The sequence below is a fragment of the Burkholderia sp. 8Y genome (assembly GCF_902506145.1).
Lineage (GTDB): Bacteria > Pseudomonadota > Gammaproteobacteria > Burkholderiales > Burkholderiaceae > Caballeronia.
On record NZ_LR733520.1, the window covers coordinates 516,235 to 573,071 of the forward strand.

Annotated in this window: 53 protein-coding genes, 1 other RNA gene and 1 riboswitch (2 of these 55 only partly in view); of the genes, 26 read left to right on the plus strand and 28 right to left on the minus strand. The window is 65.4% G+C overall.

Annotated features, from left to right (window positions below):
- Positions 1-589, plus strand: partial view of a prolipoprotein diacylglyceryl transferase gene (gene lgt, locus GV035_RS12970; RefSeq protein ID WP_159835488.1) — the 3' portion only. 308 nt of this gene lie to the left of the window's left edge; only the last 589 of its 897 coding nucleotides appear in the window; its start codon lies off the left edge, out of view; it ends in the stop codon at positions 587-589.
- A 41-nt stretch (positions 590-630) separates the two neighbouring features.
- Here the strand turns inward: lgt and GV035_RS12975 are convergent, their stop codons facing one another.
- The 5 genes from GV035_RS12975 to GV035_RS12995 form a co-directional block, all read right to left on the minus strand.
- Complete coding sequence (locus tag GV035_RS12975) at positions 631-1,362, minus strand: SIMPL domain-containing protein (RefSeq protein WP_442859557.1); 732 nt, start codon at positions 1,360-1,362, stop codon at positions 631-633.
- A gap of 64 nt (positions 1,363-1,426) precedes the next feature.
- On the minus strand, positions 1,427-1,897 hold the full coding sequence (locus tag GV035_RS12980) for an EVE domain-containing protein (RefSeq protein WP_159835489.1): 471 nt from the start codon (positions 1,895-1,897) through the stop codon (positions 1,427-1,429).
- Between the two features lie 109 nt (positions 1,898-2,006).
- Positions 2,007-2,189: non-coding RNA, 6S RNA (ssrS, locus tag GV035_RS12985), on the minus strand.
- Positions 2,190-2,294: 105 nt separating this feature from the next.
- Complete coding sequence (locus GV035_RS12990) at positions 2,295-2,609, minus strand: cell division protein ZapA (protein WP_159835490.1); 315 nt, start codon at positions 2,607-2,609, stop codon at positions 2,295-2,297.
- A complete protein-coding gene (locus GV035_RS12995) occupies positions 2,606-2,995 on the minus strand; it encodes an ATPase (RefSeq protein WP_159835491.1) in 390 nt (129 codons plus the stop codon). Before GV035_RS12995 ends, GV035_RS12990 begins: the two co-directional genes overlap by 4 nt.
- A gap of 226 nt (positions 2,996-3,221) precedes the next feature.
- A riboswitch (cobalamin riboswitch) is annotated at positions 3,222-3,516 on the plus strand.
- Between the two features lie 85 nt (positions 3,517-3,601).
- Between GV035_RS12995 and GV035_RS13000 the strand changes: the two genes are divergently transcribed.
- From GV035_RS13000 to GV035_RS13030, 7 genes are read left to right on the plus strand one after another with little or no spacing between them, the layout of a single operon-like run.
- On the plus strand, positions 3,602-5,473 hold the full coding sequence (locus GV035_RS13000; protein ID WP_159835492.1) for a TonB-dependent receptor domain-containing protein: 1,872 nt from the start codon (positions 3,602-3,604) through the stop codon (positions 5,471-5,473).
- A gap of 35 nt (positions 5,474-5,508) precedes the next feature.
- A complete protein-coding gene (locus GV035_RS13005; protein ID WP_159837874.1) occupies positions 5,509-6,507 on the plus strand; it encodes a FecCD family ABC transporter permease in 999 nt (332 codons plus the stop codon).
- Positions 6,504-7,283, plus strand: a complete 780-nt coding sequence (locus GV035_RS13010) for an ABC transporter ATP-binding protein (RefSeq protein WP_159835493.1) — start codon at positions 6,504-6,506, stop codon at positions 7,281-7,283. Before GV035_RS13005 ends, GV035_RS13010 begins: the two co-directional genes overlap by 4 nt.
- 12 nt (positions 7,284-7,295) lie before the next feature.
- A complete protein-coding gene (gene cobT / locus GV035_RS13015; RefSeq protein WP_159835494.1) occupies positions 7,296-8,348 on the plus strand; it encodes a nicotinate-nucleotide--dimethylbenzimidazole phosphoribosyltransferase in 1,053 nt (350 codons plus the stop codon).
- A 1-nt stretch (position 8,349) separates the two neighbouring features.
- On the plus strand, positions 8,350-9,111 hold the full coding sequence (locus tag GV035_RS13020; protein ID WP_159835495.1) for an adenosylcobinamide-GDP ribazoletransferase: 762 nt from the start codon (positions 8,350-8,352) through the stop codon (positions 9,109-9,111).
- Positions 9,096-9,665 (plus strand): alpha-ribazole phosphatase family protein, encoded by a 570-nt coding sequence (cobC, locus tag GV035_RS13025; protein ID WP_159835496.1) that lies wholly within the window; start codon positions 9,096-9,098, stop codon positions 9,663-9,665. Before GV035_RS13020 ends, cobC begins: the two co-directional genes overlap by 16 nt.
- A gap of 12 nt (positions 9,666-9,677) precedes the next feature.
- Positions 9,678-9,995: a histidine phosphatase family protein gene (locus tag GV035_RS13030; protein WP_236572596.1), complete on the plus strand. Its 318-nt coding sequence runs from the start codon at positions 9,678-9,680 to the stop codon at positions 9,993-9,995.
- 110 nt (positions 9,996-10,105) lie between these two features.
- Here GV035_RS13030 and GV035_RS13035 read toward each other — a convergent pair whose 3' ends face one another.
- From GV035_RS13035 to cobU, 4 genes are all read right to left on the minus strand, one after another.
- Positions 10,106-11,008 carry a cobalamin-binding protein gene (locus tag GV035_RS13035; RefSeq protein WP_159835497.1) on the minus strand — a complete coding sequence of 301 codons (903 nt, stop codon included), beginning with the start codon at positions 11,006-11,008 and terminating at the stop codon, positions 10,106-10,108.
- Positions 11,009-11,346: 338 nt separating this feature from the next.
- Entirely contained in the window at positions 11,347-12,342 is a 996-nt protein-coding gene (gene cobD / locus GV035_RS13040) for a threonine-phosphate decarboxylase CobD (protein ID WP_159835498.1), read from the minus strand.
- Entirely contained in the window at positions 12,335-13,276 is a 942-nt protein-coding gene (gene cbiB / locus GV035_RS13045; protein WP_159835499.1) for an adenosylcobinamide-phosphate synthase CbiB, read from the minus strand. The genes cobD and cbiB overlap by 8 nt, the downstream gene beginning before the upstream one ends.
- A 13-nt stretch (positions 13,277-13,289) precedes the next feature.
- Positions 13,290-13,838 (minus strand): bifunctional adenosylcobinamide kinase/adenosylcobinamide-phosphate guanylyltransferase, encoded by a 549-nt coding sequence (gene cobU, locus GV035_RS13050; RefSeq protein ID WP_159835500.1) that lies wholly within the window; start codon positions 13,836-13,838, stop codon positions 13,290-13,292.
- Positions 13,839-13,894: 56 nt separating this feature from the next.
- On the opposite strand from cobU, the gene GV035_RS13055 reads away from it, so the two are divergent.
- Positions 13,895-15,367: a cobyric acid synthase gene (locus GV035_RS13055; RefSeq protein ID WP_159835501.1), complete on the plus strand. Its 1,473-nt coding sequence runs from the start codon at positions 13,895-13,897 to the stop codon at positions 15,365-15,367.
- A 5-nt stretch (positions 15,368-15,372) separates the two neighbouring features.
- Here the strand turns inward: GV035_RS13055 and GV035_RS13060 are convergent, their stop codons facing one another.
- Positions 15,373-15,789, minus strand: coding sequence for a PaaI family thioesterase (locus GV035_RS13060; protein ID WP_159835502.1), 417 nt, complete (start codon positions 15,787-15,789; stop codon positions 15,373-15,375).
- Positions 15,790-15,970: 181 nt separating this feature from the next.
- On the opposite strand from GV035_RS13060, the gene GV035_RS13065 reads away from it, so the two are divergent.
- Entirely contained in the window at positions 15,971-16,597 is a 627-nt protein-coding gene (locus tag GV035_RS13065; RefSeq protein ID WP_159835503.1) for a ParA family protein, read from the plus strand.
- A 57-nt stretch (positions 16,598-16,654) separates the two neighbouring features.
- On the opposite strand, the gene panD is transcribed toward GV035_RS13065, so the two are convergent.
- The 4 genes from panD to GV035_RS13085 form a co-directional block, all read right to left on the minus strand.
- Positions 16,655-17,041 carry an aspartate 1-decarboxylase gene (panD, locus tag GV035_RS13070; protein WP_159835504.1) on the minus strand — a complete coding sequence of 129 codons (387 nt, stop codon included), beginning with the start codon at positions 17,039-17,041 and terminating at the stop codon, positions 16,655-16,657.
- Between the two features lie 14 nt (positions 17,042-17,055).
- Entirely contained in the window at positions 17,056-17,889 is an 834-nt protein-coding gene (panC, locus tag GV035_RS13075; protein WP_159835505.1) for a pantoate--beta-alanine ligase, read from the minus strand.
- 72 nt (positions 17,890-17,961) lie between these two features.
- Positions 17,962-18,867: a segregation and condensation protein A gene (locus GV035_RS13080; protein ID WP_201303970.1), complete on the minus strand. Its 906-nt coding sequence runs from the start codon at positions 18,865-18,867 to the stop codon at positions 17,962-17,964.
- 2 nt (positions 18,868-18,869) lie between these two features.
- The gene (locus tag GV035_RS13085; RefSeq protein ID WP_201304030.1) at positions 18,870-19,058 is read right to left on the minus strand and encodes a DUF3460 family protein; all 189 of its coding nucleotides are present in this window, start codon (positions 19,056-19,058) and stop codon (positions 18,870-18,872) included.
- 360 nt (positions 19,059-19,418) lie between these two features.
- On the opposite strand from GV035_RS13085, the gene GV035_RS13090 reads away from it, so the two are divergent.
- Together GV035_RS13090 and GV035_RS13095 are read left to right on the plus strand one after the other, a co-directional pair.
- Entirely contained in the window at positions 19,419-21,041 is a 1,623-nt protein-coding gene (locus tag GV035_RS13090) for an autotransporter assembly complex protein TamA (RefSeq protein WP_442859558.1), read from the plus strand.
- Between the two features lie 7 nt (positions 21,042-21,048).
- Positions 21,049-25,170 (plus strand): translocation/assembly module TamB domain-containing protein, encoded by a 4,122-nt coding sequence (locus GV035_RS13095; protein WP_159835507.1) that lies wholly within the window; start codon positions 21,049-21,051, stop codon positions 25,168-25,170.
- 73 nt (positions 25,171-25,243) lie between these two features.
- Here the strand turns inward: GV035_RS13095 and metG are convergent, their stop codons facing one another.
- Both metG and GV035_RS13105 read right to left on the minus strand, forming a co-directional pair.
- A complete protein-coding gene (metG, locus tag GV035_RS13100; protein ID WP_159835508.1) occupies positions 25,244-27,388 on the minus strand; it encodes a methionine--tRNA ligase in 2,145 nt (714 codons plus the stop codon).
- Between the two features lie 586 nt (positions 27,389-27,974).
- The gene (locus tag GV035_RS13105) at positions 27,975-28,631 is read right to left on the minus strand and encodes an OmpA family protein (protein WP_159835509.1); all 657 of its coding nucleotides are present in this window, start codon (positions 28,629-28,631) and stop codon (positions 27,975-27,977) included.
- Positions 28,632-28,892: 261 nt separating this feature from the next.
- On the opposite strand from GV035_RS13105, the gene apbC reads away from it, so the two are divergent.
- The 4 genes from apbC (at position 28,893) to GV035_RS13125 (ending at position 33,768) form a co-directional block, all read left to right on the plus strand.
- Complete coding sequence (gene apbC, locus GV035_RS13110) at positions 28,893-29,981, plus strand: iron-sulfur cluster carrier protein ApbC (protein ID WP_159835510.1); 1,089 nt, start codon at positions 28,893-28,895, stop codon at positions 29,979-29,981.
- A gap of 120 nt (positions 29,982-30,101) precedes the next feature.
- A complete protein-coding gene (locus GV035_RS13115; protein WP_159835511.1) occupies positions 30,102-30,641 on the plus strand; it encodes a superoxide dismutase family protein in 540 nt (179 codons plus the stop codon).
- 167 nt (positions 30,642-30,808) lie between these two features.
- Entirely contained in the window at positions 30,809-31,378 is a 570-nt protein-coding gene (dcd, locus tag GV035_RS13120) for a dCTP deaminase (RefSeq protein ID WP_014190693.1), read from the plus strand.
- Positions 31,379-31,482: 104 nt separating this feature from the next.
- Positions 31,483-33,768, plus strand: a complete 2,286-nt coding sequence (locus tag GV035_RS13125) for an arginine/lysine/ornithine decarboxylase (RefSeq protein WP_159835512.1) — start codon at positions 31,483-31,485, stop codon at positions 33,766-33,768.
- 89 nt (positions 33,769-33,857) lie between these two features.
- Here the strand turns inward: GV035_RS13125 and gstA are convergent, their stop codons facing one another.
- Positions 33,858-34,463, minus strand: coding sequence for a glutathione transferase GstA (gene gstA / locus GV035_RS13130; RefSeq protein WP_159835513.1), 606 nt, complete (start codon positions 34,461-34,463; stop codon positions 33,858-33,860).
- Positions 34,464-34,665: 202 nt separating this feature from the next.
- Between gstA and GV035_RS29105 the strand changes: the two genes are divergently transcribed.
- From GV035_RS29105 to GV035_RS13140, 3 genes are read left to right on the plus strand one after another with little or no spacing between them, the layout of a single operon-like run.
- Positions 34,666-34,824, plus strand: a complete 159-nt coding sequence (locus GV035_RS29105; protein WP_201303971.1) for a hypothetical protein — start codon at positions 34,666-34,668, stop codon at positions 34,822-34,824.
- Positions 34,821-35,153 carry a T6SS effector amidase Tae4 family protein gene (locus tag GV035_RS13135; protein WP_201303972.1) on the plus strand — a complete coding sequence of 111 codons (333 nt, stop codon included), beginning with the start codon at positions 34,821-34,823 and terminating at the stop codon, positions 35,151-35,153. The genes GV035_RS29105 and GV035_RS13135 overlap by 4 nt, the downstream gene beginning before the upstream one ends.
- Positions 35,138-35,545 (plus strand): T6SS amidase immunity protein Tai4 family protein, encoded by a 408-nt coding sequence (locus GV035_RS13140; RefSeq protein WP_159835514.1) that lies wholly within the window; start codon positions 35,138-35,140, stop codon positions 35,543-35,545. The genes GV035_RS13135 and GV035_RS13140 overlap by 16 nt, the downstream gene beginning before the upstream one ends.
- On the opposite strand, the gene GV035_RS13145 is transcribed toward GV035_RS13140, so the two are convergent.
- The 3 genes from GV035_RS13145 to GV035_RS13155 form a co-directional block, all read right to left on the minus strand.
- Positions 35,532-36,464: a bestrophin family protein gene (locus GV035_RS13145; protein ID WP_159835515.1), complete on the minus strand. Its 933-nt coding sequence runs from the start codon at positions 36,462-36,464 to the stop codon at positions 35,532-35,534. The genes GV035_RS13140 and GV035_RS13145 overlap by 14 nt on opposite strands.
- A 113-nt stretch (positions 36,465-36,577) precedes the next feature.
- Complete coding sequence (argH, locus tag GV035_RS13150; protein ID WP_159835516.1) at positions 36,578-37,981, minus strand: argininosuccinate lyase; 1,404 nt, start codon at positions 37,979-37,981, stop codon at positions 36,578-36,580.
- A 55-nt stretch (positions 37,982-38,036) separates the two neighbouring features.
- On the minus strand, positions 38,037-38,849 hold the full coding sequence (locus GV035_RS13155; protein WP_159835517.1) for a helix-turn-helix transcriptional regulator: 813 nt from the start codon (positions 38,847-38,849) through the stop codon (positions 38,037-38,039).
- 158 nt (positions 38,850-39,007) lie between these two features.
- Between GV035_RS13155 and GV035_RS13160 the strand changes: the two genes are divergently transcribed.
- On the plus strand, positions 39,008-39,772 hold the full coding sequence (locus tag GV035_RS13160; protein WP_159835518.1) for a class I SAM-dependent methyltransferase: 765 nt from the start codon (positions 39,008-39,010) through the stop codon (positions 39,770-39,772).
- 23 nt (positions 39,773-39,795) lie between these two features.
- Here the strand turns inward: GV035_RS13160 and ppc are convergent, their stop codons facing one another.
- Positions 39,796-42,939, minus strand: coding sequence for a phosphoenolpyruvate carboxylase (gene ppc, locus GV035_RS13165; RefSeq protein ID WP_159835519.1), 3,144 nt, complete (start codon positions 42,937-42,939; stop codon positions 39,796-39,798).
- Between the two features lie 330 nt (positions 42,940-43,269).
- On the opposite strand from ppc, the gene hemC reads away from it, so the two are divergent.
- The 3 genes from hemC to GV035_RS13180 are packed head-to-tail and all read left to right on the plus strand — an operon-like array spanning position 43,270 to position 47,572.
- Positions 43,270-44,316: a hydroxymethylbilane synthase gene (hemC, locus tag GV035_RS13170; protein ID WP_236572597.1), complete on the plus strand. Its 1,047-nt coding sequence runs from the start codon at positions 43,270-43,272 to the stop codon at positions 44,314-44,316.
- Positions 44,316-46,379 (plus strand): fused uroporphyrinogen-III synthase HemD/membrane protein HemX, encoded by a 2,064-nt coding sequence (gene hemDX / locus GV035_RS13175; protein ID WP_159835520.1) that lies wholly within the window; start codon positions 44,316-44,318, stop codon positions 46,377-46,379. Before hemC ends, hemDX begins: the two co-directional genes overlap by 1 nt.
- Positions 46,379-47,572, plus strand: coding sequence for a heme biosynthesis protein HemY (locus GV035_RS13180; RefSeq protein ID WP_201304032.1), 1,194 nt, complete (start codon positions 46,379-46,381; stop codon positions 47,570-47,572). The genes hemDX and GV035_RS13180 overlap by 1 nt, the downstream gene beginning before the upstream one ends.
- Positions 47,573-47,840: 268 nt before the next feature.
- Here GV035_RS13180 and GV035_RS13185 read toward each other — a convergent pair whose 3' ends face one another.
- From GV035_RS13185 to trxB, 5 genes are all read right to left on the minus strand, one after another.
- Positions 47,841-48,164 carry a rhodanese-like domain-containing protein gene (locus tag GV035_RS13185; protein WP_159835522.1) on the minus strand — a complete coding sequence of 108 codons (324 nt, stop codon included), beginning with the start codon at positions 48,162-48,164 and terminating at the stop codon, positions 47,841-47,843.
- A 73-nt stretch (positions 48,165-48,237) separates the two neighbouring features.
- Positions 48,238-48,891: a protein-L-isoaspartate O-methyltransferase family protein gene (locus GV035_RS13190; protein WP_159835523.1), complete on the minus strand. Its 654-nt coding sequence runs from the start codon at positions 48,889-48,891 to the stop codon at positions 48,238-48,240.
- A gap of 114 nt (positions 48,892-49,005) precedes the next feature.
- The gene (locus GV035_RS13195; protein ID WP_159835524.1) at positions 49,006-49,626 is read right to left on the minus strand and encodes a trimeric intracellular cation channel family protein; all 621 of its coding nucleotides are present in this window, start codon (positions 49,624-49,626) and stop codon (positions 49,006-49,008) included.
- 10 nt (positions 49,627-49,636) lie between these two features.
- Positions 49,637-50,428: a Smr/MutS family protein gene (locus tag GV035_RS13200; RefSeq protein ID WP_159835525.1), complete on the minus strand. Its 792-nt coding sequence runs from the start codon at positions 50,426-50,428 to the stop codon at positions 49,637-49,639.
- A 211-nt stretch (positions 50,429-50,639) separates the two neighbouring features.
- Positions 50,640-51,647 carry a thioredoxin-disulfide reductase gene (gene trxB, locus GV035_RS13205; RefSeq protein ID WP_159835526.1) on the minus strand — a complete coding sequence of 336 codons (1,008 nt, stop codon included), beginning with the start codon at positions 51,645-51,647 and terminating at the stop codon, positions 50,640-50,642.
- Positions 51,648-51,989: 342 nt separating this feature from the next.
- Here trxB and GV035_RS13210 point away from each other — a divergent pair, with 342 nt between their 5' ends.
- Together GV035_RS13210 and lolA are read left to right on the plus strand one after the other, a co-directional pair.
- Positions 51,990-54,317, plus strand: coding sequence for a DNA translocase FtsK (locus tag GV035_RS13210; protein WP_159835527.1), 2,328 nt, complete (start codon positions 51,990-51,992; stop codon positions 54,315-54,317).
- 32 nt (positions 54,318-54,349) lie between these two features.
- A complete protein-coding gene (lolA, locus tag GV035_RS13215) occupies positions 54,350-55,021 on the plus strand; it encodes an outer membrane lipoprotein chaperone LolA (RefSeq protein WP_159835528.1) in 672 nt (223 codons plus the stop codon).
- A 44-nt stretch (positions 55,022-55,065) separates the two neighbouring features.
- On the opposite strand, the gene GV035_RS13220 is transcribed toward lolA, so the two are convergent.
- Together GV035_RS13220 and GV035_RS13225 are read right to left on the minus strand one after the other, a co-directional pair.
- Positions 55,066-55,470, minus strand: a complete 405-nt coding sequence (locus GV035_RS13220) for a hypothetical protein (protein WP_159835529.1) — start codon at positions 55,468-55,470, stop codon at positions 55,066-55,068.
- A gap of 239 nt (positions 55,471-55,709) precedes the next feature.
- Positions 55,710-56,642, minus strand: a complete 933-nt coding sequence (locus GV035_RS13225) for a LysR family transcriptional regulator (RefSeq protein ID WP_159835530.1) — start codon at positions 56,640-56,642, stop codon at positions 55,710-55,712.
- Positions 56,643-56,757: 115 nt separating this feature from the next.
- Here GV035_RS13225 and speB point away from each other — a divergent pair, with 115 nt between their 5' ends.
- Positions 56,758-56,837, plus strand: the 5' end (the start) of a protein-coding gene (speB, locus tag GV035_RS13230) for an agmatinase (RefSeq protein WP_236572598.1). The gene runs 931 nt beyond the window's last position; 80 of the gene's 1,011 nt are visible here — the first part of the coding sequence; it begins with the start codon at positions 56,758-56,760; its stop codon lies off the right edge, out of view.

Genomic DNA, 56,837 nt, shown 5'->3' on the forward strand with positions numbered 1-56,837 from the left:
CGGCTTTCTCGGCGTGACCTTCGCGATGGTGCTGTTCGCGTATCAGCGCAGGCGCACGTGGCTGCAAGTGACGGATTTCGTCGCGCCGATGGTGCCGCTCGGGCTCGCGGCGGGGCGTCTTGGCAACTTCATCAACGGCGAATTGTGGGGCCGTGTGACCGACCCTGCCGCGCCCTGGGCGATGCTGTTCCAGAATTCGACCAACGACGACGCCATCTGGCTCGCGAAGAACCCGCAACTGGACGCGCAGTGGCATCTGACGGAAATCTTCCAGCGTTATCACATGCTGCCGCGCCATCCGTCGCAGTTGTATGAGATCGCGCTCGAAGGCATCGTGCTGTTCATCGTGATCTGGACGTTTTCGCGCAAGCCGCGTCCGGTCGGCGCCATTTCCGCGCTCTTTCTGATCGGCTATGGACTCGCGCGCTTCACGGTGGAATTCGCGCGCGAACCGGACGACTATCTCGGCCTGCTCGCGCTCGGCCTCTCGATGGGCCAGTGGCTTTCGCTGCCGATGATCGTCGTGGGCGTCATCATGATGGTGTGGGCGTACAAGCGGCATCGTCGCGTGGCGGCGAACGCGGCTTGAGCGCGCGATGGGCCGCGATTGCGGTCCCGCAAAGTCAGCGATCAGCGGCCCATCTGCACGGAGCCGGATACATCGACGGTCACGGTCGTCGTGCCGGCTTCCAGCGCCATCGGCGCGGCCATCTTGGCGTCGGCGCTCATTGCGCGCGACTGCATCATCATCACCGGACGCGGTGCCACGCCGCTATGTCCGACGTTCACCTCACGAATCGAATAGCTGCTGTAGCCGAACGCCTGCGAGGCGGCTTGCGCCTGCTTACGGAACGAATCGATGGCCTGCGTCGAGAGCTTTTGCTCCGCGGCGCGCTGCGCTTCCGGCGACAGTGAGAACGTGACGTTGCCGACCTGCATCGACGCGCTCATCTTGCCCGCGAGCTTCGAGGCCGCCGCGAAGTCGTGCGATTCGAGCACGACTTCCGTGCGTCCGCGCCATGCGGAAATCTTGCCGTCGCGGTCGGTCGACGGATACACGGAAAAGGAGCCGCTTTTCGCGGTCACGCCATCGACGCCTTTGGCTTCGCGCAGAGCGGCTTCGGCGCGCTGATTGAGCGTCGCGGTGAGCGACGAAGGATCGGCGGCTTCCTGCTCGTGAAACAGCGTGATCGTGACGACATCCTGCGGCACTTGCGCGCTCGCCTGCGCCGAAAGCGAGAGCACGCCCGCAGGCTGCGGATTGGCGATGATCGTCTGCGCGGCAGCGGTGGCGGAATAGGCGAGCGTCGCGCTCGACATCGCGAGGGCGAGGGCGGCGGCGGCGGTTTTCTTGTTCATCATCGAAGGGCTCCAACGCAAGGCGTCGCGTGATTCGCGACCGCACTTAGGCGGGCGGTTCGAGCCCTTAGTTCCTGCTCTGGAGGAGGCGTTCGGTAATAAAGCGCCACTCGTCCTCGGTGACAGGCGTGATCGACAGCCGATTGCCACGCGCGAGCACCTGCATTCCCGTGAGTTCCGCATGTTCGCGCAGTTCGGCGAGGGCAATGAGCCGCGTCTTCTTGACGAAGCAGACATCGACAAGCATCCAGCGCGGTGTTTCCTGCGTGGATTTAGGATCGTGATAGACGCTCTTCGGATCGAACTGCGTGGGATCGGCATACGCCGTCGAGCACACCTTCGCGATGCCCGCGATGCCCGGCTCGGGGCAGCTCGAATGATAGAAGAGCACGCCGTCGCCGATCTGCATCTGGTCGCGCATGAAGTTGCGCGCCTGATAGTTGCGCACGCCGGTCCACGGCAGCGTATTCTTGGGCGCGTGCGCGAGATGATCGATGCTCGCTTCGTCCGGTTCGGACTTCATCAGCCAGTAGCGCATGAGTTCGCGTGCGTGAGTGTGCGTGCAGGAGTGAGTGCCCGTGCCGGTTCGGGCGATGCAAATGAAAACGGCACCGGTAAAAACCGATGCCGTCGATACTTCCAAAAATAAGGTCCCCGCCTCAGCCGCTAGGCCGGCATCCTGAACCTGGGTTCAAGATTGGTCGCGGTAAGCAACACTTCGGGTACATCAGACAGAGTGACGCGCGCGCCCGTGCTGCAACGTTCCGCAACCGTGCCAATGTAGCATTGGTTCAAGGAATATATGACCTTGGCGTACCAGGCAGGGAGACCTCACTGTACACCAATCGTTTGCCCAATGCAGCCCCTTGCCTGCGTTTCTCGCGGTATCTTTTTTTGATTGACACCGCGACGCTGATTAGATCAGCGCATGACGGTCAGTGCGCTTCGTATTGCGCGATGACGGCGCCGAGCTGCTCGTTCATCGAGTGCATCGTGCGGCGGATCTCTTCGGCGGGAAATGCTTCACCGTGGCGCACGCTTTCCTGCAGCCTCAGCAATTCGGACGCCAGTGAAAGCGCGGCCATTACCGCGATTCGGTCTGTGCCGCGCACGCTGCTTGCGTTGCGCACCTTGTTCATTTCGGCATCGACGCGGGCCACGGCTTCCCGCAGCGCGGCTTCGGTCTCCGGCGAGCACGCGAGGCGATACTGCTGGCCGAGAATGGATACTTCGATCTGCGTGGTCGTCATGCCTTCTCTCCTTGATGATGCTCGCCGTGCATTTCCTCTGCGTGCGCATGTTCGTGCTGCGCTTCGCGCGATGCGCTGGCTTCGGCGTTGAGAAGATCGAGCTGATTATCGCTCTCGGCATGATGCGCTTTGGCGCGCGGCAGCTTTTCGAGGATCGCGTTAAGGCGCACTTGCGCATCGTCGATCTTCGCGGACAGCGAGTCGCGTTCGCCTTGCAGCGCATCGCGCTCGTTGCGCACTTGCACGAGCTCGGCCTGAATGCTCGCGTAATCGGCACGCAGTTGTTCGATTTGTGCTTCGAGCGCGACACGCGCCTGATTGTGGCGCTCGCTGATCTTGATCAGCCGGCCAATGTTTCCTGACAGTGATTCGAGTTCGTTGAGCATGTGCTGCGTCCTCTAAAGACCTGGCATTTTAGCGCGGTTCAACGGAGCTTCCGATAAATGTCTCGTTTCGAGACGTAACAACACGCGATCTTGCGCGCATCGCCGGGTATTCATGTGTGGAATGACGGCGCGGCGTGTCCGCATGCGCGGCAGGCGACGCAAAGTGGCCGTTCGAACCTCGCGAGCATCCGGCGCGCGCGTTCTTGACGGCCCCCATGCGCGCTCCTACACTTGCCGCACTTTTGGTGCTCGCGCCGCCTTTCTTGCGGCGCAGTCAAACGGGAAACAGGAAGCGTTGTCTCGCATGAGCGACACGCGCCAACCTGTGCTGCCCCCGCAACGGTAAGCGACCGCAACGCAAGTTGCAAGTCGTCCCTCGCGCGTTTCTTCTCGTTGCTCCGTGGTCGTTTGCCATCAGAGACGCGACTGCAAGAAACGTGTCGGCGCCACTGCGCTTCAAGCGCGGGAAGGCGGGACGATGCGTCGTCAGCCCGGATACCGGCCAATCGTCCAGCGCGCCGATGCTTCACCAGGCGGCGCGTGCGTCGCGCACAGACCTCGCGGGGAGCGGGGCACGCGCCAGTCTCCAACGGGAACGCTTCACACATGGTCTTGCCTTCGTCCGGCCTCGTTCGTCGCGCGGCGCGCGTCGTCCTGTTCGCCGCCGCCAGCGCGCCGCTTGCTCAGGCCGCGCACGCCGATTCCGATTCGACGCCGCAAACCCTCGCGCCCGTCGTCGTGACCGCGACGCGCAGCGCGCAACCGCTCGCCAATTCGATCCCGCAGGCGACGCTTTTCGACGCGCAGGACATCGCCGACAGCAACGCGGACGACGTGCTCGGACTCATCGCGCTCGCGCCCGGCGTGCAGATCACGCGCAACGGCGGGCCGGGCTCGACCTCGGGCGTCTTTCTGCGCGGCGCGTCGTCGGCGCAATCGCTGGTGCTGATCGACGGCGTGCGCGTCGAATCGGTCTCGCTCGGCGCGGCGCAGTTGTCGCAACTCATGCTCGATGAAATCGGACGCGTGGAAGTGGTCAACGGCAACGTGTCGGCGCTGTATGGATCGAATGCAATCGGCGGCGTCGTGCAGGTCTTCACGAAGGAGGGCGAGCCGCATCCGCCGCGCTTTCACTTCGAAGCCGAGTACGGCAGCTATCACACGCAGCGGCAATCGGCGGGCGTGGACGGCGCCCTCGACGCCGATGGCCGCACCACGTTCAGCCTGAACGTGTCGCGCGAAAAGACCGACGGCTTCTCGTCGATCAATCCCGCGCTCGCGCCCGCCGCGAATCCGAACGCGAACGGCTATCTGAACGAAAGCGTGGCCGCGACGCTGCGGCATAAGTTCAGCGACAAGTGGGACGCGGGCGTGCGCTTTCTGCAATCGAACGGCATCAACAGTTTCGACGATCCCTACGGCGTGCCGACGGATATCAACGAATCGCATGATCGCGTGCGTTCCGCGTCGGTGTTCGCGAACGGCAAGCTGACCGAGAACTGGACGACGCATTTCACCGTCGTGCAAGGGCAGGACCGCGCGAACATCGAGCAGAACGGCGTCTACACGAGCCGCTTCGACTCGGAGAATCATCAGTATCTGTGGCAGAACGACTTCCGGCTCACGGACGCGCACAAGCTCGTCTTCGGCTACGAGCATCTCGACCAGTCGCTCGACTCCGACCAGTTCAGCGCGCCGGACCGGCATGTGAACTCGGTGTTCGCAGGCTATGTCGGCCGCTTCGGTCCGAGCGAAGTGCAGGCCAACGTGCGCCACGACCAGTATTCCGACTTCGGCGGCGCGAACAGCTACTATCTGGGCTACGCGTACAACTTCGACGCGCACTGGCGCGCGAGCGCGAGCTACGCGGCGGCGTTTCGCGCGCCGAGCTTCGACGATCTCTACTACCCGTTCAGCGGCAATCCGTCGATCCAGCCGGAGCGCAGCCATTCGGCCGAGGCCGCGTTGCAGTACACGTCGAGCGATATTGGCGTGGTGCGCGTGACGGCGTTCGAGACGCGCTATTCGAATCTGATCGATTACGTGGGCGACAGCAGCGGCTTCTACGTCGCGCAGAACGTGGGGCGCGCGAAGGTGCAGGGCGTCGAGGGATCGTGGGCGGGTCGCGTGGGCGCAACCGACGTGCGCGCGAGCGTGACGTTCCAGAATCCCGTCGACGAGACGAATCACGAGGACCTCACGCGGCGCGCACGGCGCTTCGCGTCGCTGTCGGCGCATCGGTCGGTCGGGCGCTGGCGCGTGGGCGGCGAGTGGATCGTGAGCGGCGCGCGCAGCGACTACGACTCGACGCTCGCGGGCTACGGCGTCGTCAATCTTTCCGCGCAGTACGACATCACGAAGTCGTGGTACGTGAATGCGCGCATCGACAACCTGTTCGACCGGAACTATGAACTGGCTTACTCGTACAACACGCCGCGTCGAGGCGCGTACGTCACGCTCGGCTGGCATCCGTCGTGAGCCGTGCCGCTGACGGGCGCCGTCCGATCAAGGCGATGAACGCAAGCCGCGCCGCCTTGATCTGGCTTGCTCTGGGCGCGGCGGCCGCCGCCGTGCTGGCCGCTTCGCTCGCGCTCGGAAGCGTTGCTTTGCCGCCGTCGCGCGCCATCGCCGCGCTTTTGCACGCGCACGCCGCCACGCCCGATATCGCCGATGAAATCGTGCTGAACCTGCGACTGCCGCGCGCGCTCGCGGGCTTCGCGTCGGGCGCGCTGCTGGCGCTTGCCGGTGCGCTGCTGCAAGTGCTGCTGCGCAATCCGCTCGCCGAACCGTACGTGCTCGGCGTATCGGGCGGCGCGGCTGCGTTCGCGCTCACCGCGATGCTCGCGTCGATGCCGTGGTGGGGCGTCGATCTCGCCGCGTGCGCGGGCGCGCTCGCATCCATCGTTCTCGTGCTCGGGCTTGCGCGCACGCATGTGTGGCACGGCGAGCAGGATGCATCGCCAAGGCTTCTGCTCACGGGCGTCGTGATCGCGGCGGGCTGGGGCGCGCTCATCACGCTGATACTCAGCATCGCGCCGGAGAACCGGCTGCGCGGCATGATCTTCTGGCTCACCGGCGACCTCAACGGCGCATCGACGCCCTGGCCCGCGATGATCGCGCTCGGCGTGGCGCTCGCCGTCATCGTGCCGTGCGCGCCGCAACTGAACGTGCTCCTGCGCGGCGAGGCCACGGCGCGCTCGCTCGGGGTGCCGGTCGAACGCCTGCGGCTCTGCGTGTATCTGGTGGCATCGCTCGCGGCGGCGGCTGCGGTGACGACGGCGGGAACCATCGGCTTCGTCGGGCTCGTGGTGCCGCATCTTCTGCGCCTCGCGTTCGGCAACGATCAGCGCATGCTCGTGCCCGCCGCCGCGCTCGCGGGCGGCCTCGCCGTGATGAGCGCGGACCTCGCCGCGCGCACGGTCATCGCGCCGGCGCAGTTGCCGGTGGGCGTCGTGACCGCGCTGACCGGCGTGCCGATGTTCCTGTGGATGCTACTGCGAAGGCCGCGATGAAGCCGCTCACTCTGCACAACCTCGTCTTGCGCGCGGGCGCCCGGACGCTCGTCGATGGTCTCGACGCGACCATCGCGGCGGGCGAAATGTGGTGTATCGCCGGGCCGAACGGCGCGGGCAAGACCACGCTCATCGGCGTGCTGGCGGGACTCGCGAAACCGGCGTCGGGCGCGATCACGCTCGGTGGCCGCGCGCTCGCATCGTGGCGCGCGGCGGACCTCGCCCGCGAACGCGCGCTGATGCCGCAAAGCACGCACGACGCCTTCAGCGCGACCGTGCTCGACACCGTGCTGCTCAACCGCTTTCCGTATCTGACCGGCTGGGGCTGGGAAAGCGACGACGACCGCGCCGCCGCGCACGCCGCGCTGGCCGCGCTCGGTCTCGCTGCGCTGGCTTCGCGCGACGTGCTCACGTTGTCGGGCGGCGAACGGCAACGCGTGGCGCTGGCCGCCGCGCTGTGCCAGCAAGCGCCGCTGTTGCTGCTCGACGAACCGCTCGCGCATCTGGACCTGCATCATCAGATCGACTGTCTGCATGCACTAGCCGCCGCCGCGCGCGACGAAGGCCGCGCCGTCGTCTTTTCTTGCCACGACCTGAATCTCGCGCGCCGCTTCGCGACGCACGCGCTGCTGCTCGACGGCAAGGGCGGCGCGCATGTGGGCCGCGTCGCCGACGTGCTCACGCCTGCGCGTGCAAGCGCGGCGTTCGGCTATCCGCTGGTATTGATCCGCGATGGCGAGCATGAGGCGCTCGTGCCTTCGCTTCACTTTTTCTGACGAGGAACGCCGATGTCCACCGCCCACGACTTGCCGCTGCCGCGCGCGCTCGATCGCAGCATCGAACCGGCAATGCGCCGCATCATCGACATGAAGACGAAGCCGCCCGGCAGCCTCGGCCGGCTCGAAACGCTCGCGCTGCAAATAGGGCTGATCCAGCAGACGACGAAGCCGCGCATCGAACGTCCCGCGATGATCGTGTTCGCGGGCGATCACGGCGTCGCGGCTGAAGGCGTGAGCCCGTATCCGCAGGAAGTGACCGCGCAGATGGTCGCGAACTTTCTGGCGGGCGGCGCGGCGATCAACGCGTTGTCGCGCTCGGTCGGCATGGCGCTCGAAGTGGTGGATGCGGGCGTGGCCACGCCCATTCCGATCGACCACGGTTACGAGCGGCTGTCGCTCGGCCTCGGCACGCGCAACTTCGCGCACGAAGCGGCGATGTCGCGCGAGACGGCGCTCGAAGGCATCGCGCGGGGCGCTGCGTGCGTGCGCCATCACGCGTCGCTCGGAACGAACGTGATCGGCTTCGGCGAAATGGGCATCGCGAACACGTCGGCGGCGGCGTGTCTGATGAGCCGCCTGTGCGCGCTGCCGATCGACGAATGCGTCGGACGCGGCACGGGCCTCGACGATCGCGGCCTCGCGCACAAACGCGATGTGCTCGGGCGCGCGCTGGCATCGCATGCGGCGAGCGGCGACGCCATCGACACGCTCGCCACCTTTGGCGGCTTCGAGATCGCGATGATGACGGGCGCGTATCTCGCGGCGGCAGAAGCGCGCATGACAATTCTCGTGGATGGCTTTATCGCGACGTCGGCGCTGCTCGTCGCGTCGCGGATCGCACCGGACGTGCGCGAGTACTGCGTGTTCGCGCATGCGTCGAACGAAGCGGGGCATCAGCGCATGCTCGCGCATTTCAACGCCGCGCCGCTCCTGCAACTCGACATGCGGTTGGGCGAAGGCACCGGCGCGGCGCTCGCGCTGCCGATCGTGCGCGCGGCGGTCGCGTTCGTCGACGAAATGGCGAGCTTCGATTCGGCCGGCGTCTCGAACAAGCACGTCTGACATGAACCGTCCGCTCGACGAACTGCGCTATTTTTTCACTGCGCTCGGCTATTTCACGCGCGTGCCGGTGCCGCGCTGGGTCGGCTTCGAGCGCGACTATCTGAACGCGGCGGCGCGCTATTTTCCGCTCGTCGGCGCGATGGTCGGCGGCGTCGCGGCGCTCGTTTATCTCGTGGCGTTGCGTATGTTTCCGGCAGGCATCGCGGTGCTGCTTTCGATGGCCGCGACGCTCATCCTCACCGGCGCATTCCACGAAGACGGCCTTGCCGATTGCGCCGATGCGTTCGGCGGCGGCTACTCGCGCGACGACGTGCTGCGCATCATGCACGATTTGCGCATCGGCGCATTCGGGGCCATTGCGCTCGTCATCGCGCTCGCGCTCAAGTGGCAGAGCCTCGCCGCGTTGCCGCCGATACGCGCAGGATTTCTGATGATCGCCGCGCACGCCGCAAGCCGCACGTTTGCGATTAGCTATCTCCTCACGCTCGACTACGTGCGCGCCGAAGGCAAGGCCAAGCCGGTTGCGCAGCGCATGAGCGTGACGTCCTTCTTGATCGCGATGCTCTTCGGCTTGCCGTGGCTCTTTTGCATCGGCTGGCAATTCGCCTGCGTTGCGATTGCCGTCCTCGCGATGCTGCGCGTGATCGTGGGGCGCTACTTCGTGCGGCGCATCGGCGGTTATACGGGCGATTGCCTCGGCTGCGCGCAGCAAGTCTTCGAAATCGCGATCTATCTCGCCGGGCTCGCATGGACCTCGTACTGATTCGTCACCCGGCCGTTGCTGTCGATGAAGGCGTCTGCTACGGGCAAACCGATGTGCCGCTCGCGCGTGATGCACAGGCGTCGGCGCTTGAGCTCGACGCGCGTCTGCGCGTGCTCGACGTTCCCGCTTGCGTCGATGGATGGCACACGAGTCCGCTGCGCCGATGCGCGTCGCTTGCCGAGGCGCTCGGGGCGGCCCGCATCGACGCGCGGCTCGCCGAATTGTACTTCGGCGCATGGGAAGGACGCGCGTGGAACGATATCGATCGCGCGCTCATCGACGCCTGGGCGGCGGATGTCGAGCACGCGCGGCCGCACGGCGGCGAGAGTCTCGCGCAATTTAGCGAGCGCGTGACGGGCTGGTTCGACGAGACGTGTTCCAGCGCATCGGACGCGGTGCACGTGATCGCGCACGCGGGCGTCGTGCGTGTGCTCGCGGCGCATCTTCTGCGCGTGGATGGGGCAAGCGCGCTGCAATGGCCGCTCGCATTCGGCGGGATCGTGCAGCTTCGTCGTGTCGATACGGTGTGGGCGCTCGTGCGGTGGAATGCTTAGGGCGTTGGCCGCGTGGTCTCACATGCCGGCTCGGTGCGCGTGTTCGCGGCGCGTATGCTTCGCGTGGATCGGGCGAGCGTCTTGCAATGGCCGCTCGCGTTCGGCGGGATCGCGCAGTTGCGTTGTTTCGATACGGCGTGGGCGCTCGTGCGGTGGAATGCGTACCGCGTTGGCCATGTGGTCTCACATGACGGCTGTGTGCGGGTGCTCGCGGCGCATCTTCTGCGCGTGGATCGGGCGAGCGCGCTGCAATGGCCGCTCGCGTTCGGTGGGATCGTGCAGTTGCGTCCTTTTGGCACGGCTTGGGCGCTCGTGCGGTGGAACGCTTAGGGCGTTGGCCGCGTGGACTCAGCCTCCGTGCATCGCGGTCGCGTCATGGACTTGCGCCGGTCACGCGGACGTTCCGCACCTAAGCCGAAGGTCGACGGTCTGGCTCCGCATCAACGCCGCTTGCGTGCGACATCCAGATCGCGGCAAAGCTGCGCCGCGCCGAGCGCGAGACGCGGCGTCGGGCGATTAATCAGATCGCCGTCGATGCCGAAGAGATTGCCACGCGCAACCGCCGTCATCGACGTCCATTGCTTCCATCGGTCGAGCGCGGGCAACGGGCGGTCGGGCCGGGTCGCGCCGGGCGTCGCAGTGACGATGGCTTCCGGATTCGCGGCGAGCACGGCTTCGGTCGAGACGGTCGGCACGCGCGGCGCTTCAGCAGCGAAGACGTTCGCGCCGCCGCATAGCCCGATCACTTCGCTGAACACGTTGTCGCGATTGAGCGTCATCAACGGATCATCCCAGACCTGATAGAACACGCGCACCGGCGGCAGTTGCGCGTAGTGCGCGCGCAGGGCGGCGATATCGCGCGTGAATGCCGTCGATGCGGCGCGCGCCGTGTCGTCGGTGCCGAGTAGCGCGCCGAGCCTGTCGATGCTCGCGGGAATATCGGCGAGGTGCTTCGGCTCGCTGAAAAAGAGCGGAATGCCGAGCGCCTTGAGCTTATCCGTCTGACGCGCTGCATTGCCGTGCCGCCACACGACGATCAGATCCGGATGCAGCGCGACGATTCGCTCCAGATCGAGCGCCTTGTTGTCGCCGACGCGCGGGATCGACTGCGCTTCTTTCGGATAGTCGCTATAGCTCACGGTCCCGACGATGCGCGCGCCGCCGCCCGCCGCGTACAGCAACTCGGTGACGTGCGGCGCGAGGCTCACGACGCGCGTCGCGGGCGCGGGCAGGGTCACGGAAGCGCCGGTGTCGTCGGTGACGGTCAGCGACGCGTGGGCGTGGTTTATCGCGAAGACGGCGGCGCACGCGGCGAGACGCAAACTCGATATGCACGCCTTCATGCGTTGATCTCCGTGAGCGCGGGCAGCGTCAGCGACGCGTGGGCGTTGATTATCGCGGAGACGGCGAGACATGCGGCGAGACGCAGGCTCCTTGTACGTGTCTTCATGGGTTAATCTTCGCAGGCGCGGACAGGGTCACAGATGCGCCTGTGTCGTCAATGACGGTCAGCGACGCGTGCACCTGACTTATCGCGGAGACGACAGCGCATGCGGAGAGACGCAAACTCCATGTGCGCGCTTTCATGCGTTGATCTCCGTGAGCGCGGGCAGCATCAGCGACGCGTGACCCCGATCCATCGCAAACACGGCGACGCATGCGCAATAACCCAAGCTCCATTTCATCCCGCACTCTCCGCGAGCGCCCGTTCGAGCCTCCCCCAGTCGCCCTCGGTCCCCGGCAAACCGATGCGCAGGCTCGGCGTCATATCGGCCCGGTCAAAGAGCCGCGTCCAGATGCCGCGCGTCGCCAGTTCGTGCTGCAGCGCGGGCGCGCGCGGCGTCGGCGTCCAGGCGAAAAGCGGCGTGGCGCGCACGTCGAAGCCGTGTCGCGCGATCATCGCGGCAAGCCGCGCGCCGTCGCGATGCAAACGCTCGCGCGTCTCGGCCTGCCACGCGCGATCCGCAAACGCCGCCATGACCGCATGCCGCGCCGGTCCGCCGACGGTCCACGCGCCTTGCTCGGCGCGCAGCGCGTCGAGCAGCGCGGGCGCGGCCAGCACGAAGCCCGCGCGGATGCCCGCCAGCCCGAAGAACTTGCCGACCGAACGCAGCACGATGAGTCCTTCGCGGCTGGTTTCGCCAGAAAGAGAGGACGCGGGATCGGCGTCGGCGAAAGCTTCATCGACGATCAGCGTGCCTGCGCGCGCTGCAAGCTGCGCGAGCCAGCGCAAGAGCGTTTCGCGGTCGAGCCGCTCGGCGGTCGGATTATTCGGATTGGCGACGATCACATGGTCGAGCGAGGCGGGCAACGTCGTCCACGCGATATCGAGCGGCACGACGCGATGACCGCCGCGCACGAACGCCGGCGCGTATTCGCCGTAGGTGAGCGGCGCGATGCCGACCGTGCCGCGCTTCAAACACAAGGGCAGCGCGCGGATCGCCGCTTGCGAGCCCGCCACCGGCAGCGCGAGCGGCGCGCCGTAATAGCGCGCGGCGCAATCGGCGAGACCGTCGTCGTCTTCGGGCAGGCGCCGCCAGGCGTCGGGCGGCACGGGCGGCACCGGATAGCCGCGCGGATTGATGCCCGTCGAAAGGTCGAGCCAGTCGTCGAGCGGAATCGAATAGCGGCGCGCGGCTTCGCGCAGATTGCCGCCGTGCGGGATCGGATCAGGCATTCGTCGTCACACTCAAGATGGCGAGAATCAGAAACACCGCGAGCCACAGCAGCACCGAGCGGTCGATGAGCCGCAACGCCGCGACGATATGCCGGGGCGTCGCATTGTGACCCGCGCCGAGCGTCGGCCGCGCTTCGAGCACGCCGTGATAGACCGCCGCGCCGCCGACCAGCACGTTCAGGCTGCCCGCGCCCGCCGCCATCACGGGGCCGGCGTTCGGGCTGTCCCACGAGCGCGCCTGCGTGCGCCAGCAGTGCCACGCCATGCCGGTATCGCCCGCGAGCGCGTAGCTGGCCGCCGTGAGGCGCGCGGGAATGAAGTTCAGCACGTCGTCGAAGCGCGCGGCCGCCCAGCCGAAGCGCAGATAGCGCGGCGTGCGATAGCCCCACATCGCGTCGAGCGTGTTCGCGAGCCGGAACGCGAGCGCGCCGGGGCCGCCCGCAATCGCGAACCAGAACAGCGCGCCGAAAATCGCGTCGTTGCCGTTTTCCAACGCCGATTCGACCGCCGCGCGCGACAGCGCCAGCTCGTCCGCCTGCGACGTATCGCGCGACACGATGCGCGAGGTGAGCGTGCGCGCGCCGTCGATATCGCCGAGACTGAGCGCCCGCGCAATCGGCGCGATGTGTTGGCGCAGGCTCGTCGCGCCGAGCGCGAACCACAGCAGCGTCACATGCACGACGCACGCATACGCGAATGGCAGCACGCTCACCACGAACCACGCGATGCAAACCGGCGGCGCGACGGCGGCGATCCACGCGAGAATCCCCGCTGGCCGCGCGCGATGCCCGGTGTTCAGCCGCGCTTCGAGCTTCGTCGCGAACTGGCCGAATGCGACGAGCGGATGCCGCCCGCGCGGCTCGCCGACAATGCGATCGACGATCACGCCGAGCACGGCGAGGAGCGCCATCGCGTAGACGGAAAGAAGGAGCATGACGGTCGGTCCTTCAGCCTTTGAGGACGAGCGGCAGGCCCGCAACCATCAGCGTGGCGCGCGTGCTCGCCGCCGCGACGCGCTGATTCAGGCGGCCGAGTTCGTCCACGTAAAGGCGCGTGACCGAGCCGAGCGGGACCACGCCGAGTCCGATTTCGTTGCTCACGACGATGACCTTGCCGCGCGCATCGGCGAGGGCGCGGTCGAAGGCGTCGAATGCTTCGATGGCGGTGCGGGGAAGGGTGGCGGCTTCGTCGAATGAGGCGTCCGGCGGACAGAGCAAATTCGCAAGCCAGAGCGTGAGACAGTCGATCAGCACGCAGTGTCCCGCGCGGTCCGCTTCGCGCAACGCGCCCGCGAGATCGAGCGGCGCTTCGACAAGCGTCCAGTGCGCGGGCCGGCGCGTCCGATGATGCTGCACTCGCTCGGCGAACTCCGCATCGCCGATGCGCGCCGTCGCGATATAGGTGACGGGCAGGCCGCTTGCCTCGGCGAGGCGCTCGGCGCAGGCGCTCTTGCCGGAGCGGGCGCCGCCGAGGATGAACGTGAGGTCGGGGATCATCGCAATATTGTACTGACGGGCTAAGATAGCGCGTCGTTCTTCATGGGAATCCTCCGATGCCCTTCACCCCGCGCGGCACGTTGATGATTCAGGGCACCACGTCCGATGCCGGCAAGAGCACGCTCGTCGCGGGCCTCTGCCGTCTCGCGCGGCGCGGCGGCGTGAAGGTCGCGCCGTTCAAGCCGCAGAACATGGCGCTCAACAGCGCAGTGACGATCGACGGCGGCGAAATCGGCCGCGCGCAGGCGCTGCAGGCGATCGCGGCGGGCGTGCCGGCGCGCATCGACTTCAATCCGGTGCTGCTCAAGCCGACGAGCGATCGCGGCGCGCAGGTCATCATCCACGGCCACGCGCACGCCAATCTCGACGCACGCGCTTATCACGCCTACAAGAGCCAGGCGTTCGATGCCGTGTTGCAGTCCTACGCGCGCTTGCAGGCGGACTTCGACGCGGTGATCGTCGAAGGCGCGGGCAGCCCCGCCGAGATCAACCTGCGCGACCGCGATATCGCGAACATGGGCTTTGCGGAACGCGTCGATTGCCCGGTCGTGCTGGTGGCCGATATCGATCGCGGCGGCGTGTTCGCGCACCTCGTCGGCACGCTCGCCTGTCTGTCGGAGAGCGAGCGCGCGCGCGTGCGGGGCTTGGTCATCAACCGCTTTCGCGGCGATATCGGGCTTCTGAAGCCGGGGCTCGACTGGCTCGAAGCGCAGACCGGCAAGCCGGTCCTCGGCGTGCTGCCGTACCTGCACGGTCTTACGCTGGATGCCGAAGACATGCTGCCGCGTGATTCCCGGACGCCGGGCGAAGGCGCCACGCTGAAGGTGATCGTGCCCGCGTTGCCGCGCATCAGCAATCACACGGACTTCGATGCGCTGCGTGCGCATCCTCAGGTCGATTTCGCCTATGTGCGCGCGGGCGTCGGGCCGCCGCCGGCGGATCTGATCGTGCTGCCGGGCTCGAAGAACGTGCAGCGCGACCTCGCGTGGCTGCGCGAGCACGGCTGGGACCGCGCGATCACGCGGCATCTTCGGTACGGCGGCAAGGTGCTCGGCATCTGCGGCGGCATGCAGATGCTCGGTCGCGACATCGACGATCCCGATGGCGTCGAAGGCGCGGCGGGGCGCGTCGCGGGTCTCGGTCTGCTCGATCTGTACACCGTGCTCACGCCGAACAAGCAACTGGAGAACGTGAGCGGGCGCTTGTTGATCGGCTCGGCATCGGCGAGCGTGCGCGGGTACGAGATTCACATGGGCCGCACGAACGGCGCGGCGCTCGACCGGCCGCTGGTCGCGCTGGATTCGGGGCGCGTCGATGGCGCGGTGTCCAACGATGGACAGATCGCCGCGACGTATCTGCACGGCGTCTTCGATACGCCCGAAGCCTGCGCGGCGCTGCTCGCGTGGGCGGGCGTCGACGATGCCGCGCCGCTCGACTATCCGGCGCTGCGCGAGGCGTCGCTGGAGCGCCTCGCGGATGCGTTCGCGCAGTCGCTCGATCTGGACGCGCTCGCGGCGTCGTTCGCCTGAAGGCGTCAATACAGAATCATCTGCGTACACCGGAACATCGCGATGAGCTTACCGTCGCCGTTCGTCACCGTCGCGTCCCACACGTGCGTGCTGCGCCCGAGATGCACCGCGCTCGCCTTCGCGACGATCTTGCCCTCGCGCGCCGTCGAAACGTGATTGCTCTTGAGTTCGAGCGTCGTGAAGTTCTGCGCCTTTTCCGGCAGATGCGCGATGCACGCGTAGCCGCAGCACGTATCGGCTAGGCCCACGACGGTCGCCGCGTGCAGAAAGCCGTTCGGCGCGAGCAGTTCCGGGCGGATGACGAGTTCGCCGGTGAGCGCGCCTTCATCGAGCGAAAGAAGCTGGATGCCGAGCAGGTCGGGCAGACGGCCTTTCTGGCGGTTGCGCAGGTAATCGAGCGTGACGTCGGGGCGAAGGGGCATGAGCGGTCATCCGGTCAGGAAGGGAAGCAAGCGCGCGCCGATTGGCCGACCGGCCAGCGTGCCGCGCGTGTCGTTTGCCGATATTATCAACGGCTCGAATCATGTATTCGTTCTATAACGACGAAACCGTGCGCGCGCCTTCCGCGCTGTCTTGCGCGCCGAACAAATATCAGGACATTTCATGACCGTGATCGTGTTGGCAAATCCGAAGGGCGGCGTCGGCAAAAGCACGCTCGCAACCAACCTGGCCGGCTACTTCGCCGCGAACGGCGAATGGGTCGCGCTCGCCGATCTCGACAAACAACGCTCGGCGCACGGCTGGTTGTCGCTGCGGGTCGACACGCTGCCGAAGATCGAGGAATGGGGCGTCGATCTCGACGCGCCCGCGAAGCCGCCGAAAGGTCTGGAAAAAGCCATCGTCGATACACCGGCAGGTGTGCACGGCAACCGGCTGGCGCTCGCGCTGCAACTGGCCGACAAGATCATCGTGCCGTTGCAGCCGTCCATGTTCGACATCCTCGCGACGCAGGACTTTCTCACCAAGCTCGCCAAGGAAAAGGCGGTGCGCAAAGGCTCGATTCAGGTCGGCGTGGTCGGCATGCGCGTCGATGCCCGCACGCGCTCGGCGGAGCAATTGCATCGTTTCGTGGAAGGGCTCGACCTGCCGGTGCTGGGCTTCCTGCGCGATACGCAGAACTACGTGCAACTCGCCGCGCACGGCCTCACCATCTGGGATGTCGCGCCGAGCCGCGTCGAAAAAGACCTGGAGCAGTGGCAGCCGATCATCGACTGGGCGCAGAAGAAGTAAGAAAGCCGGCGCTCCATGACGGATGCGCCGGCCTCGTCAAGGCAAAGCTCGGAAGATTTACGTCCAGTTCTGCGTCGGCACGTGATCGCGGCTGCCCTTGATGCGGTTGTTGTCGTCGACGAACACGAGGCTCGGCTTCCAGCCCGCCGTAATTTCGCTTTCGTCCAGCTGCGCGAACGCCGCGATGATGACGAGATCGCCCAGTTGCGCGCGCCGCGCAGCCGACCCGTTCAGCGAAATCATGCCGCTGCCGCGCTCGCCCTTGATCGCGTACGTGGTCAGGCGCTCGCCGTTGTTCACGTTCCAGATGTCTATCTGCTCGTTTTCGAGCAGGTTCGCCGCTTCGAGCAGATCCTCGTCGATGGCGCACGAGCCTTCGTAATGCAGCTCGCAGTGCGTGACCGTCGCGCGATGAATCTTCGATTTGAGCATGGTGCGTTGCATGGTGCGGACTTCCTTCAGATTTCCAGATTGTCGATGAGGCGCGTTGCGCCGAGCTTGGCCGCCGCGAGCACGACGAGGGGCGCATCGGCGTCCGACTCGCCCGGCGCGATCAGATCGGCGCGCTTGCGCACGCTCACGTAGTCGGGCTTCCAGCCGCGCGCGGCGAGCGCATTCATGGCGTCGCGTTCGAGCGCGGCAATGTCGCGATTGCCCGACAGCACGGCTTCGCGCACGCGCTGCAACTGCGCGGCAAGCTGCGGCGCCTCGGCGCGCTCGGCCGCCGACAGAAAGCGATTGCGCGAGGAAAGCGCGAGGCCGTCGTCGTCGCGCACGGTTTCGGCGGCGATGATTTCCGTTGGCAGCGCGAACTGGTGGCACATCTGCCGCACGATCATCAACTGCTGATAGTCCTTCTTGCCGAACACCGCGACGCGCGGCTGCACGCACGACATCAGCTTCATCACGACCGTGCACACGCCATGAAAGAAGCCGGGGCGGAATTCGCCTTCGAGAATGTCGCCCAGATTGTGCGGCGGATGCACGCGATATTGCTGCGGCTCCGGGTACATGTCCGTTTCGGTCGGCGCGAACAGCACGTAGACGTTTTCGCGTTGCAGCTTTTCGATGTCGTCCTGCAGCGTGCGCGGATATTTGTCGAAGTCTTCGTTCGGGCCGAACTGCAGGCGATTCACGAAGATGCTCGCGACCACGGGATCGCCGTGCTGACGCGCAAGCCGCATCAGCGAGAGATGGCCTTCGTGAAGGTTGCCCATCGTCGGAACGAAGGCGGTTCGGTTCTGGCCGCGCAACTGGTCGCGCAGTTCATGGATCGAGCTGATGACTTTCATCGAGCGGGTGTCTCCTGGCGGGCGGCGTGCTGATCGGCTGCCCCGAGGCAAGGGTGAGAAAAAAGCGGGTTGTCAGGCAGGAGAGTACGCCAGCCGCACGTAGATGGGCGCATACGGCTCGGCCTGCGTGATTTCGAGCAGCGATTCGCGCGACAACTCCAGCATCGCGATGAAGTTCACGACGACCACCGGCACGCCGCGCGACGTATCGAAAAGCTCCGTGAACTCCATGAAACGCGCGCTTTGCAGGCGGCGCAGGATGATGCTCATGTGCTCGCGCACCGACAGCTCTTCGCGTGAAATCTTGTGATGCTGCACGAGCTTCGCGCGCTTGATGACGTCGGCCCAGGCGGCGCGCAGGTCGTTCATGTCGACGTCCGGGAAGCGTTGCACCGACGCCTGCTCGATATACACCTCCGCGCGCAGGAAGTCGCGGCCGAGCTGCGGCAACTGGTCGATGCGCTGCGCCGCGAGCTTCATCTGCTCGTATTCGAGCAGCCGGCGCACGAGTTCGGCGCGCGGGTCTTCCGCGTCCTCGCCGGTGTCGGCTTTCTTGACCGGCAGCAGCATGCGCGACTTGATCTCGATGAGCATGGCCGCCATCAGCAGATATTCCGACGCAAGCTCCAGATTCGACTGGCGAATCTGGTCCACATAGCCGAGATATTGCGCGGTGACATCCGCCATCGGAATGTCGAGCACGTTGAAATTCTGCTTGCGGATCAGGTAGAGCAGCAGGTCCAGCGGGCCTTCGAACGCTTCGAGAAACACTTCGAGCGCGTCCGGCGGAATGTAGAGATCGGTCGGCAGCTTCCAGAGCGGCTCGCCGTACAGATGCGCGATCGCAACGCCGTCGATGGTGTCGGGCGTCGAATCGGTCGCGGGAGCGGCGAGCGCGACGTTGCGGTCCTCGCGTGCCTCGCGCGCATCGTCCCGCGCGTCGGCGCGGGCCGCTTGCGGCTCGTGGCCGGCGCTCACGTTCAGAAGTTCTGGTAGTACACGTAAGGCGTCTGCTTCACGCGCGAAGTCTGTTGACGCGCGCGCTCGTCGAGATCGACGGGCTGCTTGTCCCACAGGAGCGCGCGGCCGCGGCGCTGTTCGTCTTCCAGCGTCGGTTTCTGCGTTTTCAACTGATTGATGAACTGGGTGATGTCCGACTGATACATGATCCGGCTTCCGTTGACTCGATGCGGTTCGATTGAGGGCGGCGCGCCGGTTGCCGATTGCCTGGAGGCGTCAGACGCGCGAGTTCGTCGGCGATTTTACCGCAAGCCCGGGCGCGGTCCATGCATATTGGCGGTTCGCGCGCGGAACCGCTGGCGCCTCGCGCCGTCCAACGGCGCACGGCTGCACGCCGCACCGCGCTTTTTTTACGTCGCCCGCGCGCATCGTTGTGGTGAAATAGCGCCTGCGCCGTTCTGCTCGCCATTGCGCGAAAAGCGAGAACCGCTCGAAAGCCGCAGGCGCTCGGCCGCTTTACCTTTCGATTCCACTCATCCCGATGCCGGAGGTCACGTTTGGCGGGGCGTTTGTCTGATTCGCTGCGCGCGCTGCGCGGCCTGGCCGCAAGACCGCGCACAGCGAAACCGTTTGCGCCTTTCAGCCTCGTCCGGCCGGCCGCCGTCGGGAAGTCGCGTTCGGCGTCGGCTGCGCTGGCGGTGCTCGCATTGCTCACCGTCGCGACGCCCGCCTTCGCGAAATACGACGTGGACATCGACGCGCCGCGCAGCATCAGGAAGCTGTTGCAGGATCACCTCGACCTCGCGCGTTTCGCCAAGCGCGACGACGTGAGCGACGACCAGTTCGAGTTTCTCGTCACCGCCACGCCGAAAGACGTGCGCGATCTCGTCGCGACCGAAGGCTATTTCACGCCGGTCGTACGCACGGACGTCAACACGGTCGGGGAGAAGCGGTCGGTGAAGGTCAGCGTGGATCCCGGTCCGCAGACGAAGGTTGCCTCCGTGCAGCTTCAGTTCACGGGCGCGGTGACGACGGAAGATCGCGCGCAGGAAAACGCCGCGCGTTTCGCCTTTTCGATCAACGAAGGCGACGCCTTCTCGCAGCACGCCTGGGACGACGCGAAGAACGCGGCGCTGCGCGCGCTGCAGTCGCGCCGCTATCTGGGCGCGCGCATTGCGCGGTCGCAGGCGCGCATCAATCCGCGCACGCAGATGGCCGATCTGTGGGTCACGTTCGACAGCGGTCCGACCTTCACCTTCGGCAAGCTGGATATCAGCGGCACGAAGCGTTATCCGCAGAAGATCATCGAAAACGTGAATCCGATCCGCGAAGGCGACATCTACGATATTGCCCGCGTGAACGAGCTTCAGCGGCAGGTGCAGAACACGCCGTATTACGCGAGCGTCGCCATCGACGCGGGCAACGACGTCACGAAGCCTATCGAGACGCCGCTGCATATCAAGGTCAGCGAGTATCCGTACAACAGCGTGCGCTACGGCGTCGGGTATGCGACGGATACGGGCTTTCACATTCAGGGCGCCTACAGCTATCTGAACACGTTCGGCGCCTTCTACGACGACCGTCTCACGCAGAACGAACCGCATCCGTCGACGGCGCGCGCGCTCGTGCCCGCGTGGACGTGGGTGCGCCGCGATGTCGACGATCCGCTGTTTCCGCGCCGCGGCAACGTGATCCGGGCGGAGGCGGGCTTCGCCGTGAAGAACGTGATGACCGATCAGACTTTCGCGCGCCTCTACACGAACGCGCAGCAGTACGTGCCGCTCGGCAAGAACGATCTGCTCGTGTTCCGCGCCGAGTTCGGCGGCGTGTTCACGAGCGGGCCGTCGAGCGGCGTGCCCGCGTCGCTCTTGTTCCGCGCGGGCGGCGCGAATTCGGTGCGCGGGTATAGCTATCTGGGTATCGGCAACAATGTGTCCGGTTCCGTTCTTCCGACGAAGTACATGGTGACGGGAAGCAGCGAGTATCAGCACTGGTTCACGCACGACTGGGGCGGCGCGGTGTTCTTCGACATCGGCACGGCAACCGATACATGGCACGAGCGCGTGTTCCAGCCGGGCGTGGGCGTCGGCGCGCGCTGGCGCAGCCCGGTCGGGCCGGTCAACGTGGACGTCGCGTACGGCTTGAAGAACAAGAGCATCAAGCCGTATCTGACGCTCGGTATCGCGTTCTGAGCACGCCATGAGCGACTTTCCAGACAACGAACGCATGACGGACCTCGACACCCGAGCGGGTGGCAACGGCAACGGCGACGCACCGAGAACCCCGCCACGCAGCGGCGGACGGCGCGCGCTGCGCTGGCTCGCCGCGTTCGTGCTTGTCGTGCTGCTCATCATCGTGCTGGCGCTCGGCACGGTCTTTTTCGCGCTCACGACCGAGCCCGGCACGCGCTATTTGTGGCAGGCGGCGACCTCGCTCCTCGGCGGGCGGCTCACTGGCAAGCTGGACGGCGGCGCGGTCGCCACGGGCCTGCAATTGCGCGATGTCCACTGGAAGAGCCTCGACGGCAAGGGCACCGACATCGCGGTCGACAGCGTCTCGGGCCGCTGGGCGCTCACGCGCGATCCGCTGCGCTTTACCATCGATTATCTGCATGTCGGCACCATCGACGCGCGTATCGCGCCATCGAACGAGCCGAGCAAGAAGACGGAGCTGCCGAAGGACCTGCGCCTGCCGATCCAGCTCGCGATCCGCGATCTGAGCGTCGAGAAACTGCGGCTGCATCAGGGCACGACGACCGAATTTTCGCGGCTGCTCTTCAACGGGCGCAGCGACGGCGAGCATCACGAGGCGACGGTGCAGCGTCTGGAAACGCCTTTCGGGTCGGTGACGGCGGCCGCGAAACTCGACGGCGGCGCGCGGCCGTTTCCGCTCACGGGCGACGCGAGCTACGCGGGCAAGGTGAACGGCGAGACCGTCCAGGTCGGCGCGCGTCTATCCGGTTCGCTGGAAGACCTCGTCGCGGATGTGAATGCGAGCGGCCTCAAACTCGCCGGCCAGGCGCACGTCGAAGCGACGCCGTTCGCCGACGTGCCGCTCAAGCTCGCCATCGTCAGCGCCGATCACATCAATCCGCAGGCGTTTAGCGCGGGCGCCCCCGCCGCGGATCTTGCGGTGCGCGCCGAACTCAAGCCGGTGCCGGACGCGAAGACCTTCGTGGTGAGCGGGCCGGTGTCCATCGTCAACGCGAAGCCCGGTTCCATCGACAAAAAGCTGCTGCCGCTCATCGACGCGCGCGCGAACGTGCGACTCGACGCGTCGGCGCAGCGCATCGCGGATCTCAACGTGCGGCTCCTGAAGAACGCGACGATCACGGGCGGCGGCGCGCTGTCGGGCGGCAACGGACGCTTCGACCTGAACGTGGCGAAGCTCGATCTCAACGCAATCGAGCCGAGCGTGCGGCCGACGGACTTCGCGGGCCCCGTGCATGTCGTGCTGGCGGGCGATACGCAAACCGTCACGGCCGATCTGAACGATCCGCGCTCGGCCATCCGCGCGCAGGCGAAGGTCAGACTCGACCCGAAAGCGACGACGCTCGACGACGTGAAGCTGATCGTCGGGCAAGGCCGCGTGGAGGCGAGCGGCGCGCTGAAGAAGGACGCGAATTCGAGCTACGACGTGAAAGCGAAGTTCATCGACTTCAATCCGCTTTTGCTGACGCAGCAACTGATTCAGCCGAAGCCCGCCGCGAAGAAAGCGCCGCCGCCGCGCGTGATCGTGGCGCGAGTGAACGGCACGCTCGCGGCCACGGGCATGCTCGCGCCGACGCTCACGGCGAAAGCCACGTTCAAGCTCAACGACAGCATGTACGACAACCTGCCGCTCACCGGCGCAGGCACGGTGCAGATCGCGGGCACGCGCGTCCTGCCGAGCGCGGCGCAGCTTTCGATCGCGGGCAACGATGTCGACCTGAACGGCAGTTTCGGCGCGCCGGGCGACCGGCTGCGCTTTCGCGTCGATGCGCCGCAACTGGAGCGGCTCGGCTTCGGCATCGCGGGCACGGTGAAGGCGGACGGCGATCTCACCGGGTCGATCGCGCATCCGAACGTCGCGGCGAATTATCAGGCCGATGGCGTCGTGTTCGGCGCGAACCGGCTCGGCCATGCGGAAGGTCGCGCCGATATCCGCGACGGCGCGAACGGCGCGCTTAATTTCACGCTGAAGGCGCGCGACGCGAGCACGACGGGCATCGAAGTCGCCACGCTCGACGCGAACCTCAACGGCACGCGCATGCAGCACACGCTCGCCGTCACCGCGACCGGCAAAGTACAGGGTCAGGCGGTGAATCTGGCGCTCGGCGCGAACGGCAAGTTCACCGACGCCGCCGACGGCCCGCACTGGGACGGCACCATCACGAAGCTGTCGAACAAGGGCACGCCGTCGGTGAATCTGGAAACGCCGCTGTCGGTGAGCTACGGGCCGAAGCGCATCGTGCTCGGCGCGACGCGGCTCGTCGCGGAGGGCGCGACGCTCAATCTCAAGTCGTTCGCGCTGGAAAATGGCCGCATGGCATCGGCCGGCACGCTCACGAATCTCTCCGTGCCGCGCCTGCTCGAAGTGCGGCGCGAAATGACGGGCGAGGAATCGTCGCTGCGCACGGACCTCGTTTTCGACGGCGACTGGAACTTCTCGCTCGGATCGACCGCGACCGGCTACGCGCAGATCAAGCGCCGCGCCGGCGACGTGAGCATCGACGGCACGCGGGGCGTCGCCGCGCTCGGCATCTCGGACATCGTCGCGCGCGTCGATTTCACCGGCGGCAATCGCCTGAACGCGACGCTGCATGCGCAGGCGAGCCGCATCGGGGTGATCGACGCGAACGTGCACACGACGCTCGTCACCCGCGACGGCGTGCTCACCATCGAGGACCAAGCGCCGCTCACCGGCGCCATCGACGCGAATATTCCCGAACTGCGCACGACCGGCGGGCTGCTCGGCGCGAACTATCTGCTCGGCGGCAGGCTCGCGTTGAAGCTGACGATCGCGGGCATCGTCGCGAAGCCGACCGTCTCCGGTTCGCTGACGGGCGACAACGTCTCGGCGACGGTCGTCGATCAGGGCGTGCAGTTGAAGGACGGCATCATCCGGATTGCGCTGTCGGAGAATCTCGTCGATTTCCGCCAGGTGGAGTTTCACGGCGCGAGCGGCACGCTGCGCGCGACCGGCAAGGTGCGCCTCGATCAGCAGGCGCCGGATCTGACGGCGAGCATCATCGCGGACAAGCTCGAACTCTTCGCCTCGCCCGACCGGCAACTGATGCTCTCGGGCAGCGCGAGCATCGCGAACGCGGGGCTGGAGGGCGGCATGGCGATCAACGGCAAGTTCACCGTCGATCACGGACTCTTCGACTTGCCGGAAAGCTCCGCGCCGGCGCTTGGCGACGACGTCGTGGTCATGCGTCCGGACGGCACGGTAAAGGGCGATAACGGCAAGTCGCTGGAAGCGGCGACGCAGAAGCCGGTCGGGCCGTTCACGCCGCGCGCGAATATCGATATCGATCTCGGGCAGCGGTTTCGCTTCAAGGGCGCGGGCGCGGATCTGGGCCTGGCCGGCACGATCACCGCGACGAGCGCGCCGAACCAGCCGTTGCGCGCGGTCGGGAACGTGCGCGTGACGCCCGGATCGACGTACACGGCGTTCGGCCGCAAGCTGAACATCGAAAACGGCTTCTTCACGTTCAACGGCCCGGTGACGAATCCCGGCCTCAACATTCTGGCGATGCGGCGCAATCAGGAAATCGAGGCGGGCGTGCAGGTGACGGGCACGGTGCAGTCGCCGGTAGCGAAGCTCATTTCGGAGCCGAACGTGCCGGACAACGAAAAGCTCTCGTGGCTGCTGTTCGGCCACGGCACGGACCAGGGCAACAACATCGGTCAGCAGAGCGCGATGACGAGCGCGCTGGCGCTCATCGGCGGGTCGAGCGGCAAGCGCATCGCGCAGACCTTCGGGCTCGACGAATTTTCCATCGGCTCGAGCGAAGTCGGCCTGACGGATCAGCAAGTCGTGCTGATCTCGAAGGCGATCAACGAGCGCCTCGTGATCGGCTACGAGCAGGGGCTGCAGTCGGCGGCCAACGCGGTCAAGGCGACGTTGAGCCTGTCGCGCTTCTGGTCCGTGACCGCGTATGGCGGCACGTATCAGGGTGTCGATCTGTCGTACACGCGGCGGTTCAATTCGTGGATGCGGCTGTTCTCGTCCACTTCGGCGGATTCGCGCTCGGCGGTGCAGCCTTCGGCGGCATCCGGTGCGTCGGGCGTGTCGGCGCCGTTCGGGGCATCGGCGACGGCGGTGGAATCGGACTGATTTGCGCGCGTCGCGCTGAAAAGCAAAAGGGCACGCGGTTTTGCGTGCCCTTTTCTTCGTGCGGCGATGCGCGTTACTTCACGCGCATGCCCGGCTTCGCTCCGCTATGCGGTTCCAGAATATAAAGGCCCGGTTCGGCCTTTTCGTCCGTGGCGGAAGCGGCGAGCACCATGCCTTCCGACAGGCCGAACTTCATCTTGCGCGGCGCGAGATTGGCGACCATCACCGTCAGCTTGCCGACGAGATCCTGCGGTTGATACGCCGACTTGATGCCGGAAAACACGTTGCGCGTCTTGTCCTCGCCGATGTCGAGCGTCAGTTGCAGCAGCTTGTCCGAGCCTTCGACCGCCTTGCAATCGACGATCTTCGCGATGCGCAAATCGACCTTCGCGAAGTCGTCGATGGAAATGACGCCGGAGTCTTCCTGCTTCGTTTCCTTCCTGGCGACGGATTTCGGCGCGGCGGCGCTCGCGGCGGCTTCCGGCGCAGCCGGTTGCAGCGATTCGCGATTCGCGGCGAGCAGCGCCTCGATCTGCTTCGGATCGACGCGCGTCGTCAAGTGCTTGTACGCGTTGATGGCGTTCGCGGACGACAGCGGGCGTTCGGCATCGGCCCAGGCGAGCGGCGCGACGCCGAGAAACGCTTCGACTGATTCGATGAGCTTCGGCAGCACGGGCTTGAGCGCCAGCGACAGCAGCCGGAACGCTTCGAGGCTCACGCTGCACGTCTCATGCAGCGCGGCGGCGTTCGCCGGGTCTTTCGCCTGCTCCCACGGCTTCGCGGTATCGACGTAAGCGTTGACGGCGTCCGCGAGTTCCATCGTCGTGCGCAGCGCGCGGCCGTATTCGCGCGATTCGTAGAACGCCGCGATCTGCGGGATCGCGCTGCGCAGTTGCGCGATCAGCGGATGCTGCATCGCGCTGTCCTGCACGCGCCCGTCGAAGCGTTTGATGAGGAAACCCGCCGCGCGGCTCGCGATGTTCACATACTTGCCGACCAGATCGCTATTCACGCGCGCCTGGAAGTCGTCGAGGTTCAGGTCGATGTCTTCCATCGTGCTGTTGAGCTTGGCCGCGAAGTAATAGCGCAGCCACTCCGGATTGATGCCCGTGTCGATCACGCTCTGCGCGGTGATGAACGTGCCGCGCGACTTCGACATCTTCGCGCCGTCCACCGTCAAAAAGCCGTGCGCGAACACGTTCGTGGGCGTGCGGTGTCCGGAGAACTGGAGCATCGCGGGCCAGAAAAGCGTGTGGAAATACAGTATGTCCTTGCCGATGAAGTGATACTGCTCGGCCTTCGAGCCGGGCTTCACCCAGGCGTCGAAATCCACGCCGATGCGATCTGCCAGATTCCTGAAGCTCGCGTAATAGCCGACGGGCGCGTCGACCCACACGTAGAAGTACTTGCCCGGCGCGCCGGGAATCTCGAAGCCGAAGTAGGGCGCGTCGCGCGAAATGTCCCAGTCGGCGAGCTTGGCTTCGCCCTTGTCGCCGAGCCATTCGCGCATCTTGTTGGTGGCTTCGGGCTGCGCGAGCCCGCCCACCCAGCCGCGCAGGAAGTCTTCGCAACGCGGATCGGAGAGGCGGAAGAAGTAATGCGTCGAGGTCTTGCGGATGGGCGTCGCGCCCGACACGACCGAATACGGATTGATGAGTTCGGTCGGCTGATACGTCGAGCCGCAGACTTCGCAGTTGTCGCCGTATTGGTCCTTCGCGCCGCACTTCGGGCATTCGCCTTTGATAAAGCGGTCCGGCAGGAACATTTCCTTGACCGGATCGTAGGCCTGTTCGATATCGCGTGCCTCGATCAGACCGGCCTGCTGAAGCGCGGTATAGATGGAATTGCACAGCACGCGGTTTTCTTCGGCATCGGTCGAATAATAGTTGTCGAACGAGATGCCGAAGCTGTCGAAATCGCGCTTGTGCTCTTTCCAGACGCGCTCGATCAGGGCTTTCGGCGTGATGCCTTCCTTCTCGGCGCGCAGCATGATCGGCGTGCCGTGGGTATCGTCCGCGCCGACGTAGTAGACCTCGTGGCCGTGCATGCGCAGCGTCCGCACCCAGATGTCCGTCTGAATGTACTCGACCATATGGCCGATATGAATCTGGCCGTTCGCATACGGAAGCGCGGACGTGACGAGAATCTGGCGGCGGCCGCCTTCGTTGACTGAAGCGGCGGACGCGGTGGCGGAAATCGGTGCTGACGATGCTGACATGGAGGCGCGGCCCGGAGGAAGTGCTGAAAGCGGGTGAAAAGGGGAATGTCGATTCTAGCAGGGCGGATGGGCAGGACGCGTGGATGCTGGGCGCTTCTCGCTGGCAGCGAGTCCGTGCGTGGGGAGGGAACGGACGAAGGCAAAATCGGCTTCTTGCGGGGCGCAAGTGCTCGCTATCGCGCAGCTTGGCTCATCGAATCGACAGGTTGCTGGCGAAGAGGCGATCCGGGAAGGCGCGGAGAGGGCCAACGTCGCGCCCGGAAAAAGCGTGCATATGACGAGCGAATGGGTTGCTTCGTCCGCTGCGCCCGGCTTCGGCGACCGGGCTCGCAGGCGCCCGACGTTTCCGACGCTGCAACGCCGCCTCGCCGGACCACCGATTGAAAGCGTGCACCCAAAAAAAACCGGGGCTCAATCGGGCCCCGGAGCAACAACGACAAGAGGAGAATGGCAGGCGATGGCCCAGCCACGCACCTACCGTAACGACAGACAAGCGGCGCGCCGCCAAGTTTCAAATATTTTTCACGCGTGCGTGAAACGGTGACGGAACGCGCGCTCGTCGTCCTTCTCTGCGTTCAGACGCGATTTACTGCACCTGACCCGGCTGCGCCGTCGCGCGCAGGTAGATTTCCACGCGGCGATTCTGCGCGCGGCCCGCTTCGGTCGAGTTGTCGGCGATCGGCTGGTTCTGGCCCATGCCCTGCGCCGACAGACGCTGCGCGGGGACGCCGTGGCTCGCAATATACGACGCCACGCTCTGCGCGCGGTTCTGCGACAGCGTCTGGTTGTACGCGGCGGTGCCGGTGTTGTCCGTATGGCCGACGACGCTCGCGATCAGCTCAGGATGCTGTTGCAACGTTTGCGTGACCGAGTTCAAAACGGGGTCGAACGACGGCTTGATCGCGTAGCTGTTCGTATCGAACGAGATGGAATTCGGGATGTTGACCTTCAGCGAGCCATCCTGCTGCTCGGTCACTTGCGTGCCGGTGCCCTTCGAGTCGCCGGAAATCTTGTTGCGGATAGCCTGCCAGTTGTAGCCGGTGATGCCGCCAACCGCCGCGCCCGTGGCCGCGCCGATCGCCGCGCCCTTGCCGCCGCCGAAAATCGCGCCGATGCCGGCGCCCGTGGCCGCGCCGACGCCCGTACCGACCGCCGTGTTGGTACCTTGCTGCGACGCGCAGCCTGCGACGAGCGCGCCCGCGACAGCGAACGCGGACAAACGGGTCAACAACTTCATCTTCATCTTGATCTCCTTGTTTCAACAAGCGGTTCGACGCCACGCGCCGACAGTGCGAAAGGGTCTTCGGACGGGCTTTGGGACGAGCCTCTACAATATTGAGAAACGTCCGTTTTCCCGCAGCGATACGTCCCCGGAAAACGACAGCAGCGGCGGCATAGTGCAGCGTGAATCAAGCCGCGCGCAACGGCCTTAACAATTACTTGCAATTTCCTCAGTTTGTTGCACGGCGACGCACGGCAGCAACCCTCGTTCCACGGAGTTTCAATGAGCATTGACCGCGCGCAGATCGACACTGCACTCGCCACCCTGACCGATCCCAACACGAACCGCAAGTTCGTCGACAGCAAGAGCATTCGCCACGTTTCGGTGGAGGGCGGCAAGGTTTCGGTGAGCGTCGTGCTGGGCTATCCGGCGAAGACGCAGTTTGAGTTGATCGGCAAGCTCGTCGGCGACGCGCTGCGTCAGGTGCCTGGCGTCACCGATACCGCCGTCGACGTTTCTTCGCAAGTGGTCGCGCATGCGGTGCAGCGCGGCGTGAAGTTGCTGCCGAACGTCAAGAACATCATCGCGGTGGCGTCGGGCAAGGGCGGCGTCGGGAAGAGCACGACGGCGGTCAATCTCGCGCTCGCGCTGGCGGCGGAAGGCGCATCGGTCGGCATGCTGGACGCCGACATCTACGGCCCCTCGCTGCCGATGATGCTCGGCATTTCCGGCCGCCCCGAATCGCCCGACAATCAGTCGATGAACCCGCTCACCGGCCACGGCATCCAGGCGAATTCGATCGGCTTTCTGATCCAGCAGGACAATCCGATGGTCTGGCGCGGCCCGATGGTCACGTCCGCACTGGAACAACTGCTGCGGCAGACGAACTGGAAGGATCTCGATTATCTCGTCGTCGACATGCCGCCGGGCACGGGCGACATCCAGCTCACGCTGTCGCAGAAGGTGCCGGTGACGGGCGCGGTGATCGTGACGACGCCGCAGGACATCGCGCTGCTCGACGCGAAGAAGGGCCTGAAGATGTTCGAGAAGGTCGGCATTCCGATTCTCGGCATCGTCGAGAACATGAGCACGCATATCTGCTCGAACTGCGGCCACGAGGAACACATCTTCGGCGCGGGCGGCGGCGAGCGCATGGCTAAGGAATACGGCGTCGAGATTCTCGGTTCCTTGCCGCTCGATATCTCCATTCGCGAGCGCACCGACGCGGGCCAGCCGACCGTCGTATCGCAGCCGGAAAGCCGCATCGCGGAGACGTATCGCGCGATTGCGCGGCGCGTCGCGATCGCGGTCGCCGAACGTCAGCGCGACATGACCTCGAAGTTTCCGAGCATCGTCGTGCAGAACACCTGATCCGGCGCAAAGCGGCCCTCGCGCGGCGAGCCTTGTGCGGTGCGGCTCGCGGTATCATGTCGCCTTCGAGACGCGGCAGCGTCGACGCAACGGGTGTCGGCGGGCCGCCGAGAGGATCGCATGAGAGACAGAGTCAACGGGCGGGCGCGCTCCGCCTGGTTCGCCTTGTTCGCCGTGGCCGTTTGCAGCGTCCTGCTGAGCGGCTGCGGCATCATCTTCCAGAATCACGAGAAACGCGCGGACGCCACGCTGACGCCTACGGCCGGCAACACGGCGCGCGGCACGGTCACGCTCATCGAGCGCGCCGACGGCGTGCAGATCTCGTACAACCTCGTCGACATGCCGCCCAATAGCGACCACGCGTTGCAGGTTCACGAGCGCGGCGACTGCATTGCGGTGAACGGCGACGCGAGCCCGGTGTTCGCATTGTCGTCCGACCGCAGGCACGCGACGAGCCGGCTCGAAGGCGATCTTGGCAACATTCACGCGGACGCCACGGGCGCGGCCACCGGCTTCATCGTCGCGACGGACGTGTCGCTCGACGGCGTGCGCTCGGTCATTTCCCGCGCGCTCATGCTCCACCGCGAAGCAACCGACCCCTACGCGATGAGTCCGCACAACGTGGGTCCGGCGCTTGCGTGCGGCGTGGTCCGGCGATAAGGGCATCGTCCGAACGGCCGATGTCGCGCCGCGCGGCGTTCCGCGTAAAATACGCGCTTCCATTTTCGTCTGGCCGCACAAGGCCATGCGCCGTTTCACCGCAGGCATGCAGTCGCGTCAATGCATAATCGCGCGATTGCACGCCGCAACGTTGGGTAGCGTCCCCTATGAGCATCAAGTCCGACAAGTGGATTCGGCGCATGGCCGAAGAGCACAAGATGATCGAGCCGTTCGTGCGCGATCAGGTGCGCGTGGCCGAGGACGGCCGCAAGATCGTCTCCTACGGCACGTCCAGCTACGGCTACGACATCCGCGTGGCCGACGAATTCAAGATTTTCACGAACATCAACTCGACCATCGTCGATCCGAAGGCGTTCGACGAGAAATCGTTCGTGGACTTCAAGGGCGATGTCTGCATCATTCCGCCCAATTCTTTCGCGCTCGCCCGCACGGTCGAATATTTCCGCATTCCGCGTTCGTGCCTGACCGTGTGTCTCGGCAAATCGACGTACGCGCGCTGCGGGATCATCGTGAACGTCACGCCGTTCGAGCCGGAGTGGGAAGGCTACGTGACGCTCGAATTCTCGAATACGACACCGTTGCCCGCCAAAATCTATGCGAACGAAGGTGTCGCGCAGGTTCTCTTCTTCGAAAGCGACGAAATCTGCGAGACGTCCTACGCCGACCGCGGCGGCAAATACCAAGGGCAGCACGGCGTGACGCTGCCGAAAACCTGATCGCCCCGCGCCCCCAAGAACCGCACACGGCACGCGCTTGTCGAAAGACCGCTGGCTCCGGAAAACGTCCCGGGCAGCGGTCGTTCCATTTGGAGATTCGCCTCATGAAGTTCCGCTTCCCCGTCGTCATCATCGACGAAGACTTTCGCTCCGAGAACATCTCGGGTTCCGGCATTCGCGCGCTGGCCGAGGCGATCGAGGGCGAAGGCGCCGAAGTGCTCGGTCTCACGAGCTATGGCGATCTCGCCGCTTTCGCGCAGCAGTCGAGCCGCGCATCGTGCTTCATTCTTTCGATCGACGACGACGAACTGCTGCCTTACGCCGACAACGTCGTCGTGGAAGGCGACACGCCCGAGCTGGCGTCCGCCATCGTCGCGTTGCGCGCGTTCATCAACGCCGTGCGCCGCCGCAACGCCGACATTCCTATCTTTCTGTACGGCGAAACGCGCACGTCGCGGCACTTGCCGAACGACATCCTGCGCGAGCTGCACGGCTTCATCCACATGTTCGAGGACACGCCGGAGTTCGTCGCGCGGCACGTCATTCGGGAAGCGAAGGTCTATCTCGATGCGCTCGCGCCGCCGTTCTTCAAGGAACTCGTGCAATACGCGGACGAAGGCTCATATTCGTGGCACTGTCCGGGCCACTCGGGCGGCGTCGCGTTCCTGAAGAACCCGCTCGGGCAAATGTTCCATCAGTTCTTCGGTGAGAACATGCTGCGCGCGGACGTCTGCAACGCGGTCGAGGAACTCGGCCAGCTGCTCGATCACACCGGCCCGGTCGCCGCGTCGGAGCGCAACGCGGCGCGCATCTTCGGCGCGGATCATCTCTTTTTCGTGACCAACGGCACGTCCACGTCGAACAAGATCGTGTGGCACGCGACCGTCGCGCCGGGCGATATCGTGCTCGTGGACCGCAACTGCCACAAGTCGATCCTGCACGCCATCACCATGACGGGCGCGATTCCGGTGTTTCTCACGCCGACGCGCAATCACTTCGGCATCATCGGGCCGATTCCGCGCGACGAGTTCAAGCCCGAGAACATTCGCCGCAAGATCGAGGCGAATCCGTTCGCACGCGAGGCGCTCGCGAAGAATCCGAAGGTCAAGCCGCGCATCCTGACCATCACGCAGAGCACCTATGACGGCGTGGTCTATAACGTCGAGATGATCAAGGACCTGCTCGGCGACATGCTCGACACGCTGCATTTCGACGAAGCCTGGCTGCCGCACGCCGAGTTCCATTCGTTCTATCAGGACATGCACGCGATCGGCGCGGGCCGGCCGCGCACCGGCGCGCTCGTGTTCGCCACGCACTCCACGCACAAGCTGCTCGCCGGCATTTCGCAGGCGTCGCAGATTCTCGTGCAGGACAGCGAGAACAGCACGTTCGACTTCCATCGCTTCAACGAGGCGTACCTCATGCACACGTCGACGAGCCCGCAATACGCGATCATCGCGTCGTGCGACGTCGCCGCCGCGATGATGGAAGCGCCGGGCGGCCCGGCGCTCGTCGAGGAGTCGATTGCCGAGGCGCTCGATTTCCGCCGCGCGATGCGCAAGGTCGATGCCGAATACGGCGACGACTGGTTCTTCAAGGTCTGGGGCCCGGACGCGCTGGCCGAAGAGGGCATCGGCGACCGCGAGGACTGGATGCTGAAGCCGAACGACCGCTGGCACGGCTTCGGCGCGCTCGCCGAGAACTTCAACATGCTGGACCCGATCAAGGCGACGATCATTACGCCGGGGCTCAACGTGGACGGCGAATTTGGCGAAACGGGCATTCCGGCCGCCATCGTGACGAAGTATCTGGCCGAGCACGGCATCATCGTGGAGAAGACGGGGCTGTACTCGTTCTTCATCATGTTCACGATCGGCATCACGAAGGGCCGCTGGAACTCGATGGTGACCGAGCTTCAGCAGTTCAAGGACGACTACGACAACAATCAGCCGCTGTGGCGCGTGCTGCCGGAGTTCATCGCACAGCACCCGTCGTATGAGCGCATCGGCCTGCGCGATCTGTGCGAGCAGATTCACAGCGTCTATCGCGCGAACGACATCGCGCGGCTCACGACCGAGATGTATCTGTCGAGCATGGAGCCCGCGATGAAGCCGTCCGAAGCGTACGCGAAGCTCGTTCACCGCGAGATCGACCGCGTGCCGATCGACGAACTCGAAGGGCGCGTGACGAGCATCCTGCTGACGCCGTATCCGCCGGGCATTCCGTTGCTGATTCCGGGCGAGCGTTTCAATCGGACGATCGTCGATTATTTGCGCTTCGCGCGTGAATTCAACGAGCGTTTCCCGGGCTTCCACACGGATATCCACGGGCTCGTCGGCGAGATGATCAACGGGCGCATCGAGTATTTCGTCGATTGCGTGCGCGATTGATGTCCGTCTGATGTCCGTCTGATCCGCTGCTGCAAAGACAAACGGCCCTTCATCGAAGGGCCGTTTGTCGTTTCGGGGAGGCGGATCGCTTAGATCAAACCTTCCGCCTTCATCGCCGCCTGCACCGCCGGACGTGCGCCGACGCGCGCCTGATAGGCGGTCAACGCCGGCCACTTGTTAAGATCGAGGTCGATGAACGACGCCCAGCCGAGCACGGTGAAGAGATATGCGTCGCCGATGCCGTATTCGTCGCCGAGCAGATACTGCTTGTCGTCGATATGCTTCGCCACGTACGCGAGACGGCGCTCCAGATTGGCCATCGCGGCGGCTTTCCACTCGCTCGTCGCGGCGGGATTGAAGAACGGCGAGAAGTTCTTGTGCAATTCCGTGCCGATGAACGTCAGCCACCCTTGCAGGCGATAGCGCGACATCGCGTCGGCGAGCGGCGCGAGATGCTTGGCGGGCACCTGATCCGCGATGTACTGCATGATCGCCGGACCTTCGGTCAGCAAGTCGCCGTTGTCGAGCTGAAGCGCGGGCACATAGCCTTTCGGGTTGATCGCCATGAAATCGGCGCCGCTCGCGGTGACTTTCGTCTTCAGATCGACGGCTTCAATCTCGTAAGGCAGACCGGATTCTTCGAGGACGATGTGCGAGGCAAGCGAGCACGCGCCGGCTTTGTAGAACAGTTTCAAGTCAAAATCTCCAGGGTAAAACGCGCGCCATTATGACCGATTCGAGCGATGAGTGAAGTTTTCGGGCGAGCGGGCAGTCTGCATGATCGTCATTGCGCTGTTTCAGGATCAATGTGCCGCAGCCGAAATGGGAAAAATCGTGTGTTACTTCATGCTGTTCAGGATCATGCTGCCGGATCGATAGCAAATCAGAGAGGTCATCATGAGCGCCAGGCCACCATTCGCGAGTGCATGGCTCGCTTTCTTCGAAGTGCGTAAAAGCGTGGCGGAAGTTGGAAAGTTGATCGGCGGTCGCGTCGACGATAACGTCAAGGCCGGTATCTTCCAGAATGCCTGCCCGATCAAAAAAGCTATGTTTTGAACAAAACGGGCTTTCCTGTCAAGAAAGAAGCGGGCTACGCCACGGTGTCCGGCGCTGACGGAAAACAGTACCTATTCCGGGTGAATGACATGATGGCGTATCTCGAGCGCGAGTTCGGTAAGCCTGAGCGGACGGTCAAGTCTCCTAAGGAAACGGATTTTCGCGGACAGAAGGGCATTCTGGTCGTACGCGGACACGGATGGGAGAACGCTCGAGGCCATGTCACCTTGTGGGACGGCGCGAGTTGTTCGGACTCGTGCCATCTTCTCCAGAATCCGGACAACGGCACGTTTATCCCCGAAACCGCGTCGCTATGGGTGCTGCACTGATGCGCCTGTTCGTCATAGGCGTCATAGGCGTCATGCTCATGGCGCTCGGGCAGGTTGCACTGGCGGAGCCGGGCGCGGCAACGGATAGCGAGCGGGCGCTCTTGAAGCGATGGGCGTTGAGCCGATGCCTCGCCAAGGTCTACGCTGATTCACCGGCGAAGGACGACGCAAACGCAACAGCGAGCAGCTATCTCGAAGCGGGCAGTGTTTCGGCTGACGCCTACGAGGCCGTTGATCGACTGTCGACCCAATACGCGAACCGGCGCTACTCGGGCTCGGTTCACTCGACTTTCGGGACGAAGAAATGCATCGATCTTTTCGATAGCAAAGTGCTCGACGATCTAACCGCTCAGGTCGTGCATGCGCCATCCGCCGCCGTCAATCGACGATAAATTTACGCGATGAATCATGTGCCGCGAAAGGAGCCGGCGGAAACGCCGGGTCCGCCGCCATATCATGCAGCGCCGCTTCGAGCGTCGCGCACATGGCATTCAGCGCGAGGTCATTTTCTTCGAGGCCGAACGGGTCTTCGATCTGCGCGGCGATCGCCTCCAGCGCCATGAATGCGTACGCCACGAGCAACGCGAAGAGCGGTGTCAGAAGGCCCGCGCCATCGACAAGGCCGAACGGCAGCAGCACGCAGAAGAGATAAACCGTGCGGTGGATCATCACCGAGTACGAGAAGGGCAGCGGCGTGGCCGCGATGCGTTCGCATCCGCCGATCACATCGGAGAGCACGTTCAGATTGTGCTGAATCGCGAGCATGGCATAACCGTCGATCGCGCCTTCGCGCCTGCGCTCGGCGACCCATTCGCCGAGCGAGAGCAGGATCAGCGCCGGTCGATATGTCGCCGCCGCGACGCGCGCGTGCAGGTCGGATGGCAGTCGCAACGCGAGATCCGTGAGCGCATCGGTGCCGCGCAGTTGATGTCGAAGCGCATGCGCCAAGGCCCCGAGCGCCGAGAGGAAGCGTCGCGACTGACCGGGATCGCGCGGCTGCGGCAACGAAAGCACTTGCTGCGCGAGTGCGCGCGACGTGTTGAGCAGCGAGCCCCACAGCTTGCGGCCTTCCCACCAGCGGTCGTAGCTCGCGCTGTTGCGAAAGCCGAGAAACACCGCGAGCGCGATGCCGACGAGCGCGAACGGCGGCGTGCCGAGCCCGATCGGATAGTGGCGCATGTGGTCATGCATGAAGATCGCCGCGACCGACAGCGCGAAGATCAGCCCGAGCCGCGGCAGCAATTGCGGCAGCACGGAGCCGCGCCAGACGAGCAGCATGCGAAACCAGTGCAGCTTCGGGCGAATGATCATGTTTCAGCGTGAAAGGCGCGCATAGAGAAGCGCGATTATCTCGAAAATACGGCGACAAAAAAGGCCGTCCCTGCGGACAGCCTTTCAAGCAACGACATGGCCTCAGCGCGCGTTCAAAGCGCCTCGCGCGCCGCCTTCGCCGCCGCGCGTACCTGATCCGGCGCGGTTCCGCCCGGATGATTGCGGCTCGCGACCGAGCCTTCGAGCGTCAGATACCCGAACACGTCCTCGCCGATGAGATGCGCGACGTTCGGCAGTTCGAGGCGCATCGCGTCCAGCGAGAGGTCCGCGATATCGCAGCCGCGCTCGTCGCAGATGCGCACCGCGTGCGCCACGGCTTCGTGCGCGTCGCGAAAGGGCAGGCCGCGCTTCACGAGATAGTCCGCGAGATCGGTGGCGGTTGCGAAGCCTTGCAGGGCCGCGGCGCGCATGGCCTGCGGCTTCACCGTGATGCCCGCCGCCATTTCCGCGAAGATTCGCAGCGTGTCGGCGACCGTATCGACCGTGTCGAAGAGCGGTTCCTTGTCTTCCTGATTGTCCTTGTTGTACGCGAGCGGCTGGCCTTTCATCAGCGTGAGCAGCGCCATCAGATGCCCGTTCACGCGGCCGGTCTTGCCGCGCGCCAGTTCGGGCACGTCGGGGTTCTTCTTCTGCGGCATGATCGACGAACCCGTGCAGAAGCGGTCCGCCAGATCGATGAAGCCGACACGCGGGCTCATCCACAGCACGAGTTCCTCCGAGAAGCGCGAGACGTGCGTCATGATGAGCGCGGCCGCCGCCGTGAATTCGATCGCGAAATCGCGGTCGGACACGGCATCGAGCGAATTGGCGCAAATGCCGTCGAAGCCGAGCGACGCCGCCACCGCATGACGGTCGATCGGATAGCTCGTGCCCGCGAGCGCCGCCGCGCCGAGCGGCAGCCGGTTGACCCGCTTGCGGCAATCGCGCATGCGCTCGGCATCGCGCGTGAACATTTCGACATACGCGAGCAGGTGATGCCCGAACGTCACCGGCTGCGCCACTTGCAAGTGCGTGAAGCCGGGCATGATGGTGTCGGCGTGCTTCTCCGCCATGTCGATGAGCGCAAGACGCAGGTCCTTCAGCAAGTCGCCAATGCGGTCGATTTCGCCGCGCAGCCACAGGCGGATGTCGGTTGCGACCTGATCGTTGCGCGAGCGGCCGGTGTGCAGCCGCTTGCCGGCATCGCCGATGAGCGCGGTCAGCCGCGCCTCGATGTTCAGATGCACGTCCTCCAGATCCAGCTTCCACTCGAACTCGCCGCGCTCGATTTCACCTTTGATCTGCGCCATGCCGCGCTCGATGGCCGCGAGGTCGTCCGCGCCGATGATCTTCTGTGCCGCGAGCATCGACGCATGCGCGAGAGATCCCTGAATGTCGACCAGCGCGAGCCGTTTGTCGAAGAACACCGACGACGTGTAGCGTTTGACGAGCTCCGACATCGGCTCGGAGAAGCGAGCCGACCAGGCTTCGCCTTTTTTGTGAAGTTGGGACGTCATGGTGATGTTCTCGGCGTTCGAGGCGTCAGAAAGACGAGAATTTTAACATTCGGGGCTACGCGTCCCCGACCAGAATCACGAGCTTCAGGTCTTCCCGATGCGCCGGCTTGAACGTGATCTGGTTGAAGACCACGCGCCCGCGCGACGGATGATCGAACGCGCGCTCGCCGCCTTCGCGCTCGAACACGTCTTGCGACGCCCAATAGCGCGCGAAGGCGTCGCTCGCGGCGGACAACGCGTCGATCAGCGCGCGCGTGGGCGGATCGTTCAGATGGCGGATGGAATCGGCGCGGAATTCGGCGGCCAGCCGGCGCGCGCGCGTGTCCCAATCGACGATCAGCGAGCGCGCCGCCGGCGACGTGAACGTGTAGGTGAGCAGATTTCGGTCGTGCTCGCCGTCGAGCCAGCCGACGAACAGCGCCGCCGCCGGCGCGTTCCAGCGCAGCGCGTTCCATTGGCGGTCGAGCACGTAGGCGGGCGCGCCGATCAGCCCGACCGTCTGCAACAGCGCGGCGGGCACGTCCTGCGCGGCGGGATCGGGCTCGGCGGGATCGCGTTGTGCGGCGAGTTCGAACAGATACGCGCGTTCGGCGCGCGACAGTTGCAGCGCGACGGCGATGCGCGCGAGCGCATCGGCGGACGCGGACACCGGCCGGCCTTGCTCGATCCACGTGTACCAGGTCGGGCTCACGCCGCACAGTTGCGCGACTTCCTCGCGGCGCAGGCCGGGCGTGCGGCGGCGCGGGCCCGGCGGCAAGCCGACCGCGAGCGGCGACAGACGCTCGCGATGCGTGCGGATGAATTCGCCGAGCGCGCGTGCGGGCGTATCGGCGAGGGGTTCGGCGGGCTTCTTCTCAGGTCGGTTCATGCGGACTTCGGACGCAGCGTCGGCGCGCGACGGGTGGTTCAGATACCAGAATAATCAGTCAACTTGTACCGGTACAAGGCGCGCTCTATTGTAGCGGCAGGCCGGCGCTGCGACGCCCGGCTTCCGACGCACAACGTTCCCAACATGCGGAGTCCCCGATGAAACACCACGAACAGGTCGCCGACGCCTTCGGCAGCACCGCCGCCGCGTATCTCACGAGCCAGGTTCACGCGACCGGCGCGGACCTGCAGAACCTTACCGCGACCTTCGCCGCGACGTGCGGCAACGCGACCGTGCTGGACATGGGGTGCGGCGCGGGACATGCCAGCTTCGCGGTGGCGCCGCACGTCAAGGAAGTCGTGGCCTACGATATCGCGCCGCCCATGCTCGCCACGGTCGAAGCGGCCGCGAAGGAGCGCGGACTGACGACGATCCGCACGCAGCAGGGCGCGGCGGAGACGCTGCCGTTCGCTGACGCCTCGTTCGACTGGGCGATCAGCCGCATGAGCGCGCATCACTGGCGCGACGTGCCGAAGGCGCTGGGCGAGGTGCGTCGCGTGCTGAAGCCGGGCGGGCGGCTCAAGTTCATCGACATCGCGGGCATCGACGATCCGCTTTACGACACGCATATTCAGGCGATCGAAGTGCTGCGCGACGCGTCGCATATTCGCGACTATCGCGCGGACGAATGGATCGCCATGCTCGACGCCGCCGGTTTCGACGCGCGCGTCACCGAACGCTGGCGCCTTCCACTGGAATTCGAATCGTGGGTGACGAGAATGCGCACGCCCGCCGAGCGCGTGACGGCGATCCAATCGATGTGGAAGAACGCGCCCGAGGAAGTGCGCCAGTACTTCGGCGTGAAGGAGGATTGTTCCTTCGAACTGGACGCGTTGATGATCGAGGCGAAGCGGCGCGACTGAGCCGCTTCGCCTCGCCGGTGACATCAGCCGGTATTGCGCAAACCCGCCGCGATACCGTTGATGGTCAAGTGAATCCCGCGACGCAGCCGCACGTTCTGATCGCCCGCGCGATGGCGCTTGAGCAGTTCCACCTGCAAGTGATTGAGCGGATCGAGATACGGGAAGCGGTTCTTGATCGAACGCGCGAGCAGCGGGTTGTCGGCGAGCCGCTCGCTTCGGCCCGTGATCTCGGTGAGCACGTGACAGGTGCGCTCGTGCTCGGCCACGATCTTGTCGAACACGAGCTTGCGCAGCTTCTTGTCGCTGACGAGCTGCGCGTAGCGCGACGCTACAGCGAGATCGGTCTTCGCGAGCACCATGTCCATGTTCGACAACAGATTCTTGAAGAACGGCCAAGTCTTGTGCATCTTGCGAAGCGCGGTGAGACGCCGGGCGCGTTCCGCATCCGACCCGGCTTCATCGAGATAAGCGGTCACGGCGCTGCCGAAGCCGTACCAGCCGGTCAGCAGCAGCCGGCACTGTCCCCACGAAAAGCCCCACGGAATCGCGCGCAAATCCTCGATCTTCCGTTGCTTCGGGTCTTGCAGCTTGCGCGACGCCGGCCGGCTGCCGATGTTCAACTCCGCGATTTCCGCAATCGGCGTCGAGGAGAAGAAGTAGTCGGTGAAGCCGGGCGTCTCGTAGACGAGCGCGCGATATGCGGACATTGCGGCATCGGAAAGCGTCTGCATCGTCGCTTCGAATTGCGGCAACTGCGCGGGCGCGTTCTCGTGCGGCAGAAGCGAGGCTTCCAGCGTCGCTGCCACGACCGTCTCCAGATTGCGCCGACCGATTTCCGCGTTCGCGAACTTGCTCGCGATCACTTCGCCTTGCTCGGTCAGGCGAATTTGGCCGTCGACGGTGCCGGGCGGCTGCGACAAAATCGCCTGATACGTCGGACCGCCGCCGCGCCCGACCGTGCCGCCGCGTCCGTGAAAGAGCCGGAGCGTCGTCTGGCGCTCCTTGAACAGCGCGACCAGCGCGAGTTCCGCGCGATACAACTCCCAGTTCGACGTGAGAAAGCCGCCGTCCTTGTTGCTGTCTGAATAGCCGAGCATCACTTCCTGCTCGTTGCCCTGATCTTCGATCAGCTTATCGATGCCGGGCAGCGCGAAAAATTCACCCATGATGACGGGCGCATTGCGCAAGTCCGCGATGGTTTCGAAAAGCGGAATCACCATCAGACCGTTGCGCGCGGCGTCGTCCTTGCTGCCGAGACAGCCTTGCAGCACGCCGGTTTCCTTTTGCAGCAGCATGACTTCGAGCAGGTCGCTGACGGTTTCCGTGTGCGAAATGATGTAATTGCGCACCGCCCGCGCGCCGAATTGTTCGCGGAAGACGCGCGCCGCTTCCAGCACGCCGAGTTCGCTTTTCGCGAGATCGGAGTACTGCGCGTACGGCAGGCGCAGCGGACGCGGTTGCCCGAGTTCCTTCAGCAGCACAGCGCGCTTCTGCTCTTCGTCGAGCGCCGCGTAATCGGCGACGACGCCGCCGCGCGCGAGCAGTTCCGCCACGACCGCTTCGTGGATATCGGAGCTTTGCCGCAAGTCGATGCTCGCGAGATGAAAGCCGAATACCTCCGACGCCCGCGCGAGCGGCGACAGGCGCTGCGCCGCCAGCGACGCGCCGTGGTTCTGCGCGAGCGATTCGATCAGCACGTTTAGATCGCGCGTGAATTCGGCGGCGTCGGCATACGGCGTCGCGCGGATCGGCGCCGCGCCGCGCCCGGCGCTGCGCACGGCCACCACGCCTTCACCCAACCTCACGCGCGCGCTCGCCGCGAGCCGCGTGTAGATGCCGATCAGCGCGCGCCGGTACGGCTCGTCCGTGCGATGCGGCGAGTGGTCAGGCGATGCATCGGCGAGCGCGTGCAGCGCATCGCTCGATCCGGCCAGCAGATTCGACACCGACAGTTCCGCGCCGAGCTTGTGCACCTCTTCGAGATAGTGTTCGAAGATGACGGTCGCCTGCCGCGTGATGGCCGCTTCAAGCGTGTCCGCCGTGACGTTCGGATTGCCGTCGCGGTCGCCGCCGATCCAGCTTCCCATCTGGAAGAACGGCGGCAGGCGCGCAGGCAGGCCATGCTCGGCGAGCGCGGCTTCGATATCGGCATACAGCGCGGGAATCTCCGCGAGGAAGGTCGCGCGGTAATAGGAGAGCGCGTTCTCGATTTCATCGGCGACAGTCAGGCGCGCGTCGCGCAGCATGCGCGTCTGCCAGAGCGAGGTCACGCGTGCGCGCAAGACCGCTTCGTTCTGCGCGCGTTCGCGGGCGGTCAGTTCCTGATCGCGCTCGGCCAGCAGCCGCGCGATGTCGTGCTGCGCGTCGAGGATGCTCTTGCGCTGCACTTCCGTCGGATGCGCGGTCAGCACGGGGACGATCAGCGCGTCGTCGAAGAACGTCTGCAGCATCTTGCGCGTGGCGCTGACGTTTTTCTGCTCGCGCATGCGCTCGATCGCATAGGCGATGGTGCCCGGCTGCGGCGCGGAGCCCGCGAGCGCGTGAATGCGGCGGCGGCGGTTGTGGTGGCGGTCTTCCGCGATATTCGCCAAATGCGAGAAATAGCTGAACGCGCGCACGACGGACACCGTCTGCTCGGGCGACAGCGCGCGCAGGCGCTTTTCCAGCGTCTGCGAGGCGTCCACGTCGTCTTCGCGGCGGAACTTGACGGCAGTCTGACGAATCGCCTCGACCATGTCGAACACGGCGTCGCCTTCCTGCTCGCGCAGCACTTCGCCGAGCACACGGCCGAGGAAGCGGATGTCTTCGAAGAGCGGGCGGTCTTTGTCGTCGCGCGCTCGGCTCGCGGGCTTCGCGCGGTCGGCGGAATCGGCGGAATCTTGGGAATCAGCGGCGACGTTGGCATCCGCGAGCGAAGCGGCCTTAGCCTTCTTCGACGCCTTCGCTTCTTTCGGCGGCTTGTCGGCTTTCTGCGGCTTCGGCGCTTTCACCATGACTTCGACGCCCGGCTTGTCCTTGACCGCGACGGCCGCTGTCGACGCTTTCGCGGCGCTTGCGGCTCGCGTCTTCGAGATGGAAGGCGACGCCGCCGCGATGGACGTGTCGGAGGATGAGTCGGGCGATGCGGCGTTGCGGCGCGCCGGGCGGGCCGATGCGGAAGACGTCACGTTGAGTTCCTCTCTCTGCTCTCTGATATGCGAAGCCAGGGACCATCGGCGGATACGGCGGCCTGTGCGGCGCCGCGCGAAGCATGTCATGCGGACCAGCAAGCGGGACGGGCGCGGGACGCGTGCGCCACGTGTGCGCAGTGCGCAACCTGCGCAACCCGCACAACGCATCCAGGCGCGCGCATGTGTCTCCTCATGCGCGGCCCCCGCTTTTCGGCGCTCGGAAAGGCGCGCCGGACAAGGCTTTCGCGCGCCGCCCATGCCCGAATGGACCGTGGCGTGCGTGCTACCATTGTTTGTTATTTCATCCCGTCATTCGATCGAGCATCAATGAATTCCGAGACGCATTCCACGACACCGCCCGCCACGCTTGTCATCGCTTCGCGGGAAAGCCGGCTCGCGATGTGGCAAGCCGAGCACGTGCGGTGTGCGCTGCACAAATTATATCCATCTTGCGACGTCAAAATTCTCGGAATGACGACGCGCGGCGATCAGATTCTGGACCGCACGCTGTCGAAGGTCGGCGGCAAGGGTCTTTTCGTGAAGGAACTGGAAGCCGCGCTCGCCGAAGGCCGCGCCGATCTCGCCGTCCATTCGCTGAAAGACGTGCCGATGCAACTGCCCGAAGGCTTCACGCTCGGCGCCATTCTCGAACGCGAAGACCCGCGCGATGCCTTCGTGTCGCCGCATTTCGAATCGCTCGATGCGTTGCCTGCGGGCAGCGTCGTCGGCACGTCCAGCTTGCGCCGCGAGGCGATGATTCGCGCACGTTTCCCGCATCTCGACGTGCGGCCTTTGCGCGGCAATCTCGACACGCGTCTTGCCAAGCTCGATCGCGGCGACTACGCGGCGATCATTCTGGCGGCGGCAGGTCTGAAGCGGCTCGGGCTCGAATCGCGCATCCGCGCATTATTGGATGTCTCGGAGAGCTTGCCCGCGGCGGGGCAGGGCGCGCTCGGCATCGAGATTCGCTCGGATCGTCCAGAACTCGCCGCGTGGCTCGCGCCGCTGCACGACAAAGCGACCGCGCTCGCCGTCGAAGCGGAACGCGCGGTGTCGCGCGCGCTCGGCGGAAGCTGCGAAGTGCCGCTCGCGGCGTTCGCGCACTGGCGCGACGGCTCGCTCTTTCTGCGCGGGGCGGTATCCATGCCTGACGGCAAGCGCGTGCTGTGCGCCGAAGAAGCGGTGCGCGCGCCCGATGTGGCCGGCGCGCTCGCGCTCGGCCAGCGCGTATCGGCCGATCTCGAAGCGCAAGGCGCCGCCGACATCGTCAACGCGCTCGCGACGATGAGCCGCGCCGACGCGCCGAACGTGCGCCCGGCGGCAGGCGGTTCGCAGGACGATCCCGTGCCGCCGTCCGCGGCGAACGCATCCTGATGGCGAGCGCGGTCCGCGCCACCGTCGTCATCACGCGTCCGGGCGGGCAGTCCTCGGCGCTTGTCGAGCGGCTTCATGGCGCGGGCTTCGACGCGCTCGAATTTCCGCTGATCGACATTGCGCCCGTCGCCGACGACGCGCCCCTTCGCGCCGCGCTCGACGAACTCTACGCGCCGGACCGCTACGCGCTCGTCGTGTTTGTGTCGCCGAACGCCGTCGATCATGCGTTCGGCCGCCTGTTCGCGCCGTGGCCGACGGACGTGCCCGTGGCCGTCGTCGGTCCGGGCAGCGTCGCGGCGCTCGCGCGGCAGGGCGTGCATGCGCCGACGCATCGCGTGATCAGTCCGTCGGAAGAGGAATCTGATCCGCGTTTCGATTCCGAGGCGCTTTACGCCGCGATCGAGGCGCACTTCGGCGCGAACGAACTCGATGGCCGGCGCGTCTTGATCGTGCGCGGCGACGGCGGGCGCGAATGGCTCGCCGAGCGTCTGGAACAGGCGGGCGCGCGAGTGTCGAAGGTCGCGGCGTACCGGCGTCTGTTGCCCGAGCCGTCCATGCAAAAGTGGGAGCGCATCCACGCGCTCTTGTCCGGCGCGCCGCACGCGTGGCTGCTGACCAGTTCCGAAGGCGTGCGCAATCTGGACGAACTCGCCCGCGAGCATCTCACCGCCGAGGAAATTGCGCGGCTCAAGCACGTGCCGCTCGTGTGCCCGCACCCGCGCATCGCCGAAGTCGCGCGCCAAACGGGTTTTGATAGGATGACGGTGTCCGGCGCCGGCGATGAACGCATCGTGCATACGCTGGAGACGCTCTTTCCGCGTGAAGCTGGCGCATCCGCCGCCGCGGAACCGGAGCGCGACGCAGAGGCGCCGAACAACGCGTCATTTCAAGCGACCGACACATCGCCGGCCACGCCGCCGGCCCACCAACCGGCTCAATCACGCATGACTGACTCGAACGATTCCAAGAAAGCTTCACCTCAGCCGAACGTGACACCGCCCTTGCCGCCGAACACGCCCTTCACGCCGTACGAACAGCAAAAGCGGCGCGGCGGCGCGGGCACGGTGTTGTTGTGGTTCGCCGTCGTCATCCTGGCGGTAGCGGCGGGCGCGGGCGGCTACGCGCTGAACCGCAAAGTCGACCGCAAGGAACAGGATTTGACGCAGCGCGTCGAGCAAGCCGATGCGCAAAACGTCACGCTGCGCGCGAAGGCCGATCAGGCGGCGAGCGCGACATCCGCGCTCAACACGCAGTTGATCCAGTTGCAGGGCAAGCTCGCCGATGCCGAAGCGCATAGCCAGGCGTTGCAGCAGCAATATCAGGATCTCGCGAGCAACCGCGACGACTGGACGCTTGCCGAAGTCGAGCAGATTCTCTCGAGTGCGAGCCAGCAGTTGCAACTCACCGGCAACGTTCAGCTCGCGCTCTTCGCGCTGCAAAGCGCCGACACGCGCCTCGCCGCGACGACCGGCCCGCAAGTCGTGGCGATCCGCAAGGCCATCGCGCAGGACATCGACAAGCTGAAGGGGACGCAGACCACCGACCTGACCGGTCTCGCGATCAAGCTGGACACGGCCATCGAGCAGATCGACGGCTTGCCGCTCGCGGGCGAAGCGCCGATCGAGCGCGCGCGTGCGCAGGCGGCCACGCCGGGCGACAGCGCGTCGATCGCGGCGGCCACCGGCGAGCCGCGCTGGAAGGTGCTGTGGCGACAGATCACGAGCGGCATCGGCCAGCAGTTGTCGAGTCTCGTGTCGGTGCGGCGCATCGACAATGCAGACGCCATGCTCACGTCGCCGGATCAGGGCTACTTCGTGCGGGAGAACGTGAAGCTGCGCCTGTTGTCGGCGCGCCTGTCGCTGCTGTCGCGCAGCGAGCCCACGCTCAAGTCGGACCTCGCGGCAGCGGATGCCGCGCTCGCCCGTTATTTCGATCCGTCGTCCAAGAAGGTCGCCGCCGTGCGCGATCTCGTGAAACAGGTCGATCAGGCGTCGCTCGCGGTCGCCGTGCCGAACCTGGACGCGAGCCTTGCCGCCGTGCATCAGTTCAAGCGAGGCGGATGATGACGATTCGAGGACTCATCTGGCTCGCGCTGCTGTTCGCGGTCGCGGTGATCGTGGCGACGGTCGGCGGCTTCGACGGCGGGCAGGTACTGATCGTCGTTCCGCCGTATCGCGTGGACGTGTCGCTGAATCTGTTCGCGGTCGCGCTCGTCGTGCTGTTCATCGTGCTCTACGCGCTGATTCGCGCGGCGCGCGGCGTCTGGAAAATGCCGCAACGCGTGGCGGCTTACCGCGCGCGCAGCCGGCTCGCGAAGGCGAACGCTTCTTTGCGCGATGCCATCGGCCACTTGTACGCCGGGCGATTCTCGAAGGCGGAGAAGGCGGCGCGCGATGCGCTTTCCGTCGACGAAAATCAGGGCGCGGCGGGACTGATCGGCGCGAACGCGGCGCATCGGCTACATGAATATGCGCGTCGCGACGAATGGCTTGCGCAGGTCGACGGCGCCGAGTGGCAGGACGCGCGCCTCATGGCCACCGCCGACATGCGCGCCGATGGCCGCGACGCGGACGGCGCGCTCGTCGCGTTGACCGAGATTCAGGCGCAGGGCGGGCGGCGCATCCACGCGCAGCAGATCGCGCTGCGCGCGCAGCAGCAATTGAAGAACTGGGCCGAAGTGCTGAAGCTCGTGCGTATGCTGGAAAAGCGCGAAGCGTTGCATCCGGCGGTCGCGGTGCGTTTGCGCCAGGTCGCGGCGGAAAATCTGCTGCGCGACCGGCGGCACAATCCCGACGCGTTGCTGGAACTGTGGCAGTCGCTATCGGCGACGGAGCGCCAGTCGCCGCGTCTCGCGGATCTCGCGGCGGAATTGCTGATCGCGCTGGACCGTCGCGCGGAAGCGAGGAAGATCGTGGAAGAGGCGCTCGCGCACAACTGGGACGCGCGCCTGTTGCGCCGTTATCCGGATTGCGTCGTCGGCGGCGATGCGTTCCCGCTCATTCAGCGCGCCGAAGCCTGGCAGAAGGAGCGCACCGAGGACGCGGATCTGCTCTTCACGCTCGGGCGGTTGTGCCTGCATCAACAATTGTGGGGCAAGGCGCAGGCGTTTCTGGAAGCGGCGCTCAAACTGGCCGACAACGAGCCGCTCAAGATCCGGACGCACCGCGCGCTGGCACGCCTGCACGAGCAACTGGGCGATGCCGAGAAGGCCGCCGAACACTATCGGGCGAGCGCGCTGGCGATGAACGTCGTGTAGGGCTTCGGTTCAGGCGTCATCGGGCCGCATGCGTGAGAGCGTATGCGGCTTTTGCTTTTGTGGGGCGGTGGAAATGGTCGAACGGCGGATCAACGCGACGCGACCATGCGTCGATGGCACCGTATAAATCGAAGAACTTCTCGTGAGTCTTTGAACACGCGGAACTCTGCGGAATGGCGACTGAAGTTACAAGCCCGCCAGCCCCGCAAACTTGCGTTCAGGCCGCCGCGAATCGCAGGACAGATGCGGACCGGCGCGCCCGCCGCATTCAATACGTCGGAACCGAAGGATCGACCTGACGCGACCAGGCGTCGATGCCGCCGTACAGATTGAAGACATTCGTGAAGCCGCGCGATTCCAGAAACATGCCGACCTGGGCGCTGCGCGCGCCGTGGTGGCAAATGCAGACGATCTGCGCGTCGTCTTCCAGTTCCTCGCTGCGCGCGGGAATGTCGCGCATCGGAATGGACACGACGTTCTCCAGCTTCGCGGTCTGAAGCTCCCACGGCTCGCGCACGTCGAGCAAAACGGGCGCGGGGCGCGACGAATCCGCGAGCCACGCGGCGAGTTCGGATGCGGTCAGATTTTGCATGGGATGGCGGGCGCGGAAGGTGGAAGCGAAGCGGACGCCGGGCGCACACGGCCCGGCGGTGAAAGTCGAACGCTCAGAACTTGAACGCCGGCGGATGCAGCGCGTTCTTCAGCGGCGCGACGAAGGTCTCGAACACTGCCGACACGCGATACTGCTTTTCGTCGATGCGCGTGATGATCTGCGCTTCCATCACGGGCGCCGTGCCGACGAACGCCGCGATGCGCCCGCCGATGTTCAGCAGTTCCAGAAACTGCTGCGGCATCACGGGCAGGCCGCCCGACACGCAGATCACGTCGAACGGTGCGCCCTGGCTCCAGCCGCGCGCGCCGTCGCCGACGACCACTTCCGCATTCGTCACGCCGTTGGCCGCGAGATTCTGCTTCGCGAATTCGGCGAGTTCGGGGGAAATTTCGACGGTCGTGACGCTGCGCCCGCGATGTGCGAGGAGCGCGGCCATGTAGCCCGAGCCCGCGCCGATTTCGAGCACCGTCTCGCCCTTGTGGACGGTCAGTTCCTGCAGGATGCGCGCTTCGATCTTCGGGGCCAGCATGCGCTCGCCGCCGGGCAGCGGGATTTCGAGGTCCGCGAAAGCGATGTTGCGATAGGCGGCGGGAACGTAGTTCTCGCGCTTGACGATCGACAGCAGGTTGAGCACGTCCAGGTCCAGCACATCCCAGGGACGAATCTGTTGCTCGATCATGTTAAAACGCGCTTGCTCGATGTTCATGTTCTGTGTGCGTGTTGACGACAGGAAACCGGTGCCCCGAAGCCCCGGCGCGAGCGGCCGGACAGGGCGGATTGACTTCGCGATTGTAGCAAACGGACGCGTTTTCCCCCCGCTCTAATGCGGCAGGCGAATGTCCAGTTTGAACGTGGCGAGCCGCGCGATGAGGATGAAAGCCGTCGAGAGCAGCACGTTGTAGATGGTGTCGACGTCGAGGTGCGCGAGGCCCAGATAGATCCAGCAGCCCGCGAACGCGCACACCGCGTAGGGCCGCGAATCGCGCAGAATCAGCGGAATTTCGTTGCATAGCACGTCGCGCATGATGCCGCCGAAGACGCCGGTCGTCACGCCCATCATCGTCGCGGTGAACGCGGGCATCTGCGCATCGAGCGCGATGGACGTCCCCGACACGCTAAAAAGGCCGAGCCCGATCGCGTCGGTGACGAGCAGCGCGCGCTGATCGAACACGCGCGAAGTCAGGCGCAGAAAGAGCGGCGCGAAGATCGCCATCGCGAAGATCGCGAGCACGTAGTCCTGATGCTCCACCCAGTAGAACGGGCGGCGCGAGAGCAGCACGTCGCGCACCGTGCCGCCGCCGAACGCGGTGGCGAGCGCGACGAGAAAGGCGCCGACGGCGTCGAGCCGCCGCTTTCTCGCTTCGATGAGGCCGGAGAGCGCATACGCGAAGATCGCGAACGCCTCCATGACGGAAATGGCGAGGGTGAGTCTGGGATGCACGTTCGTCCGTTCAGCGGGTCTTGTCTTGGGGATGGTTGTGATGCCGCGGCGTGCCGCCCGGTTGCAGCAGCACGAGCACGGCGCCTGCGCCGCCGTCGTGCGGACGCGCCTGACAAAAGGCAATCACTTCCGCCTTTTGCGTGAGCCACGCGCGCACTTTGCCTTTGAGAATCGGCTCCTTGCCGATGGAGCCGAGTCCCTTGCCGTGAATCACGCGCAGGCAGCGCAGTCCGCGTTTCACCGATTCACGGATGAATTCCGCGAGCGCCTCGCGCGCTTCTTCGCGCCGCATGCCGTGCAGGTCGAGCTGCGCCTGGACGATCCACGCGCCGCGCCGCAGTTTCCTCACGACTTCCTGGCTGATGCCCGGCCGGCAATACGAGAGCGTCTCGTCCATATCGAGCAGGCTTTCCGGGTCGTACTCGTCGGAAAGCGCCTCCTGCAACACCGCTTCCTCGTCGCGGCGGCTTTGCAGCGGAAGCGGCGGCGGGGGCACGCGCGTCACGGTGATGCGCGGCGGCGTCTTGAGCGGCTCGATCTGGCCGATGGAGCGGCGAAACTCGTCCGCGTGCGCGACCGCTTCCCGCTGTGCGAGCGCCGCCGCCGCGCGTTCCGCGACGCGCTTGTCGGCGTCGGCCTTCAACGCGCTTTTCAGCCCCGCGAGGCCCGCGAGCCCGTCGCGCTTCACCGCGTCCGCTACGTCGTGAGCGTCGGCGGCGGGCGGCTTGTCAGCGGCGGCCGGGCGCGGCGTCTGCGGACGGCGGGCCTTCGGTTCGTTCGGGTGCGGATGATTTTTCGGCATCGTTCGGCCAGAAAGGTCGGCTGCGAGTGCAGCGGCGGATGGAAGGCGGCGATCCGGCGCGGCGCGCCGATTGTGCCACGGACGCGGTCATCGTCGAATGCGCCGGCGCGAAACGGGCATCGACGATCCTGGAAACAAAAAACGGGCCGGCGGCGCGAACCGGGGCCCGTTCATCGACGAAACGTCGGCTAGGCGCGCCGCGCCTTCCTTCTTACCGATCCTTTTCGTGGCTCATCGAGTGCGGCGTCGGCGTTTCGTCGATGGCTTCGAGATAACGCTGCGCGTCGAGCGCGGCCATGCAGCCGGTTCCCGCGCTGGTGATCGCTTGGCGGTAGATGTGGTCCTGCACGTCGCCGGCCGCGAACACGCCGGGAATGCTCGTGGCCGTCGCGTTGCCGCTCGTGCCGCCCTTGGTGATGATGTAGCCGTTCTTCATCTCCACCTGACCCGCGAAGAGTTCGGTGTTCGGCTTGTGGCCGATCGCGACGAACACGCCCTGCAACGCAATGTCCGTGGTCTCGCCGGTCTGCGTGTGCTTGATGCGCAGGCCCGTGACGCCGGAATCGTCGCCGGTCACTTCGTCGAGTACGTGATTCCACTTGATGTCGACCACGCCTTCCTTTTCCTTCGCGAGCAGCCGGTCGATCAGGATCGGCTCGGCGCGGAACTTGTCGCGGCGGTGAATGACCGTCACTTTCTTCGCGATGCCCGACAGATAGAGCGCCTCTTCGACCGCCGTGTTTCCGCCGCCGATCACGGCGACTTCGCCGTTGCGATAGAAAAAGCCGTCGCAGGTCGCGCAGGCGGACACGCCCTTGCCCATGAACGCCTGTTCCGACGGATCGCCGAGATATTGCGCCGACGCGCCCGTCGAGATGATGAGCGAATCGCACGTGTATTCGCCCGCATCGCCGATAAGACGCAGGGGCCGCTCGTTGAGCTTCGCGGTGTGGATGTGGTCGAACACGATCTCCGTGTTGAACCGGCGCGCGTGTTCTTCCATGCGCTGCATCAGTTCCGGACCCTGCACGCCCGAGGGATCGCCCGGCCAGTTTTCGACATCGGTCGTGGTCATCAGCTGGCCGCCTTGCGCGAGGCCGGTGACGAGCAGCGGCGCCAGATTCGCCCGGGCCGCGTAGACGGCGGCGGAATAGCCGGCGGGGCCGGAACCGAGGATCAGCACTTTGGCGTGTTTGGGCGCGGGTTGCGGTGATGACATGATGGTGGTCCGTTATGGATGGTCGGTTCGGCAGTGCATGCGCTCGACTCGGCGCAGCAAATCCGGCACCTGACGAGCGCCGCCGATGACCCGTAGTTGGATGCGAGAGCTCAATTATAAAGGCCGCTGCGAAAGCGTTCCGAGTGAACCTTTCAATCGCTTTGATAGGCGCGCGTCGCAGATTTCACGCAGAAACGGGCGAGCGGCGGCATGTGAGGAGTGTTACAGGTTGCAAGAACGCGGCCGTTTTTGCGCCTTTCACCGCAATGCAGCGTTTACAATAGGTCACCGTTCATGCGGCCCGTCGAACCGACGAAGGCCGCGACAAGCGACACCGAATCAATGGCCAAAGCATCCTATTCCGCGAGCCCGCAGGCGTTGCCGCACCGCATGTCGCGGCTCTTCACCGAGATTCGCTGGATTCTCCAAGTCGCCCTCGGGCTTTTCCTCGTCATGGCGCTCATTTCGTACAGCCGGAAAGATCCGAGCTGGACGCACGCGGTGAGCGTCGATCACATTTCGAACTGGGCGGGGCGCGTCGGCGCCTACACGTCGGACATTCTGCTGCTGGTATTCGGGCTGTCGTCCTACTGGCTCGTCGTGCTGCTCGGGCGGCGCATCGTCGCGAATTACCGGCGCATCGCCGAGCCGGCCGCGCAAGCATCCACGAACCATGAAAACGCGCCCCGCGACCGCACGTGGCTTGCCGAAGCGTTCGCCTTCGTGCTCGTGCTGCTCGCGACTGACGGCATCGAGGCGCTGCGCATGTGGTCGCTCAAGGTGCCGCTGCCGCGCGCGCCGGGCGGTGTCGTCGGCGATCTGATCGCGCGCCACGTCTCGCATGCGCTCGGCTTCACGGGCGCGACGCTCTTTTTGCTGATCGCGCTCGCCATCGGTCTGTCGCTGTACTTCCGGTTCTCGTGGCTGTCCGTGTGCGAGAAAGTCGGCGAGGGCATTCTCAACGCGATCACCGGCGCGCAACTGCGCCGCGAAGCGGGCCGCGACCGCAAGCTCGGCGAAGAAGCGGCATCGAAGCGCGAAGGCAAGGTCGTGCGCTCGCGCGTGAAGCACGAGGATCACGAGCCGGTCGTCATCGTGCCGCCGGTCGCGACGCCGCCGCGCTCCGAGCGCGTCGAGAAGGAAAAGCAGGTGCCGCTTTTCGCGGATCTGCCGGGCGATTCCACGTTGCCGGCCATCGCGCTCCTTGATCCGCCGCCGAAGACGCAGGAAACCATCGCCGCCGATACGCTCGAATACACGTCGCGCCTGATCGAAAAGAAGCTGAAGGACTTCGGCGTCGAGGTGAGCGTGGTCGCGGCGTATCCGGGCCCGGTCGTGACGCGCTATGAAATCGAGCCGGCGACGGGCGTGAAGGGCAGCCAGATCGTCGGGCTGGCGAAAGATCTGGCGCGTTCGCTTTCGCTCGTGTCTGTTCGCGTGGTGGAGACGATTCCCGGCAAGAACTACATGGCGCTGGAGTTGCCGAATCAGCGCCGGCAGACGGTCAAGCTCTCCGAGATTCTCGGCTCCGAAGTCTACGCGGCGGCGGCCTCGCCGCTCACGATGGGTCTCGGCAAGGACATCGGCGGCAATCCTGTCTGCGCCGACCTCGCGAAGATGCCGCACTTGCTCGTCGCGGGCACGACGGGTTCGGGCAAGTCCGTCGGCATCAACGCGATGATTCTCTCGCTGCTCTACAAGGCGAGCGCGGATCAGGTGCGTCTCATCCTGATCGACCCGAAGATGCTCGAAATGAGCGTCTACGAAGGCATTCCTCATCTGCTGTGCCCGGTCGTCACCGACATGCGGCAGGCCGGTCACGCGCTGAACTGGGCCGTCGCCGAAATGGAGCGCCGCTACAAGCTCATGAGCAAGATGGGCGTGCGCAATCTCGCGAGCTTCAACTCGAAGATCGACGAAGCGAAGAAGCGCGACGAGAAAATCCCCAATCCGTTCAGCCTCACGCCCGACGATCCCGAGCCGCTCACGCGCCTGCCGAACATCGTCGTCGTGATCGACGAACTCGCCGACCTGATGATGGTCGTCGGCAAGAAGGTGGAAGAACTGATCGCGCGGATCGCGCAGAAGGCGCGGGCGGCCGGCATCCATCTGATTCTCGCGACGCAGCGCCCGTCGGTGGACGTGATCACCGGCCTCATCAAGGCAAACGTGCCGACGCGCATGGCGTTCCAGGTGTCGTCGAAGATCGACTCGCGCACGATTCTGGATCAGCAGGGCGCCGAATCGCTGCTCGGCATGGGCGACATGCTTTATCTGCCGCCGGGTTCGGGGCTGCCGGTGCGCGTTCACGGCGCGTTCGTGTCGGACGAAGAAGTGCATCGCGTGGTCGAGAAGCTGAAGGAGCACGGCGAGCCGAATTACATCGAAGGCATTCTCGAAGGCGGGCTCGCGGGCGAGGGCGACGAAGGCGCGGCGGGCGCGGGCGGAACCGGCTCGACCGATGGCGAGTCCGATCCTCTGTACGATCAGGCGGTCGAGGTCGTCATCAAGAACCGGCGGGCGTCGATTTCGCTCGTGCAGCGGCATTTGCGAATCGGGTATAACCGCGCCGCGCGCCTTCTGGAACAGATGGAGAATTCGGGTCTCGTGTCCGCCATGTCGTCGAACGGCAACCGCGAGATCCTCACGCCCGCGCGCGAGTCGGAATAACGCGCGGACGGCTACGGAAGGAGAACAACAGCATGAAGCAGTACACGGGGAAGAAGGCATTCGGCGCGGCGCTGCTGTCGGCGTCGATGCTACTCGCATCGCAGGCATTCGCGAGCGGCACCGAGCAGTTGAAGATGTTCGTGTCGCAAGTTCACGCGGCGCGCGGCGACTTCACGCAGCAGGAAGTCAAGGCGCCCGGCAAGGTCAACAACGGCGCGAGCTCGACCACGACGCCGACCAAGGGCGCGACATCGAGCGGGACGTTCATGTTCGCGCGGCCCGGCAAGTTCATCTGGTCGTACGAGAAGCCGTATTCGCAGCTCTTGCAGGCCGACGGCGATAAGCTCTACGTCTACGACAAAGACTTGAACCAGGTGACGGTGCGCAGTCTCGGCGGCGCGCTCGGCGCGAGCCCGGCGGCCATTCTCTTCGGCAGCAATGATCTGGAGAAGAACTTCACGTTGCGCGATGCGGGCGTGAAGGGCGGCATCGACTGGCTGGAACTCACGCCGAAGGCGAAGGACACCCAGTTCCAGACCGTCGGCATCGGCTTCAAGGATGGCAATCTGGAAGCGATGGAACTGCACGACGTGTTCGGCAACGTGACGCTGCTCACCTTCTCGAACATCCAGAAGAACCCGCCGGTGAAGGCCGACACCTTCAAATTCAGCGTGCCGAAAGGCGCGGATGTCATCAACGGATGATTCACGGCGCGGCTCTTTCGAGCCGCGCGTCTTTGGCTCCTCGTCTAGCGATATTCGGTGACGAGCGTCACGCGCATCGCTGAGGGCGCCTTGCTTTGCATCGACAACATTCCGCCGGAAGCGCCGATGAAATACGCGCCGTCGCTGGCCGCCGCGATGCGATGGCCGTTGCCGTCCACGAAGTCGGCGACGAGGGCATCGGATCTTGCGCGATGGTTGTCCACCATCAGCGAAACGACGGCGTTCGGCGTGCTGTTCGGATAGGCGTCGAACGCGACCGTCGCGGTTCGTCCGTTCCGGCTCAACGTGGTGGCCGCGCCGGCGTGCACGGGCGATCGTGCCAATACCGCGAACGGCGGTGAAACCAGTGCGCCTCTGAACGTGATCGTGCCGCCCGGCATCGTGTACGCGTTCGCCGACATGGCGACGCACGCGGCGGCGCCTGCCATTGCGATTCGGCAACATTCCGCGCTGCGCAGCGTCAGTGTTCTCATCGTCTTCCCCTTGTTTGTCGTGTTGTCGCGGTTGGTCGATACCGCGCGCACGGGCGGCTGCGGTCTTATCCGAACCGTCGATGCGTCAGACGATAATAAGAGGACTCCGATTAATTCGGCAATGGCTTTTCGCCTGCGTAGCTCAAAAAAGCGCGGTGCGTGCTGCAAGAGCAGGCGTTAGATAGTTTGCGCTGCTAAGAAGCAGCAATTGACGGCAACCGATGCGCCGCCGCCATATCCGCGATGAAGGCATAGACGATATCGCTCTTTGTCCCGCGCACGCCGCGCGCCCGGTCCGCACGCGTGACCATCTGGAACGCGACGCGATAGCGCATCGTCTTCGGATTTAATGCCGCGAGCGAGCCGTGTTCGACATACGGTGCGGCGAAATGCTCCGGCAGATAGCCGAGATGCCGCCCCGACAAGACGAGCATCGCGACGGCTTCCATGTTGTCGGCGACGGCGGTGATCGAATGCGGCGTGAGCGCGGCGGCCTCGGGCAGCGGATAGCTGCGCCAGGCCCAGTCATGATCGGCCGTCTGCGCGACCGTCACGCGGCCTGCCCGCTCGAAGAGGGGATGCGCCTGGCCGCAATACGCGAGCTGGTCTTCCGCGAAAATCTCCGTGTAGTCGAGCGACGGCACGCGATGCCAGAAATACCCGATCGCCATCTGAATGCGCCCGGCGAGCAGCATCTCCTCGAGTTCGCCGGGCGATCGTACGAGCACCGAGAAGCGCACCGATTCGTCGCGCTGCCTGAATCGCGCGATGGCCTCGCTGATGCGTGCGTTGGCGCTGACCGGCGTGTTCCCGATCATGCCGAGCGTCAGCGTGCCGACGAGCTTCTTGCCGACGTTGCGCGCGGTCGAATCGAACGTGTCGACGGCGTTGAGCAGCGTGCGGCACGCATCGACGAATTGCTCGCCGCGCGATGTCAGCGCGAAGCCGCCGCGCCCCCGCTCGCATAGACGGTAGCCAAGCCGCGTTTCGAGCGTCGCCAGTTGCGTGCTGATGGTGGACTGGCCGACGTTCAGCGTCGCCTGGGCGGACGAAACGCCGCCCGCATCCACGATGGCGAGAAACACGCGAATGAGCCGCAGATCGAGGTCGGAGAGGTGAGTGAACATGCGTGCCGCCAATAGATCGCTCAGGATCAATGTAAAGGTTATATCGGCTGCATTTTATCGCGGCGGAAAAGCGCGTATTAGTGGGAAAGGCTCACCTTTTTCGACATCGATCAACATGAATACATCTTCTCTCTTCGCGCCCGCCGACAACTTCGATTCCTACCTGCGCGAGCACCGCGCCGAACGCCCGCAGCC

Coding starts and splice junctions, on each gene's coding strand:
- GV035_RS12975 (WP_442859557.1), bottom strand. CDS start 1,362: ATGATGAACAAGAAAACCGCCGCCGCCGCCCTCGCCCTCGCGATGTCG.
- GV035_RS12980 (WP_159835489.1), bottom strand. CDS start 1,897: ATGCGCTACTGGCTGATGAAGTCCGAACCGGACGAAGCGAGCATCGAT.
- GV035_RS12990 (WP_159835490.1), bottom strand. CDS start 2,609: ATGACGACCACGCAGATCGAAGTATCCATTCTCGGCCAGCAGTATCGC.
- GV035_RS12995 (WP_159835491.1), bottom strand. CDS start 2,995: ATGCTCAACGAACTCGAATCACTGTCAGGAAACATTGGCCGGCTGATC.
- GV035_RS13000 (WP_159835492.1), top strand. CDS start 3,602: ATGGTCTTGCCTTCGTCCGGCCTCGTTCGTCGCGCGGCGCGCGTCGTC.
- GV035_RS13005 (WP_159837874.1), top strand. CDS start 5,509: ATGAACGCAAGCCGCGCCGCCTTGATCTGGCTTGCTCTGGGCGCGGCG.
- GV035_RS13010 (WP_159835493.1), top strand. CDS start 6,504: ATGAAGCCGCTCACTCTGCACAACCTCGTCTTGCGCGCGGGCGCCCGG.
- cobT (WP_159835494.1), top strand. CDS start 7,296: ATGTCCACCGCCCACGACTTGCCGCTGCCGCGCGCGCTCGATCGCAGC.
- GV035_RS13020 (WP_159835495.1), top strand. CDS start 8,350: ATGAACCGTCCGCTCGACGAACTGCGCTATTTTTTCACTGCGCTCGGC.
- cobC (WP_159835496.1), top strand. CDS start 9,096: ATGGACCTCGTACTGATTCGTCACCCGGCCGTTGCTGTCGATGAAGGC.
- GV035_RS13035 (WP_159835497.1), bottom strand. CDS start 11,008: ATGAAGGCGTGCATATCGAGTTTGCGTCTCGCCGCGTGCGCCGCCGTC.
- cobD (WP_159835498.1), bottom strand. CDS start 12,342: ATGCCTGATCCGATCCCGCACGGCGGCAATCTGCGCGAAGCCGCGCGC.
- cbiB (WP_159835499.1), bottom strand. CDS start 13,276: ATGCTCCTTCTTTCCGTCTACGCGATGGCGCTCCTCGCCGTGCTCGGC.
- cobU (WP_159835500.1), bottom strand. CDS start 13,838: ATGATCCCCGACCTCACGTTCATCCTCGGCGGCGCCCGCTCCGGCAAG.
- GV035_RS13055 (WP_159835501.1), top strand. CDS start 13,895: ATGCCCTTCACCCCGCGCGGCACGTTGATGATTCAGGGCACCACGTCC.
- GV035_RS13060 (WP_159835502.1), bottom strand. CDS start 15,789: ATGCCCCTTCGCCCCGACGTCACGCTCGATTACCTGCGCAACCGCCAG.
- GV035_RS13065 (WP_159835503.1), top strand. CDS start 15,971: ATGACCGTGATCGTGTTGGCAAATCCGAAGGGCGGCGTCGGCAAAAGC.
- panD (WP_159835504.1), bottom strand. CDS start 17,041: ATGCAACGCACCATGCTCAAATCGAAGATTCATCGCGCGACGGTCACG.
- panC (WP_159835505.1), bottom strand. CDS start 17,889: ATGAAAGTCATCAGCTCGATCCATGAACTGCGCGACCAGTTGCGCGGC.
- GV035_RS13095 (WP_159835507.1), top strand. CDS start 21,049: ATGAGCGACTTTCCAGACAACGAACGCATGACGGACCTCGACACCCGA.
- metG (WP_159835508.1), bottom strand. CDS start 27,388: ATGTCAGCATCGTCAGCACCGATTTCCGCCACCGCGTCCGCCGCTTCA.
- GV035_RS13105 (WP_159835509.1), bottom strand. CDS start 28,631: ATGAAGATGAAGTTGTTGACCCGTTTGTCCGCGTTCGCTGTCGCGGGC.
- apbC (WP_159835510.1), top strand. CDS start 28,893: ATGAGCATTGACCGCGCGCAGATCGACACTGCACTCGCCACCCTGACC.
- GV035_RS13115 (WP_159835511.1), top strand. CDS start 30,102: ATGAGAGACAGAGTCAACGGGCGGGCGCGCTCCGCCTGGTTCGCCTTG.
- dcd (WP_014190693.1), top strand. CDS start 30,809: ATGAGCATCAAGTCCGACAAGTGGATTCGGCGCATGGCCGAAGAGCAC.
- GV035_RS13125 (WP_159835512.1), top strand. CDS start 31,483: ATGAAGTTCCGCTTCCCCGTCGTCATCATCGACGAAGACTTTCGCTCC.
- GV035_RS29105 (WP_201303971.1), top strand. CDS start 34,666: ATGAGCGCCAGGCCACCATTCGCGAGTGCATGGCTCGCTTTCTTCGAA.
- GV035_RS13140 (WP_159835514.1), top strand. CDS start 35,138: ATGGGTGCTGCACTGATGCGCCTGTTCGTCATAGGCGTCATAGGCGTC.
- GV035_RS13145 (WP_159835515.1), bottom strand. CDS start 36,464: ATGATCATTCGCCCGAAGCTGCACTGGTTTCGCATGCTGCTCGTCTGG.
- argH (WP_159835516.1), bottom strand. CDS start 37,981: ATGACGTCCCAACTTCACAAAAAAGGCGAAGCCTGGTCGGCTCGCTTC.
- GV035_RS13155 (WP_159835517.1), bottom strand. CDS start 38,849: ATGAACCGACCTGAGAAGAAGCCCGCCGAACCCCTCGCCGATACGCCC.
- GV035_RS13160 (WP_159835518.1), top strand. CDS start 39,008: ATGAAACACCACGAACAGGTCGCCGACGCCTTCGGCAGCACCGCCGCC.
- hemC (WP_236572597.1), top strand. CDS start 43,270: ATGAATTCCGAGACGCATTCCACGACACCGCCCGCCACGCTTGTCATC.
- hemDX (WP_159835520.1), top strand. CDS start 44,316: ATGGCGAGCGCGGTCCGCGCCACCGTCGTCATCACGCGTCCGGGCGGG.
- GV035_RS13180 (WP_201304032.1), top strand. CDS start 46,379: ATGACGATTCGAGGACTCATCTGGCTCGCGCTGCTGTTCGCGGTCGCG.
- GV035_RS13185 (WP_159835522.1), bottom strand. CDS start 48,164: ATGCAAAATCTGACCGCATCCGAACTCGCCGCGTGGCTCGCGGATTCG.
- GV035_RS13190 (WP_159835523.1), bottom strand. CDS start 48,891: ATGAACATCGAGCAAGCGCGTTTTAACATGATCGAGCAACAGATTCGT.
- GV035_RS13200 (WP_159835525.1), bottom strand. CDS start 50,428: ATGCCGAAAAATCATCCGCACCCGAACGAACCGAAGGCCCGCCGTCCG.
- trxB (WP_159835526.1), bottom strand. CDS start 51,647: ATGTCATCACCGCAACCCGCGCCCAAACACGCCAAAGTGCTGATCCTC.
- GV035_RS13210 (WP_159835527.1), top strand. CDS start 51,990: ATGGCCAAAGCATCCTATTCCGCGAGCCCGCAGGCGTTGCCGCACCGC.
- lolA (WP_159835528.1), top strand. CDS start 54,350: ATGAAGCAGTACACGGGGAAGAAGGCATTCGGCGCGGCGCTGCTGTCG.
- GV035_RS13220 (WP_159835529.1), bottom strand. CDS start 55,470: ATGGCAGGCGCCGCCGCGTGCGTCGCCATGTCGGCGAACGCGTACACG.
- GV035_RS13225 (WP_159835530.1), bottom strand. CDS start 56,642: ATGTTCACTCACCTCTCCGACCTCGATCTGCGGCTCATTCGCGTGTTT.